Here is a 56,562-nt window from a genome sequence, read left to right as displayed (position 1 = left end):
AGCTGGTACAGGTCGCGGTCGCCGGTGACGATGTCGACCGGGCCGGTGGCGCGCGCCGTGAACGTGCCGATCACGTCGTCCGCCTCGTACGCCGCCACGCCCACGCGTGCGATGCCGAGCGCGTCGAGGACCTCCTCGATGACCGGTACCTGCGGCGAGAGGGTGTCCGGGATCTCCTCGGCGTCCGTGCCGCTCTCGACCTCCTCGGCGACGCGGTGCGCCTTGTAGGAGGGGATGAGCTCGACGCGCCAGTGCGGGCGCCAGTCCGCGTCCATGCAGGCGACGAGGTCGTCCGGCCGGTGGTCCTGGACGAGGCGCGTGATGAAGTCGAGCAGCCCGCGCACGGCGTTGACCGGAGTGCCGTCCGGGGCCTTCACGGACTCCGGGACGCCGAAGTACGCCCTGAAGTAGAGGGAGGCCGTGTCGAGAAGCATGAGCCGTCGTGTTCGCTGAGTCACATCGCGCATCATGCCGCACGGCACCGACAGAGCGAACGCGCTGCGTACGACGGTGCGGCGGGCGTTGCGCATCGCGCCTCGCCGTGCCGAGACCGCAACGCCTGTGACGTGAGTCACTTACCCGTTTGGTCTGTACAAGGGTGGGCAGGTGCGCTGCCGGAACGGACCCGGTCGCATATTCAACTTTTCGATCGGTAAGCGGGCAGACCCCGTGCCGCTCCACGGCCCGCCGGCGGGGGAGGCGGGCCGTCTTGGTTCGACCCGAGAGGTGTATGTGTCCAGGCTGCAGGCCGAGCACTTGTACAAGGTGTTCGGCAGACGACCCGATGACGCGGTGGAGAAACTCCGCCACGGAGCCGACCGAGAGGAGCTGCGCGCCAACGGCACCACCGCTGCCGTCATCGACGCGTCCTTCGAGGTCGAGCCGGGCCAGATCTTCGTCGTCATGGGTCTCTCCGGATCCGGCAAGTCCACGTTGCTGCGCATGCTCAACGGACTGTCGGAGCCGACGGCCGGTCATGTCCGCTTCGACGGTCAGGATCTGACCGAGCTGAGCGCCCGCGAGATGCGGGAGGTGCGTTCCAAGAAGATCAGCATGGTCTTCCAGCACTTCGCGCTCTTCCCGCACCGCAGTGTCCTGGAGAACGCCGGCTACGGCCTGGAGGTGCAGGGCGTGCCCCGCGCCGAGCGCGAGAAGCGCGCGACCGAGGCGCTGGAGCTCGCGGGCCTCAAGGGCTGGGAGAAGTCCTGGCCCGACGAGCTGTCCGGCGGCATGCAGCAGCGTGTGGGCCTCGCCCGCGCGCTCGCCACCGACGCCGACCTGCTCCTCATGGACGAGTCGTTCAGCGCGCTCGACCCGCTGATCCGCCGTGACATGCAGGACCAGCTCCTCGTGCTCCAGAAGCGGCTGAAGAAGACCATCGTCTTCATCACCCACGACCTCAACGAGGCCATGCGCCTGGGCGACCAGATCGCCGTCATGCGCGACGGCCGCATCGTCCAGATCGGCAACGCCGAGGACATCCTGGTCACCCCGGCCAACGACTACGTCGCCGCGTTCACGCAGGACGTCGACCGCTCCCGCGTGCTGACGGCGGGCGCGATCATGGCCGACCCCGACAAGGACTTCGTACGGGCCGACGCGCCCGCGACGGTCCCCGAGGACACTCCGATCATCGAGCTGTTCACGCCGTGCTCCACCAGCGAGACGCCGGTCGCCGTGACCGACGCCGACGGCGAGCTCGTCGGTGTCGTGCCGCGGGCCCGGCTGCTCGCCGTGCTCGGCGAGCCGATGAAGGAACCGGAGGACGCGACGGCGGCTTCCATACCGGCCCAGGACAAGGGTGACGCCCTGAAGAAGGGCGACGCCCAGGACAAGGGCGGCAAGAGCGCGGGCAAGGTGAGCAGCGGTGCCTAGGATTCCTTTCGGCGACTGGGTCAATGACTCGGTCGAGTGGCTGAGAACCCACATGGACTGGCTGTTCTCGTTCATCAAGACGATCTTCCAGAACATGTGGGACGGCGTCTTCGACGTCCTCTCGGGACCCGAGCCGCTGCTGATGGCGGGCATCCTCGCCGTCATCGCGTTCTGGCTGCGCGGCCTGCTCGGCGGCGTCCTCGCCTTCGCCGGCTTCGCCTTCATCGTGTCCCTGGAGCTGTGGGACAACGCGATGATGACGTTGTCCCTGGTGCTCGTCTCGACCTTCGTGGCGCTGGTCATCGCCGTGCCCGTGGGCATCTGGGCGGCCCGCTCCAAGACGGTCAGCGGCATCGTCCGCCCGGTCCTCGACTTCATGCAGACGCTGCCCGCGATGATCTACCTCATCCCGGCGCTGCTGTTCTTCCGCATGGGCGCCCCCGCGGGCATCGTCGCCACGATCGTCTTCGCGCTCGCCCCCGGCGTGCGCATGACCGAGCTCGGCATCCGGCAGGTCGACAAGGAGCTGGTCGAGGCCGCCGACGCGTTCGGCACCACGCCCCGCAACACTCTGTTCCGCGTCCAGCTGCCGCTCGCCCTCCCGACGATCATGGCCGGTGTCAACCAGGTCATCATGCTCGGCCTCTCCATGGCGGCGCTGACCGGCATGGTCGGCACCCCGGGTCTCGGCGCGGACGTCAACGCGGCCATCGGCCAGCTCGACGTCGGTCTCGGCGCGGAGGCGGGCGTCTCCATCGTCATCCTCGCCATCTACCTGGACCGCGTCACCAGCGGCCTGGGCGGGCAGGTATCGCCGCTCGGCCGCCGTGCGCTCGCCAAGCTGCGGGCCGCGCAGGGCCTGAACATCTGGAACTACCGCCCCCGGCCCGTCGTCGCGATGGTCGGCGTCGTCGTCCTCGCACTCGTCGCGGGTGGCATGAGCATCTTCGGCGGCACCAAGTCCGAGCCCGTGGCCGACAGCGAGAACGTCGGACAGGGCAAGGAAGTCAACATCGGCTACATCAACTGGGACGAGGGCATCGCCTCCACCTTCCTCTGGAAGGAGATCCTGGAGCAGCGCGGCTTCAAGGTGAACGCCAGCCTCCTCGACGCGGGCCCGCTCTACACCTCGCTCGCCCAGGGCGACGTCGACTTCCAGACCGACGCGTGGCTGCCGACGACGCACGCCACGTACATGAAGAAGTACGGCGACAAGCTGGAGGACCTCGGCGCCTGGTACGACCAGACGTCCCTGGAGCTGACCGTCCCCGCGTACATGAAGGACGTGAACACCCTCGCCGACCTCAAGGGCAAGGGCGGCACGTTCGACGGGAAGATCACCGGCATCGAGCCGAGCGCCGGTGAGATGCAGCTCCTGAAGAGCAAGGTCCTCAAGGAGTACGGCCTCGACAAGGAGTACAAGGTCGTCGACGGCTCCACCACCGCGATGCTGTCCGAGCTGAAGGCGGCGTACGCGAAGAAGGAGCCGATCGTCGTCCCGCTCTGGTCGCCGCACTGGGCGTACAACGACTTCGACCTGAAGAAGCTCAAGGACCCGAAGGGTGCCTGGGGCAAGGGCGACGGTGTGCACGCGCTGGCGCGCAAGGGCTTCTCGAAGGAGAACCCGCAGGTCGCCAAGTGGCTCAAGAACTTCTCGATGGACGAGAAGCAGCTCACCAGCCTTGAGGCGGAGATCAACAAGGCGGGCAAGGGCAAGCAGCAGGACGCCGTCCGCGCCTGGCTGAAGAAGAACCCGAAGGTCGTCGACAAGCTCGCCCCGCTGCCGAAGAACTCCGGCGGCGAGGAGAAGAAGCGTCCGCTGAAGGCCGCGTACTTCGCCTGGGACGAGAACATCGCCGTCACCAACCTGTGGAAGCGCGTCCTGGAGAAGCGCGGCTACAAGATGGAGCTGACGCCGGCCGACGTGGGCCCCGCCTACACCGGTCTCGCGCAGGGTGACCTCGACCTCAACCTGGACGCCTGGCTGCCGACCGCGCAGAAGACGTACTGGGACAAGAACAAGGCCAACCTGAAGGACCTCGGTTCCTGGTACAGCCCGACCTCGCTCGAGGTCGCCGTCCCGTCGTACGTCAAGGACGTGAAGTCCCTGGAGGACCTCAAGGGCAAGGGCGACAAGTTCAAGGGCAAGATCATCGGCATCGAGCCGGGCACCGGCGTGATGCAGGCCCTCAAGGACAAGGTCCTGCCGGGTTACGGCCTGGAGGACGAGTACGAGATCGCCGCGGGCTCGACCCCCGCGATGCTCTCCGAGCTGAAGACCGCGTACGCGAAGAAGGAGCCGATCGCGGTTCTGCTCTGGTCGCCGCACTGGGCCTACAGCGAGTACGACCTGACCAAGCTGAAGGACCCCAAGGGTGGCTTCGGCAAGGGCAACACGATCCGGTCGCTCTCCAGCAAGGACTTCCCGAACCAGTACCCGCAGCTCACGAAGTGGCTCAAGAACTTCAGGATGAGCGAGAAGGAACTGGCGAGCCTGGAGAACGAGATCAACAAGGCGGGCAAGAACAACGAGCCCGAGGCCGTCGACGCCTGGCTGAAGAAGAACCCGGGCTTCGAGGAGAAGATGACGGCGGTCAAGTAGCCGATACGCCGTCGCCGCTCCTCGGGGGTGGGCCTCGCCCTGTGGCGAAGCCCACCCCCTTCGGCGTTCCTGCCGGGCGGTCGAGTCCCTAATCTCGACTGCGGCCCCCATCTCGCCATCTGAACGCGATCGAACATCTGAACGTGAGAATCCGCCCGTGACCGCAAGGCAGCCCAGGACCGCAAGGCAGCCCAGGACCGCCCTCTTCCTCGCTGCCGCCGCCCTGGCCCTGGCCGCCGCCCTGCTCGTCGCGCAGCTCGCGCGGGCCGACGCCGCCCCCGCCTCCGCGGGCACCGCCCGCCTTGCCGCCCTCGCCGAGGACGTCACCGCCTCCGACGGCCACCGCTACGACGCACGCGACCACACCGGCCGCACCATGGACGCCGCGCAGATCGCCCAGGCCCAGGACGGCACCTACCTCGCCGTGTACCACACGCTCCTGTCCGACGGGCGCTTCCACGCGGCGGTCGCGACCTCCGCCGACCTGCGCCACTGGCACCGCCGCCACGACTTCGGCCCCGGCACCCACCAGGCCTCCCTCGCCCCCGACGGCCGCGGGGGATACGTCCTCGCGTACGAGAAGGACCCGCGCAACCACATCGCCGTACGCGCGTACGCGAACCTGACCGCGCTCCTCGACGGGCGCGCCCGCCGCGCCTTCGACGCACCGCTGACCCTCTCGCGCTGCGCCGAGGGCACCCCCAGCGTCACCGCCGTCCGTGGCACCACCGTCCACCTCACCGGGCACTACCGCGCGGGCTGCGACACCGACCGGCAGCTGCGCGCCACCCTCACCGGCTTCCGGCACTGGCACGCCGAGCCCGACCGCCGCCTGGACCGTGCCGTGCACGCCTGGGGCAACGGCGGCAACATCGGCGACCGGGCACCCGTCGAGCTCGGCGGACGGCGCGTCGTCCTCGTCGAGGGGCAGGGGCGGCGCGGCGACTTCGGCAGCTGGGGCACGTACGCGTACGACCCCTCAAGTGGCCGCGCGGACCGCCTCGACATCCGGACGCACGGCGGCAGCCGCGCCTTCGCCAACCCCTCGGCGACCCTGCTCACCGACCCGCGGGGCCAACCCGCCCTGCTGGTCAGTGTGTTCGTGCCGACCGAGGGTTCCGCCCCCGGCGAGTCCGGACAACTGCTCTACTGGCACGAGCTGTAGAAGGCGGTCTCGGCAACGGGGCAAAACCGTTTGGCGAACATGCGTAGGGTGCAGAAAACCCCTCAGGGTTGAGAGCGGGCCGACGCGCTGAAGGGAGTCGAGGCGATGGACGAGCACAAGGAGACGCTCCGGGTGGGCTCCGCCGTGCGGCGGCGCCGTCGGCAGCTTGAGCTCACCCTCGCGGTCGTCGCCGAGCGCAGTGGCCTCTCCGTGCCCTTCCTCAGCCAGATCGAGAACGAGCGGGCCCGGCCCAGCATGCGCTCGCTGCAGCGCGTCGCCGACGCCATGTGCACCACCGACGTGGAGCTCCTCGCCGCCGCCGACCCGGCCCGCACCGTCGAGGTGGTGCGCGCCGCCGACGACACGGACCTGGACGGCTCCACGCCCGACGCGCGCGTCCGCGAGCTGACCCGCGGCCACCACCAGTTGCACGCCCTGGAATTCATCGGCGACCACGACGAGGGCCGCGAGTTCCAGCACCGCAACGACGAGCTGATGTACATCGTCGAGGGCGCCGTGGAGATGGAGGCCGAGGGCCGGGCCTACCGCCTCGGGCGCGGTGACACGCTGTTCCTCACGGGCGGGGTGCGGCATCGCTGGCGGGCCACCGTGCCGGACACGCGGGTCCTGGTGGTCGCCGTGGGGGACCACATCGAGGCCGTGGACGACAAGGGGCGCTGAGGTGTCAGGGGCTGAGGGGTCGGGGGTTGACGTGCCGCGCGCCGACGTGCCGCGCGCTGACGTGTCCCGTGGGCGTCGTCCGCTGCGGGTCGTCTCGCTGGTGCCCTCGCTGACCGAGGCGGTCGCCGTCACCGTGCCGGACGTGCTGGTCGGCGCGACCGACTGGTGCACTCACCCGGCCGGCCTCGACGTCACCCGGGTGGGCGGCACGAAGAACCCCGACGTGCCGCGCATCGCCGCGCTCGCGCCCGACCTCGTCGTCGCCAACGAGGAGGAGAACCGCGCCCCCGACCTGGCGGCGCTCCGCGCGGCGGGCATCGAGGTCCTCGTGACCGAGATCCGCACCCTGGACCAGGCCTTCCGTGAGCTGGCGCGGGTCCTCGCGGCGTGCGGGGCGGGGCGCCCGCAGTGGCTGGACGAGGCGGAGGCGGCGTGGCGGGAGGTCCCGCGCCCGGCCGCGCGGCTGCGGGCGGCCGTGCCCATCTGGCGCCGGCCGTGGATGGTCCTGGGCCGTGACACGTTCGCGGGGGACGTCCTCGCGCGCCTCGGCGTCGGCAACGCGTACGCGGACCACGCCGAGCGGTACCCGCGCATACCGGTCGAGGAGCTGACGTCGGCGGATCTCGACCTGGTGGTCCTGCCGGACGAGCCGTACCGCTTCACGCACGAGGACGGCCCCGAGGCGTTCCCGGACACACCGGTCGCGCTGGTCGGGGGCCGCCATCTGACCTGGTACGGGCCGTCCTTGGTGGAGGCGCCGACGGTGCTCAGCGGGGCGCTGCGAGCAGCCGTCCGCTGACGACGCCCCTCAGGGTGTGGGTCAGGGCCACCGCCGCGGCGGCCACGAGGAACACGAACAGGGCGGTCGCGAGCCAGTCGTAGACCGCGAGGCCCGTGTGCTTGCCGAGGCCCTCCGCGCCGGTCACGCAGGTGCCGACGGGGAACGTGAACGCCCACCAGGTCATCGCGAACCCCATGCCGCGCCGTCCGGCGCGCACCACCATCGCGCCGGCCAGCGCGAGCCACATCAGGGCGAAGCCCATGACGGGCACGCCGTAGAGGACGGCGAAGACGAGGAAGCCGCGGTCGAGGGGGGCGGTCACGACGTGCGGGGCGAAGTCGGCGAACTTGTTGGCGGCGGTCGTCGACTGGCCCAGCGGGCCGAGGACCAGGAACAGGGTGGGAGTGAGAGCGAGGGGCAGCGGGCCCGCGGTCACCAGGCGGGCGAAGATCACCGGCAGCATCACCAGGGTGGCGAGCAGGCTCAGGCCGAACATCGCGAAACAGGCATAGAGCATCGTCTGCTGTGCCTGGCCCGCGGGCAGGTGCGGGACGAGCAGCGGGCCGACGGCCGCCGACACCATGGGGGCCACGACGGGCAGCAGCCACACGGGGGAGGCCTGGTCGGCGGCTATGCGGTGGCGGACCACCATCAGGTAGGGGATGGCGACGGCGGCGGCGAGACCGATGAGCGTGCCCGCGGTGAAGAGCACCGTGTCGACCGCGACCGCCGCCTGCGTGCCGATCCAGTCCTCGCCGACGGTCAGGGTGCCGCCGCCGACCGCGAGCAGTGCCATCGACAGGCAGCCGTAGAAGGGGGCGACGGCGGGGTCCAGGAGGTGGGCGCGGGCCTGGTCGCGGTGGTGGATCCAGTGCGCGGCGCGGGCGGTGAGCAGGACGGCGAGCATCAGGAAGGACAGCGCCCACACGATCGTGCAGCCCGTGCGCAGCCCCGCGAACCGATACGGCAGCGTCGCGCCCGCGTTGGCGATGACGGCGGTGCCCATGACGGAGGCGTACCAGTTCGGTCCGAGGTGGCGGACCGCGAGGGCGCGGGTGGCGGTGGCCGTGGGGGAGGTGCCCGCGGAGGCGGCGGAGTGTGTGGTGGTGACCATGTGTTCACGGTCGGGCAGGGTGGGGGCCCGCCACCAGGGAGCGCGCTTCTATGGGGGCATAAGCTGACTTTATGAGTACGTCCCCTGCGTCATCCGAATCGTCCGTCGTTCCTTCGTCCGCCGCCCCTTCGGCTGCCGTCCCTACGGCTGTCGCGTCCGTCGTTCCCGAAGCCTCGCTCGCGCACCGCGTGCCCGATCTCGGGGCGCTCCAGTTGCTCCTCGCCGTCGCCAGGCTCGGCAGTCTGGGGCGGGCGGCGCGCGAGCTGGGCATCACCCAGCCCGCCGCCAGCAGCCGGGTGCGTGCCATGGAGCGGCAGCTCGGCGTCGCCCTCGTCGACCGGTCGCCGCGCGGGTCGCGTCTCACGGACGCGGGTGCGCTGGTCACGGACTGGGCGGGGCGGATCGTGGAGGCGGCGGAGGCGTTCGACGCGGGGGCGCAGGCGCTGCGCGTGCGGAGGGACTCGCGGCTGCGGGTGGCGGCGAGCATGACGATCGCCGAGTATCTGCTGCCGGGCTGGCTGATCGCGCTGCGCACGCAGCGTCCGGACACGGCGGTGTCGCTGCTCGCGGGCAACTCCGCGGCCGTCGCGTCCCGGTTGCTCGCCGGTGAGGCGGACCTCGGCTTCGTCGAGGGGCTCACCGTGCCGGGCGGCCTCGACGAAGTGGTCATCGCCCACGACCGCCTCGTCGTCGTGACGGCGCCCGGGCATCCGTGGGCCCGGCGCAGGAAGCCGCTCGGCGCGGCCGAGCTGGCGGCGACGCCGCTGATCCTGCGCGAGGAGGGGTCGGGCACGCGCCAGGTCCTGGACGCGGCGCTCGGCGGGCTCGCCCGCCCCCTGATCGAGCTGTCGTCGACGACGGCGGTGAAGGCGTCCGCGGTGAGCGGCGCGGGTCCTTCGGTCCTGAGCGAGCTTGCCGTGGGCGAGGAGCTGGCGGCGCGGCGCCTGGTGGAGATCCCGGTGGCGGAGGTGCGGCTGCGCAGGGAGCTGCGGGCGGTGTGGCCGACGGGGCACCGTCCGGCGGGGCCTGGGCGGGACCTGCTGTCCCTGACCCGCTCGATGCAAACAAAACGTTCACAATAAAACGTTGGCCTCGGTTCGTGTGGGCCCGCATCCTGGACGCATGACGAACCCTGAAAACGCGGACCGTGCCGACCCCTTCACGCCCCCGAACCCGGACGAGGCCCGCGCCCGCCGCGCGTACGCCTCCCTCACGCGCATCGCCGAGCGCCACGCCGCCGACGACGCGCAGCGCAAGCGGCAGGCCCACCCCTCCGTCCTCGGCCCGCACGAAGCGGTCAGGATCGTGTCGTTCCTGCTCAGCGGCGCCGCGAAGCCGGTCGACGGTGAACCGGAGGTGGACCACGCCGACATCACCGCGGCCCTCACCCTCCTCCCGGCAGCCCGCGGCGAAATGGACGAACTGGAGACCGGCCTTCTCCAGATGGCCCGCGGCCGAGGCATGACCTGGCCCGAAATCGCCTTCGGCCTAGGCCTCGGCACCCCCCAGGCGGCTCGCCAGCGCTACGAGCGCCTGGTGTCACGCACCACCGCGGAGGGGGAGTAGGCCGTGCTCCCCACCGCGCCCCCGGCCACCGGGGTCCGCACCCCGTGGGAGCGACTCCCCGCGCACGTGCGGGGCGAGCTGGAGGCGGCGCTCGGCGCGCCCGTGGCCGAGGCGGTGACGCAGCGCGGCGGATTCTCGCCGGGTGCCGCGGCACGCGTGCGGCTCCGCGACGGGCGACGCGCCTTCGTCAAAGCGGTCAGCGCCGAGGCGAACCCCGGCAGCCCGAAGCTGCACAGAGCCGAGGCCCGGCACTCCGCCGTGCTGCCGGACCACGTGCCCGCACCCCGCCTCCTCGCGTCCTACGACGACGGAGTCTGGGTCGCCCTCGCGTTCGAGGAGATCGAGGGCCGCCAGCCGCACGTGCCCTGGTGTGCCGATGAGTTGGTTCTCGTGCTCGACGCCGTGACGGAGCTGTCGTACGCGCTGACGCCCTCGCCCGTCGAGGCGCTGTCCGTCGTGGACACGGAGAGGGAGAGCTTCCGCGGGTGGGAGCGGCTGATCGAGGCCGACACCGAAGACGGCGCCGACCAGCGGCTCGATCCGTGGGTGCGCCGGAACCTCCGCGCTCTCGCCGAGCTCGCCGCCCCCTGGACCGAGGCCGCCACGGGGGACACCCTCATCCACGCCGACCTGCGCGCCGACAACATGCTGATCACCCCCGAGGGGCGGGTCGTCTTCGTCGACTGGCCGCACGCCGTGCGCGCCGCCCCCTGGACCGACCTGCTCTTCATGCTGCCGTGCGTGCGGGCGCAGGGCGGGCCAGACCCGGAGGGTCTGTTCGCCGCACACCCCCTGGGCCGCGACGCGGATCCGCGAGGCGTGACCGCCACGCTCGCCGCCTTCGCGGGCTATCTCGTACGAGGGTCCCTGAAGCCTGACCCTCCGGGGCTGCCGACCCTGCGCGCCTTCCAGGCCGCCCAGGGTGCGGCGGCCGTCGGCTGGCTCAGGACGCGGCTCGGACCAGGGCTGCCATGACGCGGGTGTCCTCGCCCATCTCCGGGTGCCACTGCACGCCGAGCGCCCAGGGCGGGCCGGGGAGTTCGACGGCTTCGATCGTGCCGTCCTCCGCGTACGCGGACACCATCAGGTCCCGGCCGAGGCGGTCCACCGCCTGGTGGTGGTAGGTCGGGACATCCGTGGACGCGTCCGGGACGATCGACTCGTAGAGCGTGCCGGGGACCGGCTTCACCGTGTGCGTGCCGAAGGCGCCGATTCCCTCGGTGTGGCCGTCCATGTGCTGGATCAGGGTGCCGCCGAGGGCCACGTTCATGAGCTGCATGCCTCGGCAGATGCCGAGGAGCGGCGTTCCGGAGGACAGCGCCGCCTCGATCAGGGCCAGTTCCCAGGCGTCCCGCTCCGGAGCGGGGGGCCCTGTGCGTTCCTCGCGGGCCGCGCCGTACCGCTCGGGTGCCACGTCGGGGCCGCCCGCGACGACCACGCCGTCCAGGCGGGCGACGACCTCAGCGGCGTGCGCGGGATCGTCCGGCGGCACCATCGCGGTGAGGCCGCCCGCCGCCCGTACGAGACGCGGATAGCCGGCGGGCAGCAGGGCCGCGGGCAGGTGCCACACGCCCCAGCGCACCGAGGGGTCGAGGTAGGTGCTGACCCCGATCAGCGGCCTGCCGCCGGTCACTGCGTTCTCCTTCACCGTTCGCCGTTCTCCTTCGATGTCGTGCACAGGTCGTGGTGATCAGTTGCGTTCCAACTCTGCCTCGGCCGCCGCCAGCGCCGCGAACTCCTCCTCCGGTGCGCGCGCCACCAGGTGCTTGCGGCTGTAGACGCCGAAATAGGCGAGGGCGACCACGTACACCCCGAGCGCGATGAGCGCCGCCGTCACGTCCACCAGGAATGTCGCGACCAGCGCCGCGCAGGCGAGGACCAGCGCCACGGAGGAGGTGAGGATGCCGCCCGGGGTGCGGTAGGGGCGGTCCAGGGCGGGCTCGCGGCGGCGCAGCACGATGTGCGACAGGGACATGAGGGCGTACGAGATGGTCGCGCCGAACACCGCGACGTTCAGCATGCGCGCGCCGTCCCCCGTCGCCGCGGCCAGGCCGAACCCGATCGCGCCCGGGACGAGCAGGCCCAGGTAGGGGGCCTTGCGGCTGCTGGTGAGCGAGAGGAAGCGGGGCAGGTAGCCGGCGCGGGAGAGCGCGAAGAGCTGGCGCGAGCCCGCGTAGATGAGGGAGAAGAAGGAGGCGACCAGGCCCGCGAGGCCCGCGTAGTTGACGATGCGGCTGAGCGCCGTCGCCTCGCCGTCCGGCTGCAACGCCTCCACCAGCGGGTTGCCCGCGTCCTGGATCGCGTTCGCGCCCCGCGCGCCGGACGAGGCGAAGAAGGTCAGGAGCGCGAGGACGACGAGGATGGCCATCGACCAGCGGATCGCGCGGGGCAGGGTGCGCGCCGGGTCCTTGGTCTCCTCGGCGGCCAGCGGTACGCCCTCCACGCCCAGGAAGAACCACATGCCGAACGGGAACGCCGCCCAGATGCCCAGCAGGCCCATCGGCAGCCACGAGTTGGCGCCGAAGGCGTCCGCGTCCACGGGGATGTCGTTCAGCTTCGACGCGTCGAAGTCCATGAACGCGCCGACCGCGAAGACCAGCAGCGCGGCCACCGCGATGCCGGTGACGACGAAGCTGAACCGCAGAGCCTCGCCGACGCCCCACAGGTGGATGCCGATGAAGATCACGAAGCAGGCCAGATGGACCGGCCAGCCGGAGCTGAGGCCGAAGAGCCCGAGCGACTCCACGTAGTCACCGATGAAGATGGAGATCGCGGCCGGCGCCAGGATGTACTCGATGAGGATCGCCGTACCGGTCAGGAAGCCGCCCCACGGGCCGAGCGCCCGCCGCGCGAAGCCGTAGCCGCCGCCCGCCGTCGGCAGGACGGACGAGAGCTCGGCGAGCGAGAAGACCATGCACGCGTACATCACGCCCATGAGCGCCATGGCGATTCCGAGGCCGCCGAAGCCGCCCTCCGCGAGGCCGAAGTTCCACCCCGAGTAGTCGCCGGAGACGACGTAGGCGACGCCGAGGCCGGTGAGCAGCAGCCAGCCCGCGCTGCCCCGGCGCAGCGTCCTGCGTTCCAGATAGTCGTCCGCGGGCTCGGCCGGTGCTGGGTTGGGTGGGGTGGGGTCCATCGTCATGGCGCGGCTCCTCTGCGGCGGCACTGCGACTCGGCGGGCTCGGTGACTCAATGGAACGGATGCATACCTTTGCCGTGCCGGGTGCGAGAAAGCAAGACCCCTGCGTTACGCGACGGTTAATCGCGTCTCACGCAGCCGTACGCCGGGACACGCCCCTCACCTCAGGACGCGCCCCTCACGTCAGGAACCCGCGCAGCAGCGCCGCCGTCCCCGAGCAGTGCTCCCGCATCATTTCCCGCGCGCCGTCCGCGTCCCCGTCGAGCACCGCCTCGACGAGCGCCGTGTGCTGCCGCTGCGAGTGCTCCAGGTTCCGTACGAGCAGCGGGATGCAGTCCAGGAGGTCGTTGACGGTCGCGCGGACCGCCGCGTACTGCGCGGTGAGCGTCGGCGACCCGCACAGCTCGGCGAGCGTGAGGTGCAGCAGCGTGTCCTGGCGCCGGTACTCGGCGAGGGGCGCGTCGTGCGTCCGGGTCAGCGCCGTGCGCAGCCGGTCCGCCTGTTCGCCGGTCAGGCCGTGCGCCGCGCACAGGCCTGCCGCGCCGACCTCCAGGACCTCGCGGAAGCGCAGCGCGTCCTCGACGTCGACGTCCTTGATGCGGCGCCGCAGCTCGCCCTCGCCCTGCGCCTCGGGGCGCGGCCGCACGAACGTGCCGCCGTACCGCCCGCGCCGCGACTCGACCAGGCCCTGGTCCTGCAGCACCTTCAGGACCTCGCGCAGCGTGACCCTGCTGATGCCGAGGCGGTCGGCCAGCTCCCGTTCCGACGGCAGGCGTTCGCCGCCGGGCACCAGGCCGAGGCGGACGACCTGGAGGATCTGCTCCAGGGCCTCCTCGAAGCCGTTGCCCGCCCGCACCGGACGCAGCACCGCCGTCAGGCGCTCGTCGTCCGGTGCGGGCGTTGCCGTGCCCTCTTCCGGGTGCGACATCTCCGTACCCCCTTCCCAAGCAATGGTTCTCGGCAATACCTTATGGCTCCCGGCTGACCCAAGGAGGCTTTTCCCGTGGCAGACCGCACACCCCCGCTGGCCGTCGAGGAGCTGAAGGCCCTCGTCGCGAGCGGTGAGATCGACACTGTCGTCCTGGCCTTCCCCGATATGCAGGGACGGCTCCAGGGCAAGCGGTTCGCCGCCCGCTTCTTCCTCGACGAGGTCCTGGAACACGGCACGGAGGGCTGCAACTACCTCCTCGCCGTCGACGCCGACATGAACACTGTCGACGGCTACGCGATGTCCTCCTGGGACCGCGGATACGGCGACTTCGCCATGCACGCCGACCTCTCCACCCTGCGCCGGGTCCCCTGGAACGAGGGCACCGCGATGCTCATCGCGGACCTCGCCTGGAACGACTCCACGCCCGTGGTCGCCGCGCCCCGGCAGATACTGCGCCGCCAGCTGGAGCGCCTCGCGGAGCTCGGCTACACCGCGCACGTCGGCACGGAGCTCGAATTCATCGTCTTCAAGGACACCTACGAACAGGCCTGGGACGCCGGGTACAAGGACCTCACGCCCGCCAACCAGTACAACATCGACTACTCCGTCCTCGGCACCGGCCGCATCGAACCCCTGCTGCGCCGCATCCGCAACGACATGGCCGCCGCCGGACTCACCGTCGAGTCGGCCAAGGGCGAGTGCAACCCCGGCCAGCACGAGATCGTGTTCAAGTACGACGAGGCCCTCGTCACCTGCGACCAGCACGCCATCTACAAGACCGGCGCCAAGGAGATCGCAGCCCAGGAAGGCGTCTCCCTCACCTTCATGGCCAAGTTCAACGAGCGCGAGGGCAACTCCTGTCACATCCACCTCTCGCTGCAGGACGCCGAAGGCACCAACGTCATGGCGGGCTCCGCGGACGACCCCGGCGGCATGTCGCCCCTCATGCGGCACTTCCTCGCGGGCCAGCTCGCCGCGCTCCGCGACTTCTCCCTCCTCTACGCGCCCAACATCAACTCCTACAAGCGGTTCCAGCCCGGCACGTTCGCGCCGACCGCCGCCGCCTGGGGCCACGACAACCGCACCTGCGCGCTCCGTGTCGTCGGCCACGGCCGCTCGATGCGGTTCGAGAACCGGCTGCCCGGCGGAGACGTCAACCCGCACCTCGCCGTCGCGGGCCTCGTCGCCGCCGGTCTGTGGGGCGTGGAGCAGAAGCTCGAACTGCCCGAGGAGTGCACCGGCAACGCCTACACCGGCGAGTACGAGCACGTCCCCACCACCCTGCGCGAGGCCGCCGAGCTCTGGGAGAACAGCCCCATCGCCAAGGCCGCCTTCGGCGACGAGGTGGTCGCGCACTACCGCAACATGGCGCGGGTCGAGCTGCAGGCCTTCGACTCCGCGGTGACCGACTGGGAGCTCCGCCGCTCCTTCGAACGCATGTGAGGAACGACTTGCTGCAGGTACTCAACCCGGCGACCGAAGAGGTCGTCGCGTCCGTCCCGGCCGCCACCGCGCAGGACGTCGACGCCGCCGTCGCACGGGCCGCAAGGGCCCAGGAGAAGTGGGCGGCCACCGCCCCCGCCGACCGCGCACGCCTCCTGCGCCGCTTCGCCGTCACCGTCGACCGACACATCGAGGAACTCGCCCGGTTGGAGGTCCGCGAGGCGGGCCACCTCATCGGCAACGCCCGCTGGGAAGCCGGCAACGTCCGCGACCTGTTCGACTACGCCGCCGGGGGAGCGGAACGCCTCAACGGCCGCCAGATCCCCGTCCCCGGCGGCCTGAACGTCACCGTCCTCGAACCCCTCGGCGTCGTCGGCGTCATCGCCCCCTGGAACTTCCCGATGCCGATCGCAGCCTGGGGCACCGCCCCCGCCCTCGCTGCGGGCAACGCGGTGATCCTCAAACCCGCCGAGACGACCCCGCTCACCGCGCTCCGCCTCGCCGAACTCGCCCTCGAAGCGGGCCTGCCCGAAGACCTCTTCCAGGTCCTGCCCGGCGAGGGCGCCGTCGCGGGCGACGCGCTCGTCGAGCACCCGGGCGTCGCCAAGATCGTCTTCACCGGCTCCACGCGCGTCGGCAAACAGATCATGGCCAGGTGCGCCGACCGCGTGAAGCGCCTGACCCTCGAACTCGGCGGCAAGAGCCCCAACATCGTGTTCGCGGACGCCGACGTGGAAGCGGCGGCCCTCGCCGCCCCCATGTCGTACCTGGACAACTCCGGCCAGGACTGCTGCGCCCGCACCCGCGTCCTCGTGCAGCGCCCGGTGTACGACCGGTTCCTGGAGCTCGTCGCGCCCGCCGTCGAGTCCATCGTCGTGGGCGACCCGTCCGACGAGAAGACGCAGATGGGCCCGCTGATCTCCCGGACCCAGCTGGACCGCGTGCGCTCCTACGTCACCCCCGGCGACGGCATCCACGGGACGGCGCCCGACGGTCCCGGCTTCTGGTTCCCGCCGACCCTGCTCACCGACGTCGACCCCGAGTCGCCGGTGGCCACGGAGGAGGTCTTCGGGCCCGTCGCCGTCGTCATCCCCTTCGACGACGAGGCCGACGCGATCCGCCTCGCCAACGCCACCGACCACGGCCTTTCGGGCTCCATCTGGACGCGTGACGTCGGCCGCGCCCTGCGCGTGTCCGGAGCGGTCAGGGCAGGCAACCTGTCCGTCAACTCGCACTCCAGCGTGCGCTATTGGACCCCGTTCGGGGGCTACAAGCAGTCCGGGCTCGGCCGTGAACTCGGCCCCGACGCACTCACCGCATTCACCGAGACCAAGAACGTCTTCATCAGCACGGAGGCCTGAACCCATGACCGAGAACATCTGCCGCCGCCTCGTGGGCCGTACCGCCGTCATCACCGGCGCCGGCAGCGGCATCGGCCTCGCCACCGCGCGCCGCCTGGCCTCCGAGGGCGCCAACGTCGTCTGCGGCGACATCGACGAGACCGCGGGCAAGGCGGTCGCCGACGAGGTCGGCGGGACGTTCGTGAAGGTCGACGTCACCGACGCCGAGCAGGTCGAGGCCCTGTTCAAGACCGCCTTCGACACCTACGGCTCCGTCGACATCGCGTTCAACAATGCGGGCATCTCGCCGCCCGACGACGACTCCATCCTGGACACCGGCCTGGAGGCCTGGAAGCGCGTCCAGGACGTCAACCTCACCTCCGTGTACCTGTGCTGCAAGGCCGCCATCCCCTACATGCGCCGCCAGGGCAAGGGCTCCATCATCAACACCGCGTCGTTCGTGGCGCGGATGGGTGCGGCGACCTCGCAGATCTCGTACACCGCTTCCAAGGGCGGCGTCCTCGCCATGTCCCGCGAGCTCGGCGTGCAGTTCGCCCGCGAGGGCATCCGCGTCAACGCGCTCTGCCCGGGACCGGTCAACACGCCGCTCCTCCAGGAACTGTTCGCCAAGGACCCCGAACGCGCCGCCCGCCGCCTCGTGCACATCCCCGTCGGCCGCTTCGCCGAGGCCGAGGAGATGGCGTCCGCGGTGGCGTTCCTCGCCAGTGACGACTCCTCGTTCGTGAACGCGACGGACTTCCTCGTCGACGGTGGCCTCACGGGGGCGTACGTCACGCCGCTGTAGGCGCCTCCAGCGTCCGCGCCGTTCACCCAGCAGCCACCCACCCGTCAGCCGGGCGTCGCACGACGCCCGGCTGACCTGCGTAGACATGGGAGCGTGTACATGAACCTCAAGCGCCGCTGCACCGCCGCAGCCGCCGTGCTCGCCGTCGCGGGGGCGGGCCTCCTCGGCGTCCAGGCCACCGCCGAAGCCACGCAGGACGCCCGGCCGAAGGCCGAGAAGTGCCCCACACTCACCGTCTCCGCGGGCTGGTACGGCAAGAACAGAGCGCGGCTCCAGCGCATGATCGACACGTACGGCCACTGCGGGCCCCAGCGGCACAAGGGCGGCACCAAGCCCGTCGCCACCTTCGACTGGGACAACACCGTCATCAAGAACGACATCGGCGACGCCACCATGTTCTGGCTGCTGCGGAACGGCAAGATCCGCACGCCCGAGCGCGGCGACTGGCACACCACGAGCCGCTACCTCACCACCACCGCGGCCAAGACCCTCGCCCAGGCCTGCCCGGCCACCCGCGCCACCCTGCCCACCCACCGCGACACCGCCTGCGCCGACGAGATCCTCTCCGTCTACACCGAGGGCGCCACCACCTCCGGCGAGGCGGCCTTCGCCGGCTTCGACCACCGCCGCATGGAACCGCAGTACGCCTGGCTCGCCCAGCTCACCCGCGGCTGGTCCACGCGCCAGGTGCAGCAGTTCGCGGCCGCCGCCCGCAAGGAGAACCTCGCCGCCCCGGTCGGGGCGGAGCAGAAGGTCGGCAGTCACCGGGTCACCGGCTGGGTGCGCTACTACGACCAGCAGCGCGACCTGATCCGCACCCTCAAGAAGGCGGGCTTCGACGTCCACATCGTCTCCGCTTCACCCGAGCCGGTCGCCGAGGTGTGGGGGCGTGCCGTGGGCATCGACGCCCGCCACACCCTCGGCATCCGCAACGTCACCGCGCGCGGGAAGCTGACCGCCCACCTCAAGGGCTGCGGCACCGTACGGGACGGCGACGACTCGATGATCACGTACATCGAGGGCAAGCGCTGCTGGATCAACAAGGAGATCCTCGGTGTGCGCGGCGCCGCGGCCGAGAAGGTCCAACCGGCGGCGAAGCGCCAGGTGTTCGCGGCGGGCGACTCCGACACGGACATCTCCTTCCTGCGCGACGCCACCGGCCTCAGGCTCGTCCTGAACCGCAACAAGAACGAACTGATGTGCCGCGCCTACGAGAACGGTGACGGACGCTGGCTGGTGAACCCCATGTTCATCGAGCCGAAGGGCCGGAAGGCCGAGCCCTACCCCTGCGCCTCCACCGGATACACCGAACGGGACGGCGGACAGGGCCCGGTGCGCCGTACGGACGGCTCCGTGATCCCCGATCAGAGGGACACGGTGTACGGGACGCCGACGGCATCGTCAGGCTCGTAGGACTGATGTACGGTCCACTCACATGCGTAACAGAAACATTTTGGCGCTGACCCTGGCCGCGGCCGCCACCCTGGCGGCCGTGCCCGCAGCACTCCCCGCGGCCGCCGCCACGGCCGCGCACCCCACGAACTCCCGTGCCACGGGCGGCGACTGCCCGCAGCTGTCGAAGAAGCTGGAGTGGTACGGGAACAACCGCGCCAAGCTCCAGCGGACCATCGACGAGCGCGGCACCTGCGCGAACCCGGACCTGGGTCACGGCAGGAACAAGCGCCCGGTCGCCGCGTTCGACTGGGACAACACCATCACGAAGAACGACGTCACGGACGCGACCATCGCCTGGTCGCTGCGGCACGACAAGATCCTGCGCCCCAAGAGCTGGAAGTCCACCAGCAAGTGGATGACCGACGAGGCGGACCGCGCGCTCACCGAGGCGTGCGGCACGAAGGTGCCCGTCGGCAAGCCGCTGCCCACCTCCAGGAACGCCGCCTGCGCCGACGAGATCTTCGAGGTCCGCGAGGACGGGAAGACGATGAGCGGCGCCGCCGCGTTCGCGGGGGAGTGGGACCACCGGCACACCGTCCCGCAGTACGCCTGGGTGCCGCAGCTCTTCGCCGGGCACACCGTCCCGGAGCTGAGGTCGTACGCCGCGAAGGCCCGCAAGGAGGCGCTCGCCGCGCCCATCGGCGCGACGCAGACCGTCGGCACGCACGAGATCCCCGGTTACGTCCGCTACTACGACCAGCAGCGCGACCTGATCCGCACCCTCAAGAAGGCCGGCTTCGACGTCTACATCGTCTCGGCGGGCTCCGAGCCGGTCGCCGAGGTGTGGTCGAAGAGCGTCGGCGTCGACCGCGAGCACACGGTCGCCATCCGCTCGGTCCTCGACCGCAAGGGCCGCATCACCACCTGGAACCAGGGCTGCGGCGGCGTCCCCGTCAACAAGGGCGAGGCCATCCCCTACATCGACGGCAAGCGCTGCTGGATCAACCAGGAGATCTTCAAGATCAAGGGCAAGAAGGCCTGGGACAAGCAGGACTTCGGGCACCGCATCGCCCTCGGCGGCGGCGACGCGGACACGGACGTGACGTTCGTCGGCGACGCCACGGGCGCGCACCTCGTCGTGAACCGCAACAAGAGCGAGTTCATGTGCCGGGCGTACGACAACGCGGACGGCCGCTGGGTCGTGAACCCCATGTTCATCGAGCCGCTCCCGCGGAAGGAGGGCACGTACCCGTGCTCGACCGCCGCGTACAACGAGCACGACGGGAGCAAGGGGCCCGTGCTGCGCGAGGACGGTTCGGTGGTGCCGGACCAGCAGGACTCGGCGTACTGACCGGACTCGGTGTACCGATCTTCGCGGCACGTCTTAGAGTGCCGGGATGAGCATGTCGACCCCGCCGACCCCGCCCGGCTGGTACCCGGATCCGCACCAGCCGTCCGTCGAGCGCTGGTGGGACGGTTCCGCGTGGACCGAGCACCGGCGGACACCCGAGTACGCCCAAACCGCCCCGGCACAGCAGGGGTTCGGGCCGCCGCAGGTCACGACGTCGGTCATGCCGGTGGCGTCGGGCGGCGGTGGAGGCCGGGCGAAGGCTGTCACGCTGGGCGTCGCCGGGGTCGTCCTCGTCGGAGCCATCGTCGCGGGCGCCGTCACCCTCACCGGGGGCGACGACGACCCGCAGGGCGGCACACCGGCGCCGAGCACGTCCGCGAAGGACGGCCCGGAGCCGGTCGCCTCGGCGACGGAGGAGTCGACGTCGCCGACCACCGACCCCGACCCGGACACCCTCGTCGACGACCTCAACGGCATCACGCTCCCCGTGCCCGAGGGCTGGGAGAAGGACGACGACTCCTTCGGCAGCGGCGCGACCATCCAGACCCCGGACATCGTCGACTGCCCCGGCGACTCCGGGCTCTGCCGCGAGGGCACCGTCACCTCGACCACCGTGACGGGCACGGACGAGACGGACCCCAAGGCCCTCGCCCTCGGCGACATCAAGGACGCGGCGGACGCCGCCTACGACAAGGACAAGCTGGACCAGCAGCCCTACGGTGGCATCACCCGCCACGAAAAGGTCAAGGAAGGGCAGGTCGCGGTCGCGGGCCGCACCGGATACTTCGTGCGCTGGCGCGTCCACACGGCGAAGGGCGACGGCGGCTACGTCCAGTCGCTGTCCTTCGCGTCGAGCGTCGGCTCCGAGTCGATGGTCATGGTCCGCTTCAACGTCGGCGCGGGCGACGGCGCGCCGCCCGTCTCCGTCTTCGACGAGATCACCGACGGGATCCGCTCGGTCGACGACAGCGCGACGGGCGGCGGCGTGGGCAACGACGTCGAGCCGACGCCGTAGCGGGTACGTGGCCGCAGGACCGGTGGGTCCGGGGCTGCGTTCAGAGGAACGTATGGCCCTCGCCGCGGTACGTCGGGACGCTCCCCGTCACCCGGTCGCCCTCGACCAGGTGCAGGGTGTCGAACCGCTCGCACAGTTCCCCGGCCTTGGCGTGCCGGAACCACACCTTGTCGCCGATCCGCAGGTCGTCCGCCGACGGCCCGTGCAACGGTGTCTGCACCTCGCCCGCCCCTTCCTGCGCGTCGTACCGCAGCCCTTCGGGGAGATACGGCTCCGGCGAGCGGTCCGTGCCCGCGACGCCCGACGCCGGGTAGCCGCCGCCGAGCACCGTCACGGTCCCCGGACCGGGCCGCCGCACCACCGGCTGCGCGAACAGCGCGGCCGGACGCCCGCTGAACGACGTGTAGTTGTCGAAGAGCCGCGGCACGAAGAGCCCCGAACCCGCGGCGATCTCCGTGACCGCGCGTTCCGCCGCGGTGTGCTGCACGCTGCCGGTGCCGCCGCCGTTCACGAACTCCAGGTCCGGCGCGACCGCCCGCACCGCGGCGATCGTCTCCGCGCGGCGTGCGGCGAGCTCCTTGCGGGCCGCGCTCTGCATCATGCGGACCGCACGCGAGCGCGCCGGATGCCCCTCGACCGCGTCGCCCACGCCCGCGACATGTCCCTCGTACGCCATGACGCCCACCAGCCGGAAGCCGGGGCGCCGTTCGACGGCGCGGGCCAACGCGGCGACCTGCACGGGCGAGTGCAGCGGCGAGCGGAGCGCGCCGATCCGCACCTTGCCGCCGAGCGCCTTGAACGAGGTGTCCAGTTCCAGACAGACCCGCACCACCTCGGTCCCGCCGTCCCTTGCCTCGTCGATCAGCCGCAGCTGGGCCGGGTCGTCGACCATCACGGTCACCGACGCCGCGAGCCCCGGGTCTCCGGTGAGCTCCGCGAACCCGGCACGGTCCGCCGAGGGGTAGGCGAGCAGCACGTCGTCGAAGCCGGAGCGGGCCAGCCACAGCGACTCCTTGAGCGTGAACGACATGACCCCGGCGAAACCGTCGCGGGCCAGGACCCGTTCGAGCAGGGCGCGGCAGCGCACGGACTTGCTCGCGACCCGGATCGGCTTGCCCCCGGCCCGCCGCACCAGATCATCGGCATTGGCGTCGAAGGCGTCCAGATCGACGAGGGCGACAGGGGCGTCGAGGTGTGCGGTGGCCCGGTCGTAACGGGCCCGGTCGGTGGCGCGGTGGGCGGCACGGTCTGCGGCACGGGCAGTCATGGGCGAAGCCTGCCAGACACGATTACCGGAGGGTAGGGGGATGATCCGGGCAGATCGCCCGGGGGTGCGGACCGAGTTCCCGTACGTCCCGTGTCTGCCCGTAGAGTGACGCGCACGGAGCCTGGCCGAGCGGTGCGCACGGAGCCTCGCCCGCCGAGCGCTCCGGCCGGCCGAGCGCGAGGAAACGGGGGGAGCATGAGCACGGAGGCGCCTGGCACCCCCGTCCCCCCACGCCCCACCGCGCCGCCCCGCCCGTCGACGCCGCCACCCGGCGCCACGGCTCCGCCGCCCCGGCCGTCGACGCCACGGGCCCGTCCCGAGGCCCCGTCGGCCCGCCTGTCGGCTCCGTCACCCGGCTCGTCCGCGTCATCGGCTCGCCCCGAGACTCCGTCGGCTCCCTCCGTGACACCGACGGCCCCTTCCGTGGACCGGTCGGATCCAGTCACGGACCAGTCCGACGAGGCAGCCGAGCCGCCGCCTGCGGCGTCCGCCCGCTTTCCCGACGTCCCGCCGCCCGTCGACCAGGACTGGGTGCTCGCACCCTCCCGCCGCGAGTCGGAGTCCGCCCGCGCGGCGCGCATCCACGACTTGCTGGCCCCCTTCGAGAAGGCCCGCGCGGAACGGGAGGCCTCCGGCGCGACGGCCCCCCTCCCGCCCCCGCCGTCCTCGGCCCGCCTGCCCGACGCCCCGCCGCGCACCTCCGCGACGCGCGGCCCCGACGGCGTGCCCCCACAGCCGACCACACCGCCCGCGTCCCGCGGGCGCGGAGTGAGCGGTGCGGCTCCGGTCGATGAGTCCCCGCTCGATGAGCGAGCCGCTTCCCCGCGCCCCGGCGTCCCTCCGACCCCGGCCGCACCGCCCCCCACGACCACGTCACGTACAGGAGCCGACGCCACCCCGCCGCAGGCCGAGCCGTCGACGGCCACCGCGCCTTCGCGGGCCGACGACGTCCCGCCGCTGCCGACCGAGCCGCCCACGGCCGCGTCACGTACACGGACTGACAACGCCCCGCCGCCGACCGGGCGGGCCCCGGCCACGTCACGTACACGGGCCGACGACAGTCAGCCGCCGATCGAGCCGCCCACGGCCGTGGCCAAGGCCCCCGCGTCGCCGACCGCCCCGCCCAGGCAGATCAAGCGGCAACAGGCCCGCCGGCCCGACGTGTCGGCCGTCGGCGAGGACCCGGGGCCGGTGCTTCCCGGGCGGCCCGACACCGTGCCGGCCATCCGGCCGCGCCCCGTGTCGGACGTGTCGCGTGAGGAGGCCACTCGACTGCGACCCGTTCCCGACGAGTCGACCACGCGGCGCGACGGCGGGACGTCCACCCGGGCCACCGCAGCGCGGCGGGCCGTCGGGGCCGTCGATCTGTCACCGGGGCCCGACGCCGGACGGCCCTTCGTGTCGTTCGCGCGGCCCGCCGTGTACGACGACACCACCACCCGGCTGCGCCCCATCGGCACCTGGGCCCGCCCCCGCGCGGCCGCCGCCGTCGCCTGTGCCGTGCTCGGACTCGGTCTCATCGGCGGGGCGGCGACCGGGAGTTGGCTGACCGGCGAGTCCGTGGCGGGCGGCACCACACGCAGCGCGTACACCGTCACCGGCGCCCTCTGGCACAGTGTCCCCGTCGACCGGCTCTTCCCGCCCGAGCTCAAGGGCGAGGGTGCGGGCCCCGGCGGCGCCGACCGCTCCTGGACCCGTATCGCCGTCGCCCCGGACAGCGGCTGCACGGACGCCTTCGACCCGCTCCTGAGCAAGGTGCTCGCACCGGTCGGCTGCCTGCGCCTGCTCCGCGCCACCTACGCGGACGCGACCCGCAGCCACGTCACCACCGTCGGCCTGCTGTTCACCAAGGCCGACGCCGACGCCATGCAGACACTGCGGAACCGTTTCACGGAGGAGGGCCTAGACCGGCGCCCCGACCTCATGCCCCGCGCCTACGCCGCCAAGGGCACCGCCGCCGAAGGCTTCGGCGACGCGCAGCGGGCGTCCTGGACCATGTCCGTGCTGCCGGACGCGCCCGTCGTCGCGTACGCCGTCTCCGGATTCGCCGACGGCCGCGCCGTCACGGACCCCGAGCCCGCCACCGAGGCCATGGGCAGCAACACCACGTCCGCACCGGCCCAGTCCGGCCTCGGCCACGAGGCGAAAGGCATCGCCGACCGCGTCGAACGGGGCCTGCGCAAGACCATCGCGGCCGCGGAGAAGTCCTCGTGAGGAGCGTGAGGAGCGTGAGGAGGGGGACCGGCGGACGGCGCACGGTCGCGGCGGGGCTCGCCGCCGCCCTCGCCCTCGTACCCCTCACCGCCGCCACCGCCCACGCCGACGACGGCATCCGCGCCCAGCAGTGGGCCCTCGACGCCCTGCACACCAGCCAGGCCTGGCAGACCACGAAGGGCCGGGGCATCACCGTCGCCGTCCTGGACACCGGCATAGACGCCGAGCACCCCGACCTGGAGGGCAACGTCCTCGAAGGCACGGACATGGTCGGCTTCGGCGCGGGCCGCGGCGACCGCCCCTGGGCCAGGCACGGCACCGCCATGGCCGGCATCATCGCGGGCCACGGACACGGGGAGGGCCGCGCGGACGGTGTGCTCGGCGTCGCGCCCGAGGCCAAGATCCTGCCGGTCCGGGTGATCCTCGAAGACGGCGACCCCGCCCGCAAGAAGGCCCGCAACACCCGCGGCAACGCCCTCGCCGAAGGCATCCGCTGGGCCGCGGACCACGGCGCGGACGTCATCAACCTCTCCCTCGGCGACGACTCCAAGTCCGCCCACCCCGAACCCGCCGAGGACGCCGCCGTCCAGTACGCCCTGAAGAAGGGCGTCGCCGTCGTCGCCTCCGCTGGCAACGGCGGTGAACGCGGCGACCACATCTCCTACCCCGCCGCCTACCCCGGCGTGATCGCCGCGACGGCCGTCGACGAGAACGGAGCCCGCGCCTCCTTCTCCACCCGCCGCTGGTACGCCACCGTCGCCGCGCCAGGCGACGACATCGTCATCGCCGACCCCGACCGCAAGTACTACGAAGGCTGGGGCACCAGCGCCGCCTCCGCCTTCGTGTCGGGCGCCGTCGCCCTGATCCGCGCCGCGCACCCCGCCCTGAAGCCCGCGCAGATCAAGGAGATCCTGGAGGACACAGCCCGCGACGCACCTTCCGGCGGCCGTGACGACTCCCGGGGCTTCGGACTCATCGACCCGGCGGCCGCACTGGACCGCGCAGGGCGGACCAAGCCGCAGGACCAGCGCACGGCGACGTACGGCACGAAGTACTTCGGCAGCGGTCCCGACGCGACAGCGTCCGACGACGGCCCCGCGGGCTGGGTGGGCCCCGCGGCCGGCGCCCTCGGCATCGGCCTCCTGGCCCTGGCCGTCCACCTCTGGCGCACCAGGCCCGGGACCTCCCGACGCGCCTGATCCGGCCGCACGGTCACTCTGTAGGGTCGACACCGTGGTGAACATGGCGAACGCGGCGAACAAGAACATTCCCGACCCCGGCTTCTCCGACGACGACGGGACCGCCGATCCCCGGCTGGCCGCCGCGCTCGCCGGCTGGGCCGCGGACCGTACGGCCCACGGGCCCGTCCTGGAGGCACTCGCCGGGGCCCGGCTCCTCGTGCCGGTCGTCGCCGTGCTCGGCGAGGTCGAGGAGGACGAGAACGGGCTGCGCCGCGAGAAGACCAGCGACATGGCCGTCCCCACCCTCAAGGCCGGTGACCGCAAGGCGCTGCCCGCGTTCACCTCCATCGAGGCCCTCGCGCTGTGGGACCCGGCCGCCCGCCCCGTCGCCGTACCGCTCCACCAGGCGCTCCAGGCCGCAGCCCACGAGCAGGCCGACACCATCGTCCTCGACCTCGCCGGGCCGGTCCCCTACGAACTCGGCCGCTCCGCGCTGCTCGCCCTCGCCGAGGGCCGCGCCAGCGCCGACCCGCTCGCCGACCCCGCCGTCACCGACGCGGTCCGTGCCGCCGTCGCCGCCGAGCCCGCCGTGCTCCGCGCCCACCTCGGCCCCGGCAGCGCGGACGGCACCCTCGCCCTCGTCCTCGACCCCGCCGCCGACCAGGCGGAGGCCGCCCAGCGCGTGGCCCGGCGGATCGCCGCCGACGAAACACTGAGGGCCCGCCTGGTGCGCGGCCTCGACCTGGCACTCCTGCCGGCCGAGGCGACGCCACCGGGCGAGCCCCTCTACGTACGTACGGTGTGAGCCCCGTACTCGGACCGCTCAGCCGAAGACCGGGCCCGTGTACTTCTCGCCGGGGCCCTGACCGGGCTCGTCCGGCACCACCGACGCCTCGCGGAACGCCAGCTGCAGCGACTTCAGGCCGTCGCGCAGCGGAGCCGCGTGGAACGAGCTGACCTCCGTGGCGCTCGCGTCGAGCAGGCCGGCCAGCGAGTGGATCAGCTTCCGGGCCTCGTCCAGGTCCTTGTGGCCCTCGCCGCCCTCGGCGAGACCGAGGTTCACCGCGGCGGCGCTCATCAGGTGGACCGCCACCGTGGTGATCACCTCGACCGCGGGGACGTCCGCGATGTCACGGGTCAGGGTGTCGAAGTCGGGGGAGTCGGGCCCGGGGGCCGCGGACTCGGGGGTGGGGGTCGTGTCGCTCATGTCCCACACGATAAGCCGAGCGCCGGACCGCCCGAGCCGCGGGAGTCGTTGCGCACAGTGGTTCGCCCCACCCCCGGGGAGCTGCTAACCTTGTGTAACGACCGGCTGGATACCCGCGTGTCAGCGCAAGGTTCCGGCCCACAAGTGGAGGCTCCGTTCTCCCACCTGACCGCTCCCCGGAGCGGCGGGTCACCGGTCAGGCGGCCGAAGTCCCCGAGGCTTCGGGTCGCCCGATGTGCGCCCCGCGATCACCGCGGAGGTGCTCCGGTAGTACATGGAGCCCCTCAGTGATCGGTCGGGGCATTTTTTATGGCTCCGCGCGGTTGGTCCAGTTAACAGACGTAACGCGGCTGTCCGCCAGACGGTCGCGTGGTGCTACCGAGGAGGATCCATCAGCGCCGAGCCCCGCATCAACGACCGGATTCGCGTTCCCGAGGTGCGACTTGTCGGTCCCAGCGGCGAGCAGGTCGGGATTGTTCCGCTTGCCAAGGCCCTGGAGCTTGCGCAGGAGTACGACCTCGACCTGGTTGAGGTCGCGGCGAACGCCCGTCCGCCCGTGTGCAAGCTCATGGACTACGGGAAGTTCAAGTACGAGTCGGCCATGAAGGCCCGTGAAGCGCGCAAGAACCAGGCGCACACGGTCATCAAGGAGATGAAGCTCCGGCCGAAGATCGACCCGCACGACTATGACACCAAGAAGGGTCACGTCGTCCGGTTCCTCAAGCAGGGCGACAAGGTCAAGATCACGATCATGTTCCGTGGTCGCGAGCAGTCCCGCCCCGAGCTGGGCTTCCGACTGCTGCAGCGCCTCGCTTCGGACGTCGAGGACCTTGGGTTCATCGAGTCGAACCCGAAGCAGGACGGCCGAAACATGATCATGGTTCTCGGTCCGCACAAGAAGAAGACCGAGGCGATGGCCGAGGCCCGCGAGGCCCAGGCGGCCCGCAAGGCGGACGCGAAGGCCAACCCGGGCCGCTCGCAGAACTCCGCCGAGGGGGAGGAGCCCGCCGAGGCTCCCGCCGAGGCCCCGGCCGAAGCTCCCGCCGAGGCCTGATCCCCGGGGCGCAGGCCCAAGGGATTGCAACTGACACATATGGCTCCCGGATGCCCGGTTTCACGACCGGGCATCGGAGTGCCACTGACGAGGAGAGAACGGCGCTATGCCGAAGAACAAGTCGCACAGCGGTGCCAGCAAGCGCTTCAAGGTCACCGGCTCCGGCAAGGTGCTCCGTGAGCGCGCCGGCAAGCGCCACCTGCTCGAGCACAAGTCGTCCCGTCTGACGCGTCGCCTCACCGGCAACGCCGAGATGGCCCCGGGCGACGCCAAGAAGATCAAGAAGCTTCTCGGCAAGTGAGCTCGGGTGCCGGACACGGCACCTGACCTCTGACCGGGACCCAATCGATACCGGGCCGTGTGAGTCCAACCACGGCCCCGCTACAAGGAGTTAACAAGTGGCACGCGTCAAGCGGGCAGTCAACGCCCACAAGAAGCGTCGGGCGATCCTCGAGCAGGCCAGCGGCTACCGCGGCCAGCGTTCGCGCCTGTACCGCAAGGCCAAGGAGCAGGTCACCCACTCCCTGGTCTACAACTACAACGACCGCAAGAAGCGCAAGGGCGACTTCCGTCAGCTGTGGATCCAGCGCATCAACGCCGCTGCCCGCGCCAACGGCATCACCTACAACCGCTTCATCCAGGGTCTGAAGGCCGCCAACATCGAGGTGGACCGCAAGATCCTCGCGGAGCTGGCCGTCAACGACGAGAACGCGTTCGCCGCGCTCGTCGAGGTTGCGCAGAAGGCGCTGCCGTCGGACGTCAACGCGCCCAAGGCTGCGTGACGCCGCGCTGAGCTCAGCGTGATGTTCGGACCCGTAAGCCGTCTGGCTTGCGGGTCCGATTCTGTTCGGGCTCTCGTCTGCCCGCCTGTGTCGTCTGCCGTCCGCGGGTCCGTCGTGGCTGGTCGCGCAGTTCCCCGCGCCCCTTTCAGGGGCGCCCCCGCCCCTATGCCGAAGGTGAGTCCATGCCCGCCGCCCCCGAATTGATCTCCCCCAAGTCGCCGCGCGTCAGTGCCGCGCGGCGGCTGGCCAAGCGGAACTTCCGGGGGAAGGAGCGGCTGTTCCTCGCCGAGGGGCCGCAGGCCGTGCGGGAGGCCGCCGGGCACGGGCAGACGCTCGTCGAGCTGTTCGCCACCGTCGACGCCGCCGAGCGGTACGCCGACATCGTGGGGGAGGCCCGCGCCGCCGGTGCCCGCGTGCACCTCGCCGACGAGGACGTCATCGCCGACATCTCGACGACCGTCACCCCGCAGGGCCTCGTCGGCGTCTGCCGGTTCCTCGACGTGCCGTTCGAGGAGATCCTCGCCGCCCGGCCGCGGCTCGTCGCCGTGCTCGCCAACGTCCGCGACCCCGGGAACGCCGGGACCGTGCTGCGGTGCGCCGACGCCGCGGGCGCCGACGCCGTGATCCTCACGGACGCCTCCGTGGACCTCTACAACCCCAAGTCCGTGCGCGCCTCCGTCGGCTCGCACTTCCATCTGCCGGTCGCCGTGGGCGTGCCCGTCGAGCAGGCCGTGCGGGGGCTGAAGGGTGTGGGCGTACGGATCCTCGCCGCCGACGGGGCGGGCGAGGACGACCTCGACGCGGAGCTCGACAAGGGCACCATGGGCACCCCGACCGCCTGGATCTTCGGCAACGAGGCGTGGGGGCTGCCGGAGGAGACCCGCGCACTCGCCGACGCCGTGGTGCGCGTTCCGATCCACGGCAGAGCCGAAAGCCTCAACCTCGCGACGGCCGCCGCCGTGTGCCTCTATGCGTCCGCCCGTGCGCAGCGTGCCTCCAGTACTCGCTGAGGGGGTCCGCTCCGTCACATCGAGCTAGTAGTGTGACGGGCTCGGAGGCCCCGACAGGTCCGAGAGGTGGGGTACGGGGAATGAGTGTGGGCACGAGCAGAGCACCGGGGGTACAGGACCTCGTCCGTGCTCGCGCGGACCACGGCGGTCCCGGTGACCTCGGCGGCCTCGGACTCGACCCCGACGAGCTGCCCGACGGGCTCGTCGTCGCGGACGAGACGGGCCACGTCATCTGCTTCAACGCGGCGGCGGCACGCATCACCGCCGTACCGGCGGCCGAGGCACTCGGCACGCCCCTGGAGCACGCGCTCCCCTTAGAAGACCTCGAAGGCCGCCGCTGGTGGCAGCTGACCGATCCCTACGGCGGTCTCGCCATCCGCGTCGGCCAGCCCGAGTGCAACCTTCTCCTGCCGGGTGGCCGCGAAGTCCTCGTCTCCGCCCGCTACGTCCGCACCACCCGCACCGGCCCCGTCCGCCGCGTCGTCGTCTCGCTGCGCGACACCGAGGCCCGCCGCCGCACCGAGCGCAGCCACGCCGAGCTGATCGCCACGGTCGCCCACGAGCTCCGCTCGCCGCTCACCTCCGTCAAGGGCTTCACCGCGACGCTGCTCGCCAAGTGGGAGCGGTTCACCGACGACCAGAAGAAACTGATGCTGGAGACCGTCGACGCCGACGCGAACCGCGTCACCCGGCTGATCGCCGAACTCCTCGACATCTCCCGCATCGACTCCGGGCGCCTGGAGCTGCGCCGCCAGCCCGTCGACATAGGCGCCGCCGTCGCACGCCACATTCAGGCGCACGTCGCCGCGGGACAGGACGCGGACCGCTTCCTCGTCCGCGTCCAGCGACCGCTGCCCGACTGCTGGGCCGACCCCGACAAGGTCGACCAGGTGCTCAGCAACCTGCTGGAAAATGCCGTGCGGCACGGCGAGGGAACCGTCACCATCGAGGTGGCGCCCTCGGCGTCCCCGCGCGAGCGGGGCGGCGCCGAGACGGCCGTGACCGTGAGCGACGAGGGTCCCGGCATTCCGGAGGAGTCGATGGGCCGCGTCTTCACCCGCTTCTGGCGGGGCAGCAAGCGCGGCGGGACGGGACTGGGGTTGTACATCGTGAAGGGCATCGTGGAAGTGCACGGCGGGACGATCACCGTCGGCCGCGCTCCCGGCGGCGGCGCCCGATTCCGATTTACGTTGCCCGTGGGGGCCCCGGCGTATCTCCAGTGACCCTGTCGAGTACGCGCTGAGCAGCCCGCGGGCTCATCCGTTCACCGCACCCCCGTTAGACTCGGTCGTTGGCACTTTGTGTCCCCATACCTGGGACAGCTTGTCTCCGAGTTGTTGACGGGGACCCATCCGCCAGCCAACCGGAAGCACGGGAAGAGATGTCGGCACCGAACAAGTCGTACGACCCTGTTGAGGTCGAGGCACTGAAACCTGAAGAGATCGAGCGGATGCGGGACGAGGCGCTCGCCGCCTTCGCCGCCGCGGACTCCCTCGAAGCGCTCCAGGAGGCCAAGGTCGCGCACACCGGCGGCACGTCGCCGCTGGCGCTCGCCAACCGCGAGATCGGCGCGCTGCCCCCGCAGGCCAAGGCCGAGGCGGGCAAGCGCGTCGGCATGGCGCGCGGCGCCGTGAGCAAGGCCCTGGCCGCCCGCCAGGCCGAGCTCGAGGCCGAGCGCGACGCCCGCGTCCTGGTCGAGGAGGCGGTGGACGTCACGCTGCCGTACGACAGGACGGCCGCCGGCGCCCGGCACCCGCTGACCACGATGATGGAGCGCGTCGCCGACGTCTTCGTCTCGATGGGCTACGAGGTCGCCGAGGGCCCCGAGGTCGAGGCGGAGTGGTTCAACTTCGACGCGCTCAACTTCACGCCCGACCACCCGGCCCGGCAGATGCAGGACACCTTCTTCGTCCAGGGCCCCGAGGGCGCGCAGGGCGACGAGTCCGGCGTCGTGCTGCGCACGCACACCTCCCCGGTGCAGGCCCGCGCGCTCCTCGAGCGCCGCGAGCCGCCGGTCTACATCGTCTGCCCCGGCCGCGTGTACCGCACGGACGAGCTCGACGCCACGCACACCCCGGTCTTCCACCAGATCGAGCTGCTCGCCGTCGACGAGGGCCTCACCATGGCCGACCTCAAGGGCACCCTGGACCACATGGTCCAGGCGCTCTTCGGACCGGACATGAAGACGCGGCTGCGGCCGAACTACTTCCCGTTCACCGAGCCGTCCGCCGAGATGGACATGGTCTGCTACGTGTGCCGCGGCGAGTCCGTCGGCAACCCCGACCGCGCCTGCCGCACCTGCGGCAGCGAGGGCTGGATCGAGCTCGGCGGCTGCGGCATGGTCAACCCCAAGGTGCTCACCGCCTGCGGCGTAGACCCCAAGAAGTACAGCGGATTCGCCTTCGGGTTCGGCATCGAGCGAATGCTGATGTTCCGCCACAACGTCGAAGACATGCGAGACATGGTCGAGGGTGACATCCGGTTCACCCGGCCGTTCGGGATGGAGATCTGATGCGGGTCCCGCTTTCCTGGCTGCGGGAGTACGTCGACCTCCCCGCCACCGAGACCGGCCGTGACGTGCAGGCCAAGCTGATCGAGGTCGGCCTGGAGGTCGAGACCGTCGAGCAGCTCGGCGCGGGCCTCAAGGGCCCGCTCGTCGTCGGCAAGGTCCTCACCATCGAGGAGCTGGAGGGCTTCAAGAAGCCCATCCGCTTCTGCACCGTCGACGTCGGCACCGCCAACGGCACCGGCGAGCCGCAGGAGATCGTCTGCGGTGCCCGGAACTTCCAGGTCGGCGACAAGGTCGTCGTGGTCCTGCCCGGCGCCGTCCTGCCCGGCGACTTCGCCATCGCCGCCCGCAAGACGTATGGCAAGACGTCGCACGGCATGATCTGCTCCGGCGACGAGCTGGGCATGGGCGACGACGGCAGCGGCGGCATCATCGTCCTGCCGCCCGAGCACGAGGCGGGCACCGACGCCATCGAGCTCCTGGAGCTCGTCGACGAGGTCCTGGACATCGCCGTCACGCCCGACCGCGGGTACGCGCTCTCGATGCGCGGCGTCGCCCGCGAGACCGCCATCGCGTACGGCCTGCCGCTGCGCGACCCGGCGCTCCTCGACGTGCCCGCGCCGAACTCCTTCGGCTACCCGGTCAAGATCGCCGACCCGCTCGGCTGCGACCGCTTCACCGCGCGCACCGTCACGGGCCTGCAGCCCGAGGCGCGCTCCCCGATCTGGCTGCAGCGCCGTCTGCAGAAGGTCGGCATGCGCCCGATCTCGCTCGCCGTCGACATCACCAACTACGTGATGATGGAGCTCGGCCAGCCCCTGCACGCGTACGACCGTTCCCGCATCCAGGGCACGATCGGCGTGCGCCGGGCCGAGCAGGGCGAGAAGTTCACCACCCTCGACGGCACCAAGCGCGTCCTGGACGCCGGTGACCTGGTCATCACCGACGACCGCGGTCCGATCGGCCTCGCGGGCGTCATGGGCGGCGCGAACACCGAGATCGCCGACTCCGAGACCGACCCGGAGACCGGGCAGGTCCGCGGCACCACCGAGGTGGTCGTCGAGGCCGCGCACTTCGACGCGATCTCCATCGCCCGCACCGCGCGCCGCCACAAGCTGGCGTCCGAGGCGTCCAAGCGCTTCGAGCGCGGCGTCGACCCCCAGGCCGCGGCAGCCGCCGCGCAGCGCACCGTCGACCTGCTCGTGCTCCTCGCGGGCGGCAGCGCCGAGGCCGGAGTCACCGAGGTCATCGCGCCGACCGCGCCGCGCACGATCACGATGCCCGCCGACCACCCGGACAAGGTCGCCGGTGTGGCCTACGGCCGCGAGACCGTCGTACGCCGCCTCCAGGAGGTCGGCTGCGACGTCTACGGCCAGGACGACCTGACGGTCACCGTCCCGTCGTGGCGCCCCGACCTCGCCGAGCCGAACGACCTCGCCGAAGAGGTCATCCGCCTCGAGGGGTACGAGAACCTGCCCTCGACCCTGCCGAAGCCCCCCGCGGGCCGCGGCCTGACCGAGCGGCAGCGGCTGCACCGCCGTGTCGGCCGCGCGCTGGCCGGTGCGGGCTACGTCGAGTCGCTGAGCTACCCCTTCCTCGGCGAGGGCGTCTTCGACCAGCTGGGCCTGGAGGCGGACGACCCGCACCGCCGCGTGGTCAAGCTCGTCAACCCGCTCTCCGACGAGGAGCCCGCGCTCCGCACGACGCTGCTGCCGGGCCTGCTGTCCGCGCTGCGGCGCAACGACGGCCGCGGCTCGCACGACCTGGCGCTCTTCGAGACCGGCCTGGTCTTCCACCCGCAGGACGAGGCGAAGGTCGCCGGGCGTCTGCCCGTCGACCGCCGTCCCACCGACGAGGAGATCGCGTCCCTCACCGCGGCGCTGCCCGTCCAGCCCCGGCACGCCGCCGTCGTCCTCGCGGGCGCCCGCGAGCAGGCCGGCTGGTGGGGCAAGGGCCGCCCGGCCGACTGGGCCGACGCCGTCGAGGCGGCGCGGACCATCGCCCGCGAGGCCGGCGTCGAGCTCATCGTCGACCAGGGTCAGTACGGCCCGTGGCACCCGGGCCGCTGCGCCGAGCTGAAGGTCGTCGTCGACGGGGACATCGTCTCCGTCGGTCACGCCGGTGAGCTGCACCCGCGCGTCGTCAAGGCGCTCGGCGTGCCCGCGCGCACCTGCGCGATGGAGCTCGACCTCGACCGCCTGGAGCAGGCACGGGACGGGGAGCTGCGGGCGCCGCGGATCTCCACCTTCCCCGTGGCCACGCAGGACGTCGCGCTGGTCGTCGACAAGGAGGTGCCGGCCGCCGTGGTCGAGTACTACCTCCGCGGCGGCGCGGGCGAACTCCTGGAGTCCATCCGGCTGTTCGACGTCTTCGAGGGCGAGCAGATCGGCGAGGGCAAGAAGTCGCTCGCGTACGCGCTGCGCTTCCGCGCCGCCGACCGTACGCTGACCGTCGACGAGGCCTCCGCGGCCCGCGACGCGGCCGTCGCGCTGGCGGCCGAGCGGACGGGTGCGGTGCTGCGCGGAGCATAGTGACTGCCCGTAGGCGATAACAGGCGCACAAGGGGCGCAAAGAGGGGCTTATCCGGACCACCGGATAGGCCCCTCACTCGTTCGAGTGACTTCAATCGGCACCCTGACCCGATCGGCCCATGCGGTCGACAGAATCAGTCCGGCCGTACGGGTGGGACTGCGCGCCGAATCCTGGAGGGGGGCCACCGGCATGATCCGTCTCGGGAAGTCGCTGGGCCTGCCCGCGGTGTGGGGTGCCTTCGCCATCACGTACAAACTGGCCTGCCCGCTCGCCCAGGCGGAGAGCCTGGAGGCGCGGATCTTCAGCAGTGCCGTCTTCTTCGTCGTCGGGACCGGGCTGATATTCCACGCCCGGCGGGCGCTGCTGCGGGAATTGCGGCAGATGCGCGAGGTCGCCGGTGCCGCGCAGAACGTACTCCTGAGGCCACTGCCGCCCCGCATCGGGGGCCTCGCTGTCGCCGCCGGACGGCTCTCCGCGTCCCGGGGTGCGACCGTCGGGGGCGACCTGTACGAGGTGGCGGCCACCGAGCACGGCGTGCGGGTCGTCATGGGAGATGTCCGGGGTCACGGTCTCGCCGCCCTCGCGACCGTGGCCGCCGTGCTCGGCAGTTTCCGCGAGGCCGCGCACGACGAGCCCGAACTGCCGCTGGTGCTGCGCCGCCTGGAGCGCGCCCTCGACCGGCACCTGCGCGAGCGCGCGCGGGCCGAACACCCGGCGTGCGGCGGCGCCCCGCCCAAGACCCCGGTGGCCGAGGAGTTCGTCACCGTCCTGCTCCTGGAGATCGACCGGGACGGCGGGATCTCCGCACTCAACTGCGGCCACCCCTGGCCCCACCTGCTCAGCGGCACCGCACAACCCCTGACGGACAGCGATCCGCTGCCGCCGCTCGGACCCTTCCCGCTCCCCGCCGACCTGGCGGTGCTCGACTGCGGACGGCTGCTGCCCGGTGAGGCGCTGGCGCTGCACACGGACGGCATGGAGGACGCGCGCGACGCCACCGGGGCGTTCTTCCCGCTGCGCGCCGCGCTGACCGACGCGGTCCGCGTCGCGCCGGTCTCCCCGCAGGGCGTCGTCCACGCCGTCTACGACCGACTCCTGCGCCACACCGGCCACTTGCCGTCCGACGACGCGGCGCTCCTCGTCCTGCGCAACGACCGCACGAGGGTCCCGTCCCAGCAGCGGGAGGCGGCACGCGCCGCCCGCCCCGCCATGGAGTTGTCGGGCAGACGGCGGGACGAACGGCGCCGATGAGGGCCGCCGCACTGTAAGAGGGGGGAGCTCGGCGGCCCGGCCGGCCTCCTTAACTGATGAGGCATCTCAGTCAAGCGATCCCACACACCGTGCGGCAGAGCGCACACCCCCCGGATCAGGGCACTCCGTTCACACCCCGTGTGAAGGGGCCTCCACTAGTCTGAGCAGCACTGAGCCACCGGAGGGCATCCATGCAGCCCAACACCCTGCTCGACGCGATCCTCGACGAGGCCGGCATCTCCCACGCGGGACTCGCCGCACATGTGAACCAGGCCGGAAGGGCCAGAGGACTCGCGCTCCGCTACGAACACACGGCCGTGTCGCGCTGGTTGAAGGGCCAGCGGCCGCGCGGCCAGGTGCCTGACCTGATCTGCGAAGTGCTCGCCGCCCGCCTGCACCGCCCCGTCACCCTGGACGACATCGGCCTCGGTCTGCCCGGCGTCCCCGCGGCCCGGACCGGAACGTCCGCGTCCACCCTCTCCGGATTCGTGGAGCGGGCCACCGCATTGTGGCGCTCGGACGAACAGCAGCGCCCGCATCTGCTCGGGGCGCCCGCCGTCACGGGAACGCCCGCCGTGATGCCGGTCTGGGAGTGGGAGAACCCGCCCGAGGACGTCGACGTGTCACGCGGCGGACGGCACCCCGTGAGCACCGCCGACATCGAGATGATGCGCGCCGCCCGCGCCCACTACGAGCAGATGTACCGCAAGACCGGCGGCATCGCGACCCGCTCCCGCATCGTCGGTTTCCTCAACGCCGAGGTCGCGCCCCTGCTGCGCGGCAGCTACACCGACGAGATGGGACGCCAACTGCACCGCTCCACCGGCGGGTTGGTCGCCATCGCCGGGATCTGCGCCTACGACTCCGACGCGCACGGCCTCGCCCAGCGCTACTTCCACCAGGCGCTGCGCCTCTCCAAGGCCAGCGGCGACACCGGGCTCGGCGCGTACGTGATCGCGCTCCTCGTCAACCAGTCGCTGTTCATGCGCGAGTACCGCCAGGCGGTCGCGTTCGCGGAGGCCGCGCTGCGGGCCGCCGGGCGCGATCTCACCCCGGCGCTCGCCTCCGACCTGTACGCGATGCAGGCCAAGGCGTATGCGCACCTGGGCGACGGCAGGAGCGCGCTGTCCTGCATCCGGCGTGCGGAGGCGGCGGCCGATCGGATCCTGCGCGGCCGCGAGCCGGACGAGACGGGCTATGTCCAGCCCGGCCTGGTCAACGTGCAAGTGGCGGAGGCGCTGCTCAGTCTGGGCGATCTCGCCAGCGCCCGTGAGCATGCCGCGGCGGCCGTGGACACTCCGGCGCACGACCGGGGGCGGGTGCATCGCCTCGCCATGCTCAGCCAGATCGAGCTGCGCCAGGGCAACACCGACGAGGCGGTGGTCACGGCCGTGGAGATGGCGGAACAGGCCCGGGGCATGGAGTCCCAGCGGCTGCGCGACCGGCTGCGCGCCGTGCGTGAGCACCTGGTCCGCAGCGACTGCGCGGGTACGGCCGAGGCCGCCGAGCTCATCGCAGGGGCGCTGCGCGTCCCCCTGTAACGCGCAGCACCCCCGGTCCGCGATCGCGTGCACTCACCGTTCCGAAGCGCACACACGCTGCTCACACGTTTTGTCTGCTGCGATATTGCCATCTACCGATCGGAAGGTGGCAGAACCGTGCAGTGGACGAAACAGAGCGAACAAACTGTGTATGGAAATCGGTGGTTCACGGTCAATCTCGCGGATGTCGAACTGCCCGACGGCCGGCATCTGGACCACTTCCTCATACGGATGCGGCCCGTCGCCGTGGCCACCGTCGTCAACGACGCCAACGAGGTGCTCCTGCTGTGGCGACACCGCTTCATCACCGACAGCTGGGGCTGGGAACTCGCGGCAGGCGTCGTCGAGGACGGCGAGGACATCGCGTACGCCGCGGCACGCGAAATGGAGGAGGAGACCGGGTGGCGACCGGGCCCGCTGCGGCACCTGATGAGCGTCGAGCCGTCCAATGGACTCACTGACGCCAGGCACCACATCTACTGGTCCGACGAGGGGACGTACATCGGTCATCCCGAGGACGCCTTCGAGTCGGACCGCCGCGAGTGGGTCCCGCTCAAACTGGTTCCCGACATGGTGACCCGTGGGGAGGTCCCGGCCGCCAACATGGCCGCGGCGCTCCTCCTCCTGCACCATCTGCGTCTCGGCCAGGACGCGCGCTAGCTAATGGCCGAGCGCCTGCCAGACCGACACCGCGATTGCCGCGACCGCCGCGAGAGCGACGATCGTGGGGAGGGGCCAGCGTGTGTTCTCCAGCGCGGCGACCCGGGCCTCCATGGTCTCCACGTTCTTGGCGGTCTGTTCGTCGTGCTGACTGAGCAACGCCAGCCGTCCGTCGACGCGGGCAAGGCCCACCTCCAGGCTTCGGCGTAACTCAGCGAGTTCTTCCGGGACCACGGCACTCTCGCCGTCGATGGTCACGAGTCCACTCCTCTCTGTAGTGGCGCGTCCCCCCTTCATCCGCACAGGCAGTCAACCCGCCCGGTGACCAGGGCGGGAGAGTGTGCGACGGGCATATGCGAGCCCGCCGCGCACACCCTGTGTGAACGCCGCGGGCCCGGCACTCGCAGGAGTGCCGGGCCCGTCGGGTACAGAGAGTGTTCGTACGGGGAGTGATCCGCGCGTACGCCGCATGGCGTACGGGTCGTCAGGCGTACGTGTAGAAACCCGAGCCGGACTTCCGGCCGAGGCGGCCCGCGTCGACCATCCGCTGCAGCAGCGGGGGAGCGGCGTACAGCGGCTCCTTGTACTCGGTGTACATGGAGTCGGCGACCGAGGCGACCGTGTCCAGGCCGATCAGGTCGGAGAGCTTCAGCGGCCCCATCGGGTGGGCGCAGCCCATCTCCATGCCGTTGTCGATGTCCTCGCGGCTCGCGATGCCCGACTCGAACATCCGGATGGCGGAGAGCAGGTACGGGATGAGCAGGGCGTTCACCACGAAGCCCGAGCGGTCCTGGGCGCGGATCGCGTGCTTGCCGAGGACCTTCTCGACCACGGCCTGCGCCCGGCTGATGGTGCCCTCGGAGGTGGTCAGCGCGGGGATCAGCTCGACGAGCTGCTGCACCGGTGCCGGGTTGAAGAAGTGGATGCCGATGACCTGGTCGGGACGCGAGGTCGCGACGGCCAGCTTCACCAGCGGGATGGAGGAGGTGTTGGAGGCGAGGATCGCGTCCTGCCGGGTCACCACCTGGTCGAGCACCTGGAAGATCTCGGTCTTGACCTGCTCGTTCTCGACGACGGCCTCGATGACCAGGTCACGGTCGGAGAACTCGCCGAGGTCGGTGGTGAAGCTCAGGCGGTCCAGGGTCGCGTCGCGCTCCTCCTCGGAGATCTTGCCGCGCTCGGCCGCCTTGGAAAGGGAGTTGTACAGCCGCGTACGGCCGATCTCCAGGGCTTCGCCGGTGGTCTCCGCGACCTTCACGTCCAGTCCGGAGCGGGCGCAGACCTCTGCGATTCCGGCGCCCATCTGGCCACAGCCCACCACTCCGACGCGTGCGATATCGGTCATGGAGTCGGTCACCTCGTGCCTTTCGCTGATCAACGGGGCCGGCAGGACTTCCCCCGTATATGGATGCGGTGCCTGCCTCGGCCGTGAACGTTACTCCGCAATGAGGGCGCCATGACGGGCCGGGTCGGGCATGCTGTGCCCAACCGGCAAGGGGTGTCGGTGCACAGCGAGCTCAGGGGGCATGCAGATGAGGCGTATGTCACGTCGGGGTTTCTCTCTGGTGGCCGCCGCGACACTGGCGGGTCTGGCGACGACCGGGGACGCGGTCGCCGCGTCCGCCCGGCGTCCGAAGGACGGCCGCGAACTGCGCGGCATGTGGCTGGCGAGCGTCGTGAACCGTGACTGGCCGTCCAAGCCGGGGCTTCCGGCGGCTCAGCAGCGCAGCGAGCTGCTGGCCTTTCTGGACTCGGCCGTGAACCGCAGACTCAACGCGGTGGTCTTCCAGGTGCGTCCCACCGCGGACGCCCTGTGGCCATCGCCCTACGAGCCGTGGTCGGAGTACCTGACCGGCGTCCAGGGCAAGGACCCGGGCTGGGACCCGCTGGGCACCGCCGTCCACGAGGCGCACCGCAGGGGCCTGGAGCTGCACGCGTGGTTCAACCCCTTCCGGATCGCCAACCACACGGACCCGTCCCGTCTGGTGGCCACGCACCCGGCGCGGGTGCACCCCGACTGGGTCGTGCCGTACGGCGGGAAGCTGTACTACAACCCGGGGCTGCCCGCGGTGCGGCGCTTCGTGCAGGACGCGATGCTCGACGCCGTGCGCCGCTACCCGATCGACGCGGTGCACTGGGACGACTACTTCTACCCGTATCCCGTCGCGGGCCAGGTCTTCGACGACGACGACGCCTTCGAGCGGTACGGCGGCGGCTTCCCCGACCGGGCCTCGTGGCGGCGGGACAACATCGACCGGCTGGTGCGCGAGATGGCCCGGCGGGTGAAGAAGGCGCGGGCGCGCACCCAGTTCGGGATCAGCCCCTTCGCGGTCTGGCGGAACATCGCCACCGACCCGACGGGCTCGGACACCCGGGCGGGCGTGCAGACCTACGACGACCTGTACGCGGACACCCGCGGCTGGGTGAAGAAGGGCTGGATCGACTACATCGTCCCGCAGGTGTACTGGAACATCGGCTTCCCCGCCGCGGACTACGCGAAGCTCATCCCGTGGTGGAACGACGTCGTGCGCGGCACGGGCGTCAACCTCTACATCGGCGAGGCCCTGTACAAGGCGGGCGACCCGGCGCAGCCCGCGGCATGGCAGGACCCCGCGGAGCTGTCCCGGCACCTCACGTACGCCGAGGGCTTCCGCGAGGTGCGCGGGCACGTCTACTTCTCCGCGAAGGAGGTCGGCGTCGACAAGATCGGCGCGATGGCGCGGGTGGTCGCCGACCACTACCAGAAGCCGGCGAAGCCGCCGCGCTGATCCTCGTCGGTGCTGATCCTCGTGGGTCAGGAAGCCGGGTCCTGGTGCCGTACGACGGTGTCGGGCCCCGGCGACATCACGGTCTCGTGGCCGTCCTCGAAGCGGACGCGGTACGGCGGTCCGCCGTTCGCCCCCAGCACCTCGACGACCTGCGCGATCCTGTCGTGCTGCCCGACGATCCTGCCGTGCACCACCAGCTCGTCGCCTACGGTTGCACGCATCTGGAGTGCCCCCTCGTCCCGCTCTGCGGTCGCGATCTGTGGCGGCAAGTGTACGACGGGTGGCGGGAGTTGGGACCTGTCGGGCGGGCAGCCCGTCAGCCGCGGGCCCGTTGGGTGACCGCGATGCAGACGAGGACCGCGGCCGCCGTGAGGGGCGCGGCGACGGTGAGGTGCTCGCCGAGCAGGAACACCGACCACACCAGTGTCAGGAGCGGCTGGGCGAGCTGCAGCTGGCTGGCCTTGGGGACGCCGATCGCCGCCATGCCCCGGTACCAGACGACCAGGCCGAGGAACTGCGAGCCGAGCGCCGCGTAGAGCAGCCCCGCCGTGCTGTGTCCGGTGAGGTGGAAGGACTCGTGGGGCAGGGCGAGGACCGCGCCCGCGATGTTGAGCGGCAGGCAGAGGATCAGCGCCCAGCCGATGACCTGCCAGCCGGGCATCTCGCGGGCCAGGCGGCCGCCCTCGGTGTAGCCGGCCGCGCAGATCAGCAGCGCGCCGAAGAGGTACAGGTCGGCGGTGGTGAGGGCGCCGCCGCTCTGCTGCACGGTGAACCCGATGACAGCCGCCGCCCCGGCGAGCGCCGCCACCCAGAACGTGCGCGACGGGCGGGCGCCCGTGCGCAGCGCGGCGAAGACCGCGGTCGTGAGGGGGAGCAGTCCGACGACCACGGCCGCGTGGGCGGTGGTCGAGGTCTGCAGGGCGAGCGTGGTGAGCAGCGGGAAGCCGACGACGACACCGGCGCCGACGACCGCGAGACCCGCCCAGTGGCGGCGGTCGGGGACCGCGACGCGCAGCGCGAGCAGACAGCCGCCCGCGACGAGCGCGCTGAGCGCCCCGCGCAGGGTCACGAAGCTCCACGGGCCGATGCCTTCGAGGCCCCAGGCGGTGGAGGGGAACGTGAGGGAGAAGGCGATGACGCCGAGGGCGGCCATGAGGGTGCCGGTGCGGTGCGTGCCCGCGGGGGCGGGGTCCCGGGGTGCTGTGGCCGGGGTGGGGACCGCTATCCGGGTCGGGCGAGTAGCGCTATCCTGTGCTGTCATGCAAGACAGTAGCAGTGTGGGCGACCTGGCGAAACGGCTGCGGAATGAGCTGGATCGCTACTCACCGGGTGGAAAGCTGCCATCGAGTCGGGCGATCGTGGAGCGGTTCAGGGTGAGCCCCGTGACCGTGTCGCGGGCCCTCGCGCAGCTCGCCGCCGAAGGTCTCGTCGTCACCCGCCCCGGCGCGGGCGTCTTCCGCGCCGAGCCGACGGCGCCCGCCGCCCCCGCGGGGGACACCTCGTGGCAGGAGGTGACGTTGAGCGCCGACGCCGCCGCGGAGCTCGTGCCGCGCTCGGTCGACGCGACCGGCGTCCTGGCCACGCTCGCCGCTCCGCCGCCCGGTGTCATCGAGTTCAACGGCGGCTACCTCGACCCGGCCCTCCAGCCCGGACAGGCGATGGCGGCGGCCCTCGCCCGCGCGGGACGACGGCCCGGCGCATGGGGGCGGCCACCCGTCGACGGCCTGCCCGAGCTGCGCGAATGGTTCGCGCGGGGGATCGGCGGGGCCGTCACGGCGGCCGAGGTCCTGATCACGGCCGGCGGCCAGAGCGCCCTGACGACGGCGCTACGGGCGCTCGCCCCGCCCGGCGCTCCCGTCCTGGTCGAGTCCCCCACGTACCCCGGCATGCTCGCCATCGCGCGGGCGGCGGGCCTGCGGCCTGTCCCCGTGCCCGTCGACACGGACGGAGTGCGGCCCCAGCTCCTGGAGGCCGCGTTCCGTGCGACCGGCGCCCGGGTCTTCGTCTGCCAGCCGCTGTTCCAGAACCCGACCGGGGCCGTGCTCTCCGCCGAGCGCCGCCCGGAGGTCCTGCGGATCGCCCGCGAGGCGGGTGCGTTCGTCATCGAGGACGACTTCGTGCGCCGCCTCGTCCACGAGGACGCCGGGCCACTGCCGCGCCCGCTCTCCTCCGACGACCCCGACGGCGTCGTCGTCCACGTCTGCTCCCTCACCAAGGCCACCTCGCCGAGCTTCCGCGTCAGCGCGCTCGCGGCCCGCGGCCCGGTCCTCGAACGGCTCCGCGCCATCCAGGTCGTCGACCACTTCTTCGTCCCGCGGCCACTCCAGGAGGCGGCACTCGAACTCGTCGGCTCGCCTGCCTGGCCGCGCCATCTGCGGGCGGTCGCGGGCGAGTTGAAGGAGCGCAGGGACGCCATGTCGGCGGCGCTGCGGCTGCGGCTGCCCGAACTCACCGTGGAGCACATCCCGGCGGGCGGCTACCACCTGTGGGTGCGGCTGCCCGACGGCGCCGACGAGGCCGCGTTCGCCTCCGCGGCACTGCGCGCGGGCGTCGCGGTGGCGCCGGGCCGCCCGTACTTCGCCGCCGAACCCCCCGCCGCCCACGTCCGGTTGAGCTTCGCCGCGGTGCCGGGGGTGGGGGAGATCACGGAGGGGGTACGGCGACTGCGCGCGGCCTGCGACGAAGTGCTGAACCTCCGCTGACCGCCCGCCTTCACACCGTCATGCCTTCACCGGATTCCCTCGATGAGTTTCTCCAGGGCTTCGTCGCCGGTTTCGGCGAGCAGGGTGACGCCGTCCATCCCGGCGTAGACCTTGCCGTCGGGCGCGATCCCCAGGTAGGTGTCGCGGCGATCGGCCTCGCCGACCGGGTACAGATAGGTTCCGGCTTTCTCGCTGACGGGCCGGCAGTCGGCCGCTCGCAGCACGCGGGCGGTCTCATCGGACCGACGCCGACTGGATCCTGCCACTGAGGTCCCCGCCGTTCGGCCGTGCCACCTGGTGAAAAACGGTCGACGCCGCGGCGCCGTGACTGCCAGGCTCGCCCGTATGAACGAAAGCGCCACGCTACCCGACGGCTACGAGATATCCGCCGACGCCGCCCGTATCGACGCCGCCCGCGTCCACCACTGGCTCTCCACCGACGCGTACTGGGCCATCGGACGCCCCCGCGACAAGCACGAGGCGGCGATGGCCGCGTCGCTCAACTTCGGGGTGTACGAGGAGGCTTCGGGCGAACAGGTCGCGTACGCGCGCGTGGTCACCGACCGCGCCACGTTCGCCTACCTCTGCGACGTGTACGTCTCCCGGGACGTACGCGGCAAGGGCCTCGGCGTCGCGCTCGTCACCGCGGTCTGCGCGCACCTGGAACCGTTCGGGCTGCGCAGGACACTGCTCGCCACGGACGACGCGCACGGGGTCTACGAGAAGGTCGGCTTCACACCTCTTCCGGCGCCCGAGGACTGGATGGTGCGCGTCGGTACTCCGTGACCAGAAGCAGGTCCTTGGCGGGGCCGCCGACCCGCCATCGGCTGCGCCAGCGGTCCGCGCCGATCACCTCGAACTCGCCGCGATAGAGATCGTCCGCGCAGGGGTGGTCCGTCGTCCAGCTGCCCGTGCGCAGGTCGAGGTCGTGGAAGAAGCGGCCGTCGGCGAACTCCACGCGCGCGGTGCCCGCGCCGCCGTCGCCGGGCAGGAAGCGGAGCGTGCGCTCGGCGGGCCGCGCCACTCCCTGCCAGGTGAACGTGCCCGACTCGTGGTGCAGGAGACCGGTGGTGTCCGTGACCGGGGCGGGCAGCGGTGAGAAGTACGTCGTACCGGTGAAGCGGCCCTCGGAGCCGTCCGCGAGATCGCGGACGGTGCGCTCGACGTGCCACCCGCCCGCGAGGTGGGCGAGGACGTCGGGGACGGCGTGGAACGTGAGGTCCGAGGGCACGGGTGCGGGCACGGGCACGGTCATGCGTGCAGGCTACTTGTCTTCTTGTCTACTTGTTCACGACCGCCAGGCTGCGCTCGTCGTACCGCGTGCCCGCCACGCCGCCCGCGGGCGCCGCCGCGTCGATCGCGGACAGCTCGTCGGCGGACAGCTCGATCGTTACCGCCCCGAGGTTCTCCGCCAGGTACTTCTCGCGGCGCGTGCCGGGGATGGGCACGACGTCGGCGCCGCGGTGCTGCACCCAGGCGAGCGCGAGCTGCCCCACGGTGACGCCCTTCTCGGCGGCCAGCGCGTCCAGGGTCTCCACGATGGACAGGTTCCGCTCCAGGTTGCCGGCGGCGAAGCGGGGCTGGGTGCGGCGCACGTCGTCCTGCGGCAGCCCGTCGACCGAGGTGTAGCGGCCGGTGAGAAAGCCCCGGCCGAGTGGCGAGAACGGGACGATGCCGATGCCGAGCTCGCGGCAGACCGGCGCGATCTCCGCCTCCAGGTCCCTGGTCCACAGCGACCACTCGCTCTGCAGCGCCGCGATGGGGTGCACGGCGTGTGCCCGCCGCAGGGTCCGCGCGCTCGCCTCGGAGAGGCCGAGGTGCCGCACCTTGCCCGCCGCGACGAGCTCGGCCATCGCGCCGACGGTCTCCTCGATCGGTACGGTCGTGTCCACGCGGTGCTGGTAGTACAGGTCGATGTGGTCGACGCCGAGACGGCGCAGCGAGGCGTCGCACGCCTGGCGCACGTACGCCGCGTCGCCCCGGATGAGCGTGGGCTCGCCGAGCCGGTTGGCGAAGCCGAACTTCGTTGCCACGACGGCCTGTTCGCGTCGCGGGCCCGCGAGGGCGCGTCCGATGAGCTCCTCGTTGTGGCCGCTGCCGTAGAAGTCGGCCGTGTCGAGCAGCGTGACGCCGAGGTCGAGGGCGCGGTGGATCGTCGCGATGGACTGCGCGTCGTCCGACGCGCCGTAGCCGTGGCTCATCCCCATGCAGCCGAGGCCCTGCGCCGAGACGGTCAGCGCGCCCAGGCGGCGTGCGGGGAGGGTGGCGGTGCCGGAAAGGCTGGTCATGGTGGTACCTCCTGAGGGGCTTGCCCGGTGAACGTCGACGACAGTAGGAGCTGGAGCGGACTCCAGGTCAAGGCGAGGCCTACGGCGAACCCGGGCCTTGTCGGGGGGATTTCCCCCGGGCGGTCCGGCCCGGTAGCCCGATGGTCCGGCGGCGCGCGCGTTCCTAACGTGGTGATCACTTCCCGTCGAACCAAGGAGCGCGATGCGCGTCGTGTCAGCAGTCACCGCGGGCCTGGGCCTCGTCGGGTTGCTCGCGGGCCCGGGGGCCGCCGCGGACCTGCCCGGGTCCGGGGCGCCGAAGCCGGTCAGGTCCGCGGTCGGTTGGGGCCCCTGCTCCGCGGAGCAGAAGGAGCTGAACGAGGCGGGCGCGGAGTGCGCGAAGGTGGCCGTACCCCTCGACTACGCGGACCCCCGCGGCCGTACGATCGACATCGCCGTCTCCCGCATCAGGGCGAAGTCGTCCGGGGAGCGGCGCGGCATCCTGCTCTCCAACCCCGGCGGGCCCGGCGGCACGGGTCTCGCCAACACCCTCGCCCTGCGGCCCGCGTTGAAGGATGTCGCCGACCACTACGACCTCATCGGCTTCGACCCGCGCTTCCTCGGCGAAAGCACCCCCCTCACCTGCGGCGAAGCCCCGCAGCCCGCGCCGCCCGCCGAAACCACCACCCCACGCCGGGACTTCGGGAAGTCGGTGCGGTCCGCCCGCGACACCGCACGCCGATGCCAGGAGCACGGCGACAACGCCGAGCTGCTGCCGCACGCCTCGACCAGGAACGTCGCCCGCGACATGGACGCCATCCGCGAGGCGCTCGGCGAGCGCAGACTGTCGTACTACGGCATCTCGTACGGCGCCGATCTGGGCGCCGTCTACACCCAGCTGTTCCCGCACCGGAGCGACCGCATCGTCCTGGACTCCTCGACCGACCCGGCGGCCACGCAGTACGAACTGTTCCAGCGGTCGGGCGCGCCCGCGGAGGCGGCGCTCGACGGGCTCGGCGGCCACGTACGCGACGACGTCCTGAAGCTCCTCGCGCGGGCGGAGCGGCACCCCATCCCGGTGAAAAACGTGCGCCTCGATGCCCCGCTGCTGCGGATTCTCCTCAAGCAACTCGTGCAACACGAGGAGTACGACCCTCAACTCGTCAGCGTCGTGGACGACGTGAAGAAGGCCGCCGCGGGCGAGGAGTTCGAACCGGGGCCCGCGCTGAGCGGGCTCCTCGACCTCCTCTCGTCACCCGAGCTGGCGGACAGCATGACCGGCGGCGCGATCTTCATGTGCGGCGACGGGGGCTGGCCGGCCGGCGGCTGGCCGAAGAAGCCGGCGACGTACTGGAAGAACATGCAGCGCAGCCGCGCCACGCAGCCGGTCTTCGGGCCGTACGTCAACGGAATGATCGCGCCCTGCGCGTTCTGGGGGACCGAACCCCGCGAACCCGGCACGCGGATCCGCAACGACGTGCCCGTCCTGCTGCTGCAGGCCAAGTACGACAACAACGTCCCGTACGAGGGCGCTCTGGCGCTGCACAAGAAGCTCAGGGGATCCCGCCTCGTCACGGCGGACATCCGCTCCCACGGCGTCTACGGACGCGGCACCAGCGGCCTCACCCCCGTCCCGTGCGCCGACGGTGCCGTGAACACCTACCTGCGCGACGGCGAGCTGCCCAGGGCGGACATCACGTGCGCGAAGCCGAACCTGAAGCCGAACCTGAAGACGACGGAGAAGACCCAGTGAACGAGATCAGCAGGCGCACGGGCCTCACAGCGGCCGCGGCGGCACTCCTCGCGGGGACGGCGGCGGCCCCCGCCTCGGCCAGAGCTCCGCGTCCCCCGCACGGCCGGCGTGGCCGCGCCCTCCAGCGCGGCGTCGACGCCATCCACGCCACCGGGGCGAGCGGAGTCCTCGCCGAGGTGCAGGACGCACGCGGCCGCACCACCGCACGCGCGGGGGTCGCCGACCTCGAAGCCCCGGGGAAGGGCCCGGTGCCGTGGGGCGCGTACTACCGCATCGGCAGCGACACGAAGACGTACACGGCGACCGTCGTCCTGCAACTGGTCGGAGAGGGGCGGCTGAAGCTGACGGACACCGTGGAGCGCTGGCTGCCCGGCGCGGTCCGCGGCCACGGAAACGACGGGCGCCGGATCACCGTCACCAACCTGCTGCGGCAGACCAGCGGCCTCAACGAATACATCACGGCGGAGAGCGGCGACTTCACCCCCGACGCGTACCGGCGCAACCGCTTCCGCTCGCAGTCGCCGAAGGAACAGCTGGCGGCGGCCCTCGCCGAACCCCCGCAGTGGCTGCCCGACGCGGCCGACCCGGTGGGGGAGCGGCGCTGGGGATACTCCAACACCAACTACATCGTCGCCGGGATGCTGATCGAGGCGGTCACCGGGCACCCCTGGGCCCAGGAGGTCCACGAGCGCATCATCGAACCGCTCGGCCTGCGCCACACGCTCATCCCCGGGACCTCGTCGTACGTGCCGCAACCGACGGCGACGGGCTACACGTACTTCCCGGAGGAGACGCGTCCGACCGAGACCACGCTCGGCTTCGGCGGGGGCGCGGACGGCTGCCTCATCTCGACGACGCACGACCACGGCGTCTTCCTGCGCGCGCTCCTCGGTGGCCGACTGCTGCGCCCGGCGCAGCTGGCGGCGATGAAGTCGACGGTGCCGGTCCGCGACTGGGTCCCTGCCGACGGCGTCCGCTACGGCCTCGGCATCGCCTCCCGCCCCCTGGCCGGCCGCGCGGACGGCCTCTGGTTCCACGGCGGCACGAGTCTCGGCTTCGTCAGCGAGGGCGGCGTGACCCCGGACGGCGCGACGGCGGTGACCACCGCGGCGTTCACCCTGCGCCTGGAGAACGAGGAGACACACCGACGCCAGGCACGGGCGGCGCTGCGGATGGTGGAGGAGGTGCTGAAGGCGGGGTTCTAGGCCGGGGCCGGGTGCCCGGGGCGTGGCGCGGTGTGGCGGGGCAGTCGCGTCGCCACCGCGGCGCCGAACGCTGCCACCGCCGCCAGCGCGGTGAGCGTGGACGGCATCGCCGCGAGGAACGCGGTGTCCGGCCAAGGCGAACCGTCGGTCCCCGTGCGGGGGGCGAGCGCGGTCATCAAGGTCGTCGCCGCGGCGATCCCCACCGTCGGGCCCACGTTCATCGCCGTCTGCTGGAGACCGCCCGCCACCCCCGCGTCGGCCACCGGGGCGTGGCGTACGACGACCGCCGTCGCCGCGACCATCACCGTCCCGAACCCCGCCCCGACCAGGAAGAAGCCCGTACCGGTCGCCACCGGCCCCGACGCCGCGTCCAGGCGCGACAGGGCCAGGATCCCCGCGGCGAGCACCGTCATGGCCGCCGTGATCGTCCGCCGTGGCCCCTGCCTGCGCAGCACCACGGCTGCGAGCGGCGCGCTCACCACCATCATCACGGCGAGCGGCAGCGCCCTCAGCGCACAGTCCAGCGGGTCGAGGCCCAGGACGTCCTGGAGGAAGTACGTGCCGACGAAGAGCGCCCCGAACATCGCCGCGGACGCCGCGACGAGGATGCCGAGCGCGGCCCCGACCCCGGGGGCGCGGAGCAGCCGCGGCGGCACCAGCGGGCTCGCGGCACGCCTCTCGTGACGTACGAACACGCCTCCCGCGACGGCCGCCACAGCGAGCCCCGCCACGGCGGTCGTCGTCCACCCCCGCTCCGGCACCGTGACGAGGGTGTGGACGAGGCAGGCCGGCGTCACCGCGAGCAGCCCGGCGCCGGGCAGGTCGAGGCCGGGCGCGGGAGTCGCGCCGCGTACCGCCGGTACGCGCACCACGAGCGCGAGTACGCCGGTCACCACCGCGGGCACCGCGCTCAGGAAGAACACCGAGCGCCAGCCCAGATGCGCGGCGAGCGCCCCGCCGACCAGTGGCCCCGTGGCCGCCGCGAGCCCGATCGCGCTCATCCGCAGCGCGATCGGCATCCCCAGCCGGTCCGGCGGGAACGCGGCCCGCAGCATCCCGAGCGTCGCGGGCTGCGACAGCGCCCCGAACACTCCCTGGGCCACGCGCAGCGCGATCACCCAGCCGACACCCGGCGCGAGGCCGACCCCGGCCGACGCCGCGGCGAACCCGAGCGTTCCCACGGCGAAGAGCCGCCCGTGCCCGTACCGGTCGCCGAGCCGTCCGGCGAAGACGAGCAGGCTCGCCACGGCGATCAGATAGCCGGTGCTCGTCCACTGCACCTGGGCGAAGGAGGCATCGAGGTCGCGTTGCAGGGACGGCTGGGCGACGGTCAGCGCGGTGCCGTCCAACGCGACGAGCATGGCTCCGACGACACTGCAGGCGAGGGTGAGCCGGCGCCGGACCCCTGTGGCCCGGATCTCCGGGGCCGGTATCTCCGTAGTGGATGTCACGAGGCCTCCGGCCCGAGATGTGCGTCGAGGGCCGCGTCGAGCAGCGCCTCCACGTCCTCCGCACCCGTCGCGAGGCGCAGACTGCCCCACCCCCACAGTTGCGCGATGCCGTGCAGGTTCGCCCAGAGCGCGCCCGCGACGACCCGTGCTCCGGCGCCGGACGCGGGGCGGGCCTCGGCGACCAGGCCGGCCAGGACGTCGAAGAGGGGGAGGCTGGTCTCCCGTAGCCCGAGCCGATCGCTCTCCAGAAGGTCGTGGCGGAACATCAGCTCGAACATGCCGCGGTGGGTCACGGCGAAGCCGAGGTAGGCGCGGCTCAGGGCACGCAGCCGCGCGCGGGCGTCTTCGTCGGGACCCTCGCCCACCGCCTTCCCCACCTCGACGGCCAACTCCCCGAAGCCCCGCCGCGCGATGGCGGAGAGCAGCGACACATGCGTGGGGAAGTACCGCCGGGGCGCGCCGTGCGAGACGCCCGCCCTGCGCGCGATCTCCCGCAGGGTCAGCGCCTGCACCCCCCGCGTCGCCACGAGCTCGACGCCCACGTCCACGAGCCGGGCCCGCAGTCCCGCTTCCTGATCATCCCGTTCGTTCATAGACACTGTCTACTACACCGCGTAGACAGTGTCTACGAAGAACGGTCCGGAAGCCACTGTCCGTAAGGGGGTGGGTAGGAGATATCTTGATGTCGAGCAATGTTGCAGACGCGGAGCGGAGCACCCGGTGACTGACTCGACCATCATCTACACCCACACTGACGAGGCCCCGGCCCTGGCGACCCATTCGTTCTTGCCGGTGGTCCAGGCCTACGCCTCGACGGCCGGTGTCGGCGTGGAGACCCGCGACATCTCGCTCGCGGGGCGCATCATCGCGAGCTTCCCGGAGCGTCTGGAGGAGAGCCAGCGCATCTCCGACGCCCTCGCCGAGCTCGGCGAGCTGGCCAGGACGCCCGGCGCGAACATCATCAAGCTGCCCAACATCTCGGCCTCGATCCCGCAGCTCAAGGCCGCGATCGCCGAGCTGCAGGGCCAGGGCTACGCGCTCCCCGACTACCCGGACGACCCGAAGACCGACGAGGAGCGCGACATCCGCGCCCGCTACGACAAGGTCAAGGGCAGCGCCGTCAACCCGGTCCTGCGCGAGGGCAACTCCGACCGCCGCGCTCCCGCGTCGGTCAAGAACTTCGCCAAGGCGCACCCGCACCGCATGGGCGCCTGGACGGCCGACTCGAAGACGAACGTCGCCACCATGGGCGAGAACGACTTCCGCTCGACCGAGAAGTCCGCCGTGATCACCGAGGCCGGTTCGCTGCGCATCGAGCTCACCGGTGACGACGGCTCCACCACCGTCCTGCGCGAGTCCGTACCGGTCCTCGAGGGCGAGGTCGTCGACGCCTCCGTCATGCGCGTCGCCGCGCTGCGCGAGTTCCTCAAGGAGCAGGTCGCCCGCGCCAAGGCCGAGGGCGTCCTCTTCTCCGTGCACCTCAAGGCCACGATGATGAAGGTCTCCGACCCGATCGTCTTCGGCCACGTCGTCCGCGCCTTCTTCCCGAAGACCTTCGCGGCGCACGGCGAGACCCTCGCCGCCGCGGGCCTGACCCCGAACGACGGCCTCGGCGGCATCTTCAAGGGCCTGGAGTCGCTCCCCGAGGGCGCCGAGATCAAGGCGTCCTTCGAGGCCGAGCTCGCCGAGGGCCCGGAGCTCGCCATGGTCGACTCCGACAAGGGCATCACCAACCTGCACGTCCCGAGCGACGTCATCGTCGACGCCTCCATGCCGGCCATGATCCGCACCTCCGGCCACATGTGGGGTCCGGACGGCGAGGAGCACGACACCCTCGCGGTCCTGCCCGACAGCAGCTACGCGGGCATCTACCAGGTCGTCATCGACGACTGCCGCGCCAACGGCGCCTACGACCCGTCGACGATGGGCTCCGTCCCGAACGTCGGCCTCATGGCGCAGAAGGCCGAGGAGTACGGCAGCCACGACAAGACCTTCGAGATCCCCACCACGGGCAACGTGCGGGTTCTCGACGGCGCGGGCAACGTCGTCCTGGAGCAGACCGTCGCCGCCGGTGACATCTTCCGCATGTGCCAGACCAAGGACCTGCCGATCCAGGACTGGGTGAAGCTCGCCGTCACGCGCGCCCGCGCCACCGGCAGCCCGGCCGTCTTCTGGCTGGACGACACGCGCGCCCACGACGCCGTGCTCATCGGCAAGGTCGAGCGGTACCTCGCCGACCACGACACCGAGGGCCTGGACATCCGGATCATGGCGCCGGTCGAGGCGACCGCGTTCTCCCTGGAGCGCATCCGCCGCGGCGAGGACACCATCTCCGTCACCGGCAACGTCCTGCGCGACTACCTCACCGACCTCTTCCCGATCCTGGAGCTGGGCACCAGCGCCAAGATGCTGTCGGTCGTCCCGCTGATGAACGGCGGCGGCCTCTTCGAGACGGGCGCCGGCGGCTCCGCGCCGAAGCACGTCCAGCAGCTGGTCAAGGAGAACTACCTGCGCTGGGACAGCCTGGGCGAGTTCCTCGCCCTCGCGGTCAGCTTCGAGCACCTCGCCACGAAGACGGGCAACGCGCGCGCCCAGGTGCTCGCCGACACCCTCGACCGCGCCACCGGCACGTTCCTCAACGAGAACAAGTCGCCGTCGCGTCGCCTCGGCGGCATCGACAACCGCGGCAGCCACTTCTACCTCGCCCTGTACTGGGCGCAGGAGCTGGCCAAGCAGACCGACGACGCGCAGCTCGCCGAGGCCTTCGCCCCCCTGGCCAAGACGCTGGGCGAGCAGGAGCAGACCATCGTCGACGAGCTGATCGCCGTGCAGGGCTCGCCGGCCGACATCGGCGGCTACTACCAGCCGGACGCGGAGAAGGCCTCCAAGGTCATGCGCCCGTCCGCGACGCTCAACCAGGCGCTGTCGATCCTGGGCTGACGTCCGGTCTTCTGATGCGGCCGTGACGCGGCATCACAAGAGAGGGGCCTCCCGCCGCGGCGGGAGGCCCCTCCTCGTCATCGGTCCTAGGAGCGGCGGCGGGGCTTGCCGCGCTTGGCGGCGCCGGAGCCGGCGGGGCGGCCGCCCTTGCCCTTCGGCTTCCCCGACGGCGCGCCCGGCTTCCGCTTGGCCTTGGCCGCCTGAGCGGCCTTCGCCCTGGCCACGTCCTTGTCCGTGCCCGCTCCCTTGCCCTTCGGCGGGTTCTGGGCGCGGCCCCGGGAGCTGTTGACCGTCCGGCCGCGGACGATCCCGATGAAGTCCTCGACCAGGTCCGTCGTCTCCGCCTCCGGCCAGGACAGGGCGACGCGCGACTCCGGCGCACCCGTGACGGGCCGGTAGGTGAGGTCCTTGCGGTGGTACAGGCGGGCCAGCGACTGCGGTACGACCAGGAGGCCCACGCCCGCCGCCACCAGCTCCACCGCGTCCTCGGTCGTCGCGGGACGCTCGTACGCGGGCAGGCCGGGCCGCTTCTCCCACTCCAGCGTCTCGTCCAGCGGGTGGAAGACGACCTCGTCGGCGAGATCGTCGACGGACACCTCGTCGACCGCGGCGACGACGTGGTCCTTGGGGGCCACGACGACCGTCGTCTCGGTGTAGAGCGGAATCGCGCTGAGGTCCGTACGGTCGATGGGCAGCCGTACGAAACCGGCGTCGGCGTCACCCGCCCGCAGCACGTCGGGCGCCTCGGCGGCGGCCACGGTGTGGAGGGTCAGCGGGACGTCGGGCTGCCGCTCGTTCCAGATACGCACCCACTTGGCGGGCGTCACCCCCGGGACGTAGGCGAGCCGGAACGAAGGGGATACTTCCGAGCCTGTCACCTCGCCAGGCTACCCGCCGTGGTCGGGACCCGCGCACATGCTCGATACCCTGGACCCATGACGTCGCACCAGACCACCCAGACCATGAAGCCCGCGACCGCGGCGAAGAAGCTGGGTGTGTACCTCCAGGCCACACCCGCAGAGTTCCAGGAGGGTGTCGTCTCGCGCAGCGAGCTCAACGCGCTGCAGGCCGACCCGCCCGAGTGGCTCCAGGAGCTGCGGCGCAACGGCCCGCACCCGCGTCCCGTCGTCGCGGCCAAGCTCGGCGTCTCCATCGCGGGCCTCGCGCGCGGCGGGGTGACCGAGCCGCTCACCACGGAGCAGATCGACGCGTTGAAGGAGGAGCAGCCCGGCTGGCTGCGCCAGGAGCGCGCCACGCAGGCCGAGGTGCGCAAGGACACGGCACGGATCAAGGAGAAGCAGGCCGAGCAGGCCGAGAAGCGGGCGGCACGCGGCGAGGACCCGCGCGCCTGAGCGGTGCGGCCGGTTCGCGCGCCGGCTCCCACGCGGGCCCGGCCGTCCTCACCTGACGGGGTGCGTCGTGCCGAACGCGGTGACCTCGAACGGCCCGTCCGGGTCGCGGGTGCCGCGCTCCGCGACCCGGACGGGCCCGGAAGCATCCGGGCCCTCCGCTCCGGCTCAACGCTCCAGGCCCGCGCGCGGCCACCTACTCCGGCGACCGCGGGAGCCGGTGCGCGTGCCGCGTCGCGTGGTCGATGGCCCAGATGTCCGCCGTCGGCCCCAGGTGCCGCAGCTTCTCGGGGTTGACGACGAGACGGATCATCTGGATCCGTCCGTCGACCACGTCGAGGCCCAGCGTGTGGACGACCTTGCCGTCGCGGTCGCGAAAGACCGCGCCGGGCCGGCTGTTGATCTCGTACGTCACGTACGTCACGCCGATCTTGGCCATCCGCGGGAACGCCATCGCCAGCACCCGGGTCACGTTGTCCGGGCCGGCGAGTGGCTTGGACAGCTGCGGGCCGTGACCGCCGCTGTCGCCGATCATCGACACCTCGGCGGAGAGCAGTTCCCGCAGCCCGGCCACGTTGCCCTCGCTCAGCGCGTCGAAGAAGCGGGACGCCAGTCTCTCCCGCTCGTCGCGCGCCGCGGCGAACCGCGGCTGCCCCGCCCGCATGTGCCGCCGCGCCCGCACGAGCAGCTGCCGGCACGCCGCCTGGGACCGTTCCACGGCCTCGGCGACCTCGTCGAACTCGAAGCCGAACACGTCCCGCAGCACGAACACGGCCCGTTCCAGCGGACTGAGCCGCTCGAGGAGGACGAGCGCGGCCATCGACACCGACTCGGCGAGCTCCGCCGCCCGCGCCGGATCCTGGTACGGATCGTTCAGGAGCGGCTCGGGGAACCACGGACCGACGTACTGCTCCCGCCGCACCCGCGCCGACCGCAGTACGTCGATGGCGATCCGCGTGACCGCGGCGGACAGATACGCCTTGGCCGACGCGGGCCGGGTCGTGGAGCCGTCGAAGCGCAGCCATGTCTCCTGCACCGCGTCCTCGGCCTCGCCGACGCTGCCGAGTATCCGGTACGCGATCGAGAACAGCAGCGGCCGCAGCTCCTCGAACTCCTCGACCTTGCTCATGTGGCCCCCCATTGATCCCCGCTCGGCCCGGTCAGTGCAGCTGTCCCGGCACGTAGTCGCCCGCCGGCTGCCGCGTGATGATGTTCAGCCGGTTCACCATGTTCATGAACCCGATGTGGAGGACCAGCGCGGTCAGTTCGTCCTCGTCGTAGTGCCGGGCGGCACGGTCCCACACGTCGTCGCTCACCCCGACGGCCGCGTCCGCGACCCGGGTGCCCTCCTCCGCCAGCTCCAGCGCGGCACGCTCGGCCTCGGTGAAGACGGTGGCCTCGCGCCACGCCGCCACCAGGTTCAGGCGCAGCGAGGACTCGCCCGCCAGCGCGGCCTCCTTGGTGTGCATGTCGATGCAGCCCGCGCAGCCGTTGATCTGACTGACCCGCAGGGCCACCAGCTCCTGCGTCGCCGGGGGCAGCGTCGATTGCTGCAGAGCCTTGACCCCCGACAGGAAGTACTTCATGGCCTTCCCGGCGTTGGGCCGGCTCATGTAGTTCAGTCGGGCGTCCATGCTGTGCTCCCTACGGTGACGGTCCCCGGCGGCCCTTCCCGGCCCCTGCCTCTACACCCCCTGGGACGAGACAGCCGTTCCC

The 56,562-nt window shown here is 71.9% G+C and carries 53 protein-coding genes (1 of these 53 running past the window's edge); 34 read left to right on the top strand and 19 right to left on the bottom strand.

The window, feature by feature from the left end:
* Positions 1–434 carry the 5' end (the start) of a 5'-3' exonuclease gene (locus tag DEJ47_RS06640; RefSeq protein WP_190415299.1) on the bottom strand. 472 nt of this gene lie to the left of the window's left edge, so the window shows 434 of its 906 coding nt (coding positions 1–434); it begins with the start codon at positions 432–434; its stop codon lies off the left edge, out of view.
* A 298-nt stretch (positions 435–732) separates the two neighbouring features.
* Between DEJ47_RS06640 and DEJ47_RS06635 the strand changes: the two genes are divergently transcribed.
* The 5 genes from DEJ47_RS06635 (at position 733) to DEJ47_RS06615 (ending at position 7,122) form a co-directional block, all read left to right on the top strand.
* Complete coding sequence (locus tag DEJ47_RS06635; protein ID WP_150165844.1) at positions 733–1,875, top strand: glycine betaine/L-proline ABC transporter ATP-binding protein; 1,143 nt, start codon at positions 733–735, stop codon at positions 1,873–1,875.
* Complete coding sequence (locus tag DEJ47_RS06630) at positions 1,868–4,477, top strand: ABC transporter permease/substrate binding protein (protein ID WP_150165842.1); 2,610 nt, start codon at positions 1,868–1,870, stop codon at positions 4,475–4,477. The genes DEJ47_RS06635 and DEJ47_RS06630 overlap by 8 nt, the downstream gene beginning before the upstream one ends.
* Before the next feature lie 157 nt (positions 4,478–4,634).
* A complete protein-coding gene (locus tag DEJ47_RS06625) occupies positions 4,635–5,642 on the top strand; it encodes a hypothetical protein (protein ID WP_150165840.1) in 1,008 nt (335 codons plus the stop codon).
* Between the two features lie 105 nt (positions 5,643–5,747).
* Positions 5,748–6,323 carry a helix-turn-helix domain-containing protein gene (locus tag DEJ47_RS06620; RefSeq protein ID WP_150165838.1) on the top strand — a complete coding sequence of 192 codons (576 nt, stop codon included), beginning with the start codon at positions 5,748–5,750 and terminating at the stop codon, positions 6,321–6,323.
* A gap of 82 nt (positions 6,324–6,405) precedes the next feature.
* Positions 6,406–7,122 (top strand): helical backbone metal receptor, encoded by a 717-nt coding sequence (locus tag DEJ47_RS06615; RefSeq protein ID WP_150175469.1) that lies wholly within the window; start codon positions 6,406–6,408, stop codon positions 7,120–7,122.
* Here the strand turns inward: DEJ47_RS06615 and DEJ47_RS06610 are convergent.
* Entirely contained in the window at positions 7,091–8,218 is a 1,128-nt protein-coding gene (locus tag DEJ47_RS06610) for a TDT family transporter (protein ID WP_150165836.1), read from the bottom strand. The genes DEJ47_RS06615 and DEJ47_RS06610 overlap by 32 nt on opposite strands.
* A gap of 71 nt (positions 8,219–8,289) precedes the next feature.
* Between DEJ47_RS06610 and DEJ47_RS06605 the strand changes: the two genes are divergently transcribed.
* Genes DEJ47_RS06605 through DEJ47_RS06595 form a run of 3 tightly spaced genes read left to right on the top strand, consistent with a single transcriptional unit; the run spans position 8,290 to position 10,759 of the window.
* Positions 8,290–9,300, top strand: coding sequence for a LysR family transcriptional regulator (locus DEJ47_RS06605; protein WP_223828257.1), 1,011 nt, complete (start codon positions 8,290–8,292; stop codon positions 9,298–9,300).
* A 40-nt stretch (positions 9,301–9,340) separates the two neighbouring features.
* A complete protein-coding gene (locus DEJ47_RS06600; RefSeq protein WP_150165834.1) occupies positions 9,341–9,784 on the top strand; it encodes a DNA-binding protein in 444 nt (147 codons plus the stop codon).
* A gap of 3 nt (positions 9,785–9,787) precedes the next feature.
* Positions 9,788–10,759 (top strand): phosphotransferase, encoded by a 972-nt coding sequence (locus DEJ47_RS06595; protein WP_150165832.1) that lies wholly within the window; start codon positions 9,788–9,790, stop codon positions 10,757–10,759.
* Here the strand turns inward: DEJ47_RS06595 and DEJ47_RS06590 are convergent.
* The 3 genes from DEJ47_RS06590 to DEJ47_RS06580 form a co-directional block, all read right to left on the bottom strand.
* Positions 10,728–11,432 (bottom strand): gamma-glutamyl-gamma-aminobutyrate hydrolase family protein, encoded by a 705-nt coding sequence (locus DEJ47_RS06590; RefSeq protein ID WP_223828256.1) that lies wholly within the window; start codon positions 11,430–11,432, stop codon positions 10,728–10,730. The two genes, DEJ47_RS06595 and DEJ47_RS06590, sit on opposite strands and share 32 nt — an antisense overlap.
* 42 nt (positions 11,433–11,474) lie before the next feature.
* Complete coding sequence (eat, locus tag DEJ47_RS06585) at positions 11,475–12,926, bottom strand: ethanolamine permease (RefSeq protein WP_190415297.1); 1,452 nt, start codon at positions 12,924–12,926, stop codon at positions 11,475–11,477.
* Between the two features lie 175 nt (positions 12,927–13,101).
* Positions 13,102–13,851: a FadR/GntR family transcriptional regulator gene (locus tag DEJ47_RS06580; RefSeq protein WP_150165830.1), complete on the bottom strand. Its 750-nt coding sequence runs from the start codon at positions 13,849–13,851 to the stop codon at positions 13,102–13,104.
* A 75-nt stretch (positions 13,852–13,926) separates the two neighbouring features.
* Here DEJ47_RS06580 and DEJ47_RS06575 point away from each other — a divergent pair, with 75 nt between their 5' ends.
* From DEJ47_RS06575 to DEJ47_RS06550, 6 genes are all read left to right on the top strand, one after another.
* A complete protein-coding gene (locus DEJ47_RS06575; protein WP_150165828.1) occupies positions 13,927–15,297 on the top strand; it encodes a glutamine synthetase family protein in 1,371 nt (456 codons plus the stop codon).
* Positions 15,298–15,305: 8 nt separating this feature from the next.
* On the top strand, positions 15,306–16,658 hold the full coding sequence (locus DEJ47_RS06570) for an aldehyde dehydrogenase family protein (RefSeq protein ID WP_190415295.1): 1,353 nt from the start codon (positions 15,306–15,308) through the stop codon (positions 16,656–16,658).
* Positions 16,659–16,662: 4 nt separating this feature from the next.
* The gene (locus DEJ47_RS06565; protein ID WP_150165824.1) at positions 16,663–17,442 is read left to right on the top strand and encodes a 3-oxoacyl-ACP reductase; all 780 of its coding nucleotides are present in this window, start codon (positions 16,663–16,665) and stop codon (positions 17,440–17,442) included.
* Between the two features lie 99 nt (positions 17,443–17,541).
* Positions 17,542–18,855, top strand: a complete 1,314-nt coding sequence (locus tag DEJ47_RS06560; RefSeq protein WP_150165822.1) for a haloacid dehalogenase-like hydrolase — start codon at positions 17,542–17,544, stop codon at positions 18,853–18,855.
* Between the two features lie 22 nt (positions 18,856–18,877).
* Positions 18,878–20,188 carry a haloacid dehalogenase-like hydrolase gene (locus DEJ47_RS06555; protein WP_150165821.1) on the top strand — a complete coding sequence of 437 codons (1,311 nt, stop codon included), beginning with the start codon at positions 18,878–18,880 and terminating at the stop codon, positions 20,186–20,188.
* A gap of 46 nt (positions 20,189–20,234) precedes the next feature.
* Positions 20,235–21,203, top strand: a complete 969-nt coding sequence (locus DEJ47_RS06550) for a DUF2510 domain-containing protein (RefSeq protein ID WP_223828255.1) — start codon at positions 20,235–20,237, stop codon at positions 21,201–21,203.
* 40 nt (positions 21,204–21,243) lie between these two features.
* Here DEJ47_RS06550 and DEJ47_RS06545 read toward each other — a convergent pair whose 3' ends face one another.
* Positions 21,244–22,470, bottom strand: coding sequence for an amino acid deaminase/aldolase (locus DEJ47_RS06545; RefSeq protein ID WP_150165819.1), 1,227 nt, complete (start codon positions 22,468–22,470; stop codon positions 21,244–21,246).
* 402 nt (positions 22,471–22,872) lie between these two features.
* On the opposite strand from DEJ47_RS06545, the gene DEJ47_RS36780 reads away from it, so the two are divergent.
* The 3 genes from DEJ47_RS36780 to DEJ47_RS06530 are packed head-to-tail and all read left to right on the top strand — an operon-like array spanning position 22,873 to position 26,670.
* Positions 22,873–24,684: a hypothetical protein gene (locus tag DEJ47_RS36780; RefSeq protein WP_317850784.1), complete on the top strand. Its 1,812-nt coding sequence runs from the start codon at positions 22,873–22,875 to the stop codon at positions 24,682–24,684.
* Positions 24,685–24,698: 14 nt separating this feature from the next.
* Positions 24,699–25,883, top strand: a complete 1,185-nt coding sequence (gene mycP, locus DEJ47_RS06535) for a type VII secretion-associated serine protease mycosin (RefSeq protein ID WP_161236940.1) — start codon at positions 24,699–24,701, stop codon at positions 25,881–25,883.
* 43 nt (positions 25,884–25,926) lie between these two features.
* The gene (locus DEJ47_RS06530; protein ID WP_150165815.1) at positions 25,927–26,670 is read left to right on the top strand and encodes an SseB family protein; all 744 of its coding nucleotides are present in this window, start codon (positions 25,927–25,929) and stop codon (positions 26,668–26,670) included.
* An 18-nt stretch (positions 26,671–26,688) separates the two neighbouring features.
* Here the strand turns inward: DEJ47_RS06530 and DEJ47_RS06525 are convergent, their stop codons facing one another.
* Positions 26,689–27,072, bottom strand: a complete 384-nt coding sequence (locus DEJ47_RS06525; RefSeq protein ID WP_150165814.1) for a DUF1844 domain-containing protein — start codon at positions 27,070–27,072, stop codon at positions 26,689–26,691.
* 391 nt (positions 27,073–27,463) lie between these two features.
* On the opposite strand from DEJ47_RS06525, the gene infC reads away from it, so the two are divergent.
* The 10 genes from infC (at position 27,464) to DEJ47_RS06475 (ending at position 38,411) form a co-directional block, all read left to right on the top strand.
* Entirely contained in the window at positions 27,464–28,126 is a 663-nt protein-coding gene (gene infC / locus DEJ47_RS06520) for a translation initiation factor IF-3 (protein WP_150175463.1), read from the top strand.
* A gap of 106 nt (positions 28,127–28,232) precedes the next feature.
* On the top strand, positions 28,233–28,427 hold the full coding sequence (rpmI, locus tag DEJ47_RS06515; RefSeq protein WP_007829094.1) for a 50S ribosomal protein L35: 195 nt from the start codon (positions 28,233–28,235) through the stop codon (positions 28,425–28,427).
* A 97-nt stretch (positions 28,428–28,524) separates the two neighbouring features.
* Positions 28,525–28,908 (top strand): 50S ribosomal protein L20, encoded by a 384-nt coding sequence (gene rplT, locus DEJ47_RS06510; protein ID WP_150165812.1) that lies wholly within the window; start codon positions 28,525–28,527, stop codon positions 28,906–28,908.
* A gap of 182 nt (positions 28,909–29,090) precedes the next feature.
* Positions 29,091–29,918, top strand: coding sequence for a TrmH family RNA methyltransferase (locus tag DEJ47_RS06505; protein WP_150165810.1), 828 nt, complete (start codon positions 29,091–29,093; stop codon positions 29,916–29,918).
* 80 nt (positions 29,919–29,998) lie between these two features.
* Positions 29,999–31,141, top strand: coding sequence for an ATP-binding protein (locus DEJ47_RS06500; RefSeq protein WP_150165808.1), 1,143 nt, complete (start codon positions 29,999–30,001; stop codon positions 31,139–31,141).
* A 158-nt stretch (positions 31,142–31,299) separates the two neighbouring features.
* Complete coding sequence (gene pheS / locus DEJ47_RS06495) at positions 31,300–32,430, top strand: phenylalanine--tRNA ligase subunit alpha (protein ID WP_150165806.1); 1,131 nt, start codon at positions 31,300–31,302, stop codon at positions 32,428–32,430.
* Complete coding sequence (pheT, locus tag DEJ47_RS06490; protein ID WP_150165804.1) at positions 32,430–34,958, top strand: phenylalanine--tRNA ligase subunit beta; 2,529 nt, start codon at positions 32,430–32,432, stop codon at positions 34,956–34,958. The genes pheS and pheT overlap by 1 nt, the downstream gene beginning before the upstream one ends.
* Before the next feature lie 190 nt (positions 34,959–35,148).
* Positions 35,149–36,210 (top strand): PP2C family protein-serine/threonine phosphatase, encoded by a 1,062-nt coding sequence (locus DEJ47_RS06485; protein ID WP_150165802.1) that lies wholly within the window; start codon positions 35,149–35,151, stop codon positions 36,208–36,210.
* Between the two features lie 191 nt (positions 36,211–36,401).
* Positions 36,402–37,751 (top strand): transcriptional regulator, encoded by a 1,350-nt coding sequence (locus DEJ47_RS06480; RefSeq protein WP_150165800.1) that lies wholly within the window; start codon positions 36,402–36,404, stop codon positions 37,749–37,751.
* Positions 37,752–37,868: 117 nt separating this feature from the next.
* Positions 37,869–38,411, top strand: a complete 543-nt coding sequence (locus DEJ47_RS06475; protein WP_150165798.1) for an NUDIX hydrolase — start codon at positions 37,869–37,871, stop codon at positions 38,409–38,411.
* Here the strand turns inward: DEJ47_RS06475 and DEJ47_RS06470 are convergent, their stop codons facing one another.
* Positions 38,412–38,669, bottom strand: a complete 258-nt coding sequence (locus tag DEJ47_RS06470; protein WP_150165797.1) for a hypothetical protein — start codon at positions 38,667–38,669, stop codon at positions 38,412–38,414.
* 226 nt (positions 38,670–38,895) lie between these two features.
* A complete protein-coding gene (locus DEJ47_RS06465) occupies positions 38,896–39,756 on the bottom strand; it encodes a 3-hydroxybutyryl-CoA dehydrogenase (RefSeq protein ID WP_150165795.1) in 861 nt (286 codons plus the stop codon).
* A gap of 187 nt (positions 39,757–39,943) precedes the next feature.
* Here DEJ47_RS06465 and DEJ47_RS06460 point away from each other — a divergent pair, with 187 nt between their 5' ends.
* The gene (locus DEJ47_RS06460) at positions 39,944–41,179 is read left to right on the top strand and encodes a glycoside hydrolase family 10 protein (protein WP_150165793.1); all 1,236 of its coding nucleotides are present in this window, start codon (positions 39,944–39,946) and stop codon (positions 41,177–41,179) included.
* Between the two features lie 26 nt (positions 41,180–41,205).
* On the opposite strand, the gene DEJ47_RS06455 is transcribed toward DEJ47_RS06460, so the two are convergent.
* Entirely contained in the window at positions 41,206–41,400 is a 195-nt protein-coding gene (locus DEJ47_RS06455) for a DUF1918 domain-containing protein (RefSeq protein WP_150165791.1), read from the bottom strand.
* A gap of 95 nt (positions 41,401–41,495) precedes the next feature.
* Complete coding sequence (locus DEJ47_RS06450; protein ID WP_150165789.1) at positions 41,496–42,440, bottom strand: DMT family transporter; 945 nt, start codon at positions 42,438–42,440, stop codon at positions 41,496–41,498.
* Here DEJ47_RS06450 and DEJ47_RS06445 point away from each other — a divergent pair.
* Positions 42,439–43,881 carry a PLP-dependent aminotransferase family protein gene (locus DEJ47_RS06445; RefSeq protein WP_150165787.1) on the top strand — a complete coding sequence of 481 codons (1,443 nt, stop codon included), beginning with the start codon at positions 42,439–42,441 and terminating at the stop codon, positions 43,879–43,881. The two genes, DEJ47_RS06450 and DEJ47_RS06445, sit on opposite strands and share 2 nt — an antisense overlap.
* 26 nt (positions 43,882–43,907) lie before the next feature.
* Here the strand turns inward: DEJ47_RS06445 and DEJ47_RS37590 are convergent, their stop codons facing one another.
* A complete protein-coding gene (locus DEJ47_RS37590; RefSeq protein ID WP_150165785.1) occupies positions 43,908–44,243 on the bottom strand; it encodes an SUKH-3 domain-containing protein in 336 nt (111 codons plus the stop codon).
* Between DEJ47_RS37590 and DEJ47_RS06435 the strand changes: the two genes are divergently transcribed.
* On the top strand, positions 44,227–44,667 hold the full coding sequence (locus tag DEJ47_RS06435; RefSeq protein ID WP_150165784.1) for a GNAT family N-acetyltransferase: 441 nt from the start codon (positions 44,227–44,229) through the stop codon (positions 44,665–44,667). The genes DEJ47_RS37590 and DEJ47_RS06435 overlap by 17 nt on opposite strands.
* On the opposite strand, the gene DEJ47_RS06430 is transcribed toward DEJ47_RS06435, so the two are convergent.
* Together DEJ47_RS06430 and DEJ47_RS06425 are read right to left on the bottom strand one after the other, a co-directional pair.
* Positions 44,615–45,136 carry a DUF6314 family protein gene (locus tag DEJ47_RS06430; RefSeq protein WP_150165782.1) on the bottom strand — a complete coding sequence of 174 codons (522 nt, stop codon included), beginning with the start codon at positions 45,134–45,136 and terminating at the stop codon, positions 44,615–44,617. The genes DEJ47_RS06435 and DEJ47_RS06430 overlap by 53 nt on opposite strands.
* 25 nt (positions 45,137–45,161) lie before the next feature.
* A complete protein-coding gene (locus DEJ47_RS06425; RefSeq protein ID WP_150165780.1) occupies positions 45,162–46,169 on the bottom strand; it encodes an aldo/keto reductase in 1,008 nt (335 codons plus the stop codon).
* Positions 46,170–46,371: 202 nt separating this feature from the next.
* Between DEJ47_RS06425 and DEJ47_RS06420 the strand changes: the two genes are divergently transcribed.
* On the top strand, positions 46,372–47,901 hold the full coding sequence (locus DEJ47_RS06420) for an alpha/beta hydrolase (RefSeq protein ID WP_150165779.1): 1,530 nt from the start codon (positions 46,372–46,374) through the stop codon (positions 47,899–47,901).
* Positions 47,898–49,106 carry a serine hydrolase domain-containing protein gene (locus tag DEJ47_RS06415; RefSeq protein WP_150165777.1) on the top strand — a complete coding sequence of 403 codons (1,209 nt, stop codon included), beginning with the start codon at positions 47,898–47,900 and terminating at the stop codon, positions 49,104–49,106. Before DEJ47_RS06420 ends, DEJ47_RS06415 begins: the two co-directional genes overlap by 4 nt.
* Here the strand turns inward: DEJ47_RS06415 and DEJ47_RS06410 are convergent.
* Together DEJ47_RS06410 and DEJ47_RS06405 are read right to left on the bottom strand one after the other, a co-directional pair.
* Entirely contained in the window at positions 49,103–50,557 is a 1,455-nt protein-coding gene (locus tag DEJ47_RS06410) for an MFS transporter (protein WP_398338900.1), read from the bottom strand. The genes DEJ47_RS06415 and DEJ47_RS06410 overlap by 4 nt on opposite strands.
* Entirely contained in the window at positions 50,554–51,150 is a 597-nt protein-coding gene (locus tag DEJ47_RS06405) for a TetR/AcrR family transcriptional regulator (RefSeq protein WP_150165775.1), read from the bottom strand. The genes DEJ47_RS06410 and DEJ47_RS06405 overlap by 4 nt, the downstream gene beginning before the upstream one ends.
* A 127-nt stretch (positions 51,151–51,277) precedes the next feature.
* On the opposite strand from DEJ47_RS06405, the gene DEJ47_RS06400 reads away from it, so the two are divergent.
* Positions 51,278–53,497, top strand: a complete 2,220-nt coding sequence (locus tag DEJ47_RS06400; RefSeq protein WP_150165773.1) for an NADP-dependent isocitrate dehydrogenase — start codon at positions 51,278–51,280, stop codon at positions 53,495–53,497.
* Positions 53,498–53,583: 86 nt separating this feature from the next.
* Here the strand turns inward: DEJ47_RS06400 and DEJ47_RS06395 are convergent, their stop codons facing one another.
* Positions 53,584–54,375: a LysR family substrate-binding domain-containing protein gene (locus DEJ47_RS06395; protein ID WP_150165771.1), complete on the bottom strand. Its 792-nt coding sequence runs from the start codon at positions 54,373–54,375 to the stop codon at positions 53,584–53,586.
* A 57-nt stretch (positions 54,376–54,432) separates the two neighbouring features.
* On the opposite strand from DEJ47_RS06395, the gene DEJ47_RS06390 reads away from it, so the two are divergent.
* Complete coding sequence (locus tag DEJ47_RS06390) at positions 54,433–54,849, top strand: DUF5997 family protein (RefSeq protein ID WP_150165769.1); 417 nt, start codon at positions 54,433–54,435, stop codon at positions 54,847–54,849.
* Between the two features lie 193 nt (positions 54,850–55,042).
* On the opposite strand, the gene DEJ47_RS06385 is transcribed toward DEJ47_RS06390, so the two are convergent.
* Together DEJ47_RS06385 and DEJ47_RS06380 are read right to left on the bottom strand one after the other, a co-directional pair.
* A complete protein-coding gene (locus DEJ47_RS06385) occupies positions 55,043–55,975 on the bottom strand; it encodes an RNA polymerase sigma-70 factor (protein ID WP_150165767.1) in 933 nt (310 codons plus the stop codon).
* Positions 55,976–56,006: 31 nt separating this feature from the next.
* The gene (locus DEJ47_RS06380; protein ID WP_150165765.1) at positions 56,007–56,480 is read right to left on the bottom strand and encodes a carboxymuconolactone decarboxylase family protein; all 474 of its coding nucleotides are present in this window, start codon (positions 56,478–56,480) and stop codon (positions 56,007–56,009) included.
* Positions 56,481–56,562 lie beyond the last annotated feature (82 nt).

It is taken from the genome of Streptomyces venezuelae (genome assembly GCF_008642355.1).
Taxonomy (GTDB): Bacteria; Actinomycetota; Actinomycetes; order Streptomycetales; family Streptomycetaceae; genus Streptomyces; species Streptomyces venezuelae_B.
The sequence above is the reverse complement of the archived record's forward strand: the minus strand, read 5'-3'. Positions and strand labels throughout refer to the sequence as shown.

What these genes read in the sequence shown, in the direction of transcription:
- DEJ47_RS06620 (WP_150165838.1), top strand. Translation starts at nt 5,748, where the DNA reads ATGGACGAGCACAAGGAGACGCTCCGGGTGGGCTCCGCCGTGCGGCGG.
- DEJ47_RS06610 (WP_150165836.1), bottom strand. Translation starts at nt 8,218, where the DNA reads ATGGTCACCACCACACACTCCGCCGCCTCCGCGGGCACCTCCCCCACG.
- DEJ47_RS06605 (WP_223828257.1), top strand. Translation starts at nt 8,290, where the DNA reads ATGAGTACGTCCCCTGCGTCATCCGAATCGTCCGTCGTTCCTTCGTCC.
- DEJ47_RS06600 (WP_150165834.1), top strand. Translation starts at nt 9,341, where the DNA reads ATGACGAACCCTGAAAACGCGGACCGTGCCGACCCCTTCACGCCCCCG.
- eat (WP_190415297.1), bottom strand. Translation starts at nt 12,926, where the DNA reads ATGACGATGGACCCCACCCCACCCAACCCAGCACCGGCCGAGCCCGCG.
- DEJ47_RS06580 (WP_150165830.1), bottom strand. Translation starts at nt 13,851, where the DNA reads ATGTCGCACCCGGAAGAGGGCACGGCAACGCCCGCACCGGACGACGAG.
- DEJ47_RS06565 (WP_150165824.1), top strand. Translation starts at nt 16,663, where the DNA reads ATGACCGAGAACATCTGCCGCCGCCTCGTGGGCCGTACCGCCGTCATC.
- DEJ47_RS06560 (WP_150165822.1), top strand. Translation starts at nt 17,542, where the DNA reads ATGAACCTCAAGCGCCGCTGCACCGCCGCAGCCGCCGTGCTCGCCGTC.
- DEJ47_RS06555 (WP_150165821.1), top strand. Translation starts at nt 18,878, where the DNA reads ATGCGTAACAGAAACATTTTGGCGCTGACCCTGGCCGCGGCCGCCACC.
- DEJ47_RS06550 (WP_223828255.1), top strand. Translation starts at nt 20,235, where the DNA reads ATGAGCATGTCGACCCCGCCGACCCCGCCCGGCTGGTACCCGGATCCG.
- DEJ47_RS06545 (WP_150165819.1), bottom strand. Translation starts at nt 22,470, where the DNA reads ATGACTGCCCGTGCCGCAGACCGTGCCGCCCACCGCGCCACCGACCGG.
- DEJ47_RS06530 (WP_150165815.1), top strand. Translation starts at nt 25,927, where the DNA reads ATGGCGAACGCGGCGAACAAGAACATTCCCGACCCCGGCTTCTCCGAC.
- DEJ47_RS06525 (WP_150165814.1), bottom strand. Translation starts at nt 27,072, where the DNA reads ATGAGCGACACGACCCCCACCCCCGAGTCCGCGGCCCCCGGGCCCGAC.
- rpmI (WP_007829094.1), top strand. Translation starts at nt 28,233, where the DNA reads ATGCCGAAGAACAAGTCGCACAGCGGTGCCAGCAAGCGCTTCAAGGTC.
- DEJ47_RS06505 (WP_150165810.1), top strand. Translation starts at nt 29,091, where the DNA reads ATGCCCGCCGCCCCCGAATTGATCTCCCCCAAGTCGCCGCGCGTCAGT.
- DEJ47_RS06500 (WP_150165808.1), top strand. Translation starts at nt 29,999, where the DNA reads ATGAGTGTGGGCACGAGCAGAGCACCGGGGGTACAGGACCTCGTCCGT.
- pheS (WP_150165806.1), top strand. Translation starts at nt 31,300, where the DNA reads ATGTCGGCACCGAACAAGTCGTACGACCCTGTTGAGGTCGAGGCACTG.
- pheT (WP_150165804.1), top strand. Translation starts at nt 32,430, where the DNA reads ATGCGGGTCCCGCTTTCCTGGCTGCGGGAGTACGTCGACCTCCCCGCC.
- DEJ47_RS06485 (WP_150165802.1), top strand. Translation starts at nt 35,149, where the DNA reads ATGATCCGTCTCGGGAAGTCGCTGGGCCTGCCCGCGGTGTGGGGTGCC.
- DEJ47_RS06480 (WP_150165800.1), top strand. Translation starts at nt 36,402, where the DNA reads ATGCAGCCCAACACCCTGCTCGACGCGATCCTCGACGAGGCCGGCATC.
- DEJ47_RS06465 (WP_150165795.1), bottom strand. Translation starts at nt 39,756, where the DNA reads ATGACCGATATCGCACGCGTCGGAGTGGTGGGCTGTGGCCAGATGGGC.
- DEJ47_RS06460 (WP_150165793.1), top strand. Translation starts at nt 39,944, where the DNA reads ATGAGGCGTATGTCACGTCGGGGTTTCTCTCTGGTGGCCGCCGCGACA.
- DEJ47_RS06455 (WP_150165791.1), bottom strand. Translation starts at nt 41,400, where the DNA reads ATGCGTGCAACCGTAGGCGACGAGCTGGTGGTGCACGGCAGGATCGTC.
- DEJ47_RS06445 (WP_150165787.1), top strand. Translation starts at nt 42,439, where the DNA reads ATGCAAGACAGTAGCAGTGTGGGCGACCTGGCGAAACGGCTGCGGAAT.
- DEJ47_RS06450 (WP_150165789.1), bottom strand. Translation starts at nt 42,440, where the DNA reads ATGACAGCACAGGATAGCGCTACTCGCCCGACCCGGATAGCGGTCCCC.
- DEJ47_RS06435 (WP_150165784.1), top strand. Translation starts at nt 44,227, where the DNA reads ATGAACGAAAGCGCCACGCTACCCGACGGCTACGAGATATCCGCCGAC.
- DEJ47_RS06430 (WP_150165782.1), bottom strand. Translation starts at nt 45,136, where the DNA reads ATGACCGTGCCCGTGCCCGCACCCGTGCCCTCGGACCTCACGTTCCAC.
- DEJ47_RS06425 (WP_150165780.1), bottom strand. Translation starts at nt 46,169, where the DNA reads ATGACCAGCCTTTCCGGCACCGCCACCCTCCCCGCACGCCGCCTGGGC.
- DEJ47_RS06420 (WP_150165779.1), top strand. Translation starts at nt 46,372, where the DNA reads ATGCGCGTCGTGTCAGCAGTCACCGCGGGCCTGGGCCTCGTCGGGTTG.
- DEJ47_RS06405 (WP_150165775.1), bottom strand. Translation starts at nt 51,150, where the DNA reads ATGAACGAACGGGATGATCAGGAAGCGGGACTGCGGGCCCGGCTCGTG.
- DEJ47_RS06390 (WP_150165769.1), top strand. Translation starts at nt 54,433, where the DNA reads ATGACGTCGCACCAGACCACCCAGACCATGAAGCCCGCGACCGCGGCG.
- DEJ47_RS06385 (WP_150165767.1), bottom strand. Translation starts at nt 55,975, where the DNA reads ATGAGCAAGGTCGAGGAGTTCGAGGAGCTGCGGCCGCTGCTGTTCTCG.
- DEJ47_RS06380 (WP_150165765.1), bottom strand. Translation starts at nt 56,480, where the DNA reads ATGGACGCCCGACTGAACTACATGAGCCGGCCCAACGCCGGGAAGGCC.